The 56,562-nt window shown below is 62.6% G+C and carries 54 protein-coding genes and 1 pseudogene (1 of these 55 running past the window's edge); 26 read left to right on the top strand and 29 right to left on the bottom strand.

Features of this window, described 5'->3' with window-relative positions:
* Positions 1-144: 144 nt before the first annotated feature.
* Entirely contained in the window at positions 145-1,620 is a 1,476-nt protein-coding gene (locus tag E2H86_RS17275) for a helicase HerA-like domain-containing protein (RefSeq protein ID WP_133329981.1), read from the bottom strand.
* A gap of 98 nt (positions 1,621-1,718) precedes the next feature.
* Between E2H86_RS17275 and E2H86_RS26855 the strand changes: the two are divergent.
* From E2H86_RS26855 to E2H86_RS17255, 5 genes and pseudogenes are all read left to right on the top strand, one after another.
* A pseudogene (locus E2H86_RS26855) lies at positions 1,719-2,807 on the top strand (cache domain-containing protein); the annotation flags it as partial.
* A gap of 90 nt (positions 2,808-2,897) precedes the next feature.
* On the top strand, positions 2,898-3,662 hold the full coding sequence (locus E2H86_RS26850; RefSeq protein ID WP_397466891.1) for a methyl-accepting chemotaxis protein: 765 nt from the start codon (positions 2,898-2,900) through the stop codon (positions 3,660-3,662).
* 216 nt (positions 3,663-3,878) lie between these two features.
* Positions 3,879-5,000, top strand: a complete 1,122-nt coding sequence (locus tag E2H86_RS17265) for a glycosyltransferase family 4 protein (protein WP_133329977.1) — start codon at positions 3,879-3,881, stop codon at positions 4,998-5,000.
* Positions 4,993-5,757, top strand: a complete 765-nt coding sequence (locus E2H86_RS17260) for a DUF2334 domain-containing protein (protein ID WP_133329975.1) — start codon at positions 4,993-4,995, stop codon at positions 5,755-5,757. Before E2H86_RS17265 ends, E2H86_RS17260 begins: the two co-directional genes overlap by 8 nt.
* A complete protein-coding gene (locus tag E2H86_RS17255; RefSeq protein WP_133329973.1) occupies positions 5,754-6,746 on the top strand; it encodes a lysylphosphatidylglycerol synthase transmembrane domain-containing protein in 993 nt (330 codons plus the stop codon). The genes E2H86_RS17260 and E2H86_RS17255 overlap by 4 nt, the downstream gene beginning before the upstream one ends.
* On the opposite strand, the gene purU is transcribed toward E2H86_RS17255, so the two are convergent.
* On the bottom strand, positions 6,747-7,598 hold the full coding sequence (gene purU / locus E2H86_RS17250) for a formyltetrahydrofolate deformylase (protein ID WP_133329971.1): 852 nt from the start codon (positions 7,596-7,598) through the stop codon (positions 6,747-6,749).
* A 296-nt stretch (positions 7,599-7,894) separates the two neighbouring features.
* On the opposite strand from purU, the gene mvaT reads away from it, so the two are divergent.
* Positions 7,895-8,272, top strand: coding sequence for a histone-like nucleoid-structuring protein MvaT (gene mvaT, locus E2H86_RS17245; RefSeq protein WP_133329969.1), 378 nt, complete (start codon positions 7,895-7,897; stop codon positions 8,270-8,272).
* A 71-nt stretch (positions 8,273-8,343) separates the two neighbouring features.
* Here the strand turns inward: mvaT and sbcB are convergent, their stop codons facing one another.
* From sbcB to E2H86_RS17230, 3 genes are all read right to left on the bottom strand, one after another.
* The gene (gene sbcB, locus E2H86_RS17240) at positions 8,344-9,780 is read right to left on the bottom strand and encodes an exodeoxyribonuclease I (RefSeq protein WP_133329967.1); all 1,437 of its coding nucleotides are present in this window, start codon (positions 9,778-9,780) and stop codon (positions 8,344-8,346) included.
* 46 nt (positions 9,781-9,826) lie between these two features.
* Positions 9,827-10,186: a PilZ domain-containing protein gene (locus E2H86_RS17235; RefSeq protein WP_133329965.1), complete on the bottom strand. Its 360-nt coding sequence runs from the start codon at positions 10,184-10,186 to the stop codon at positions 9,827-9,829.
* Between the two features lie 123 nt (positions 10,187-10,309).
* Positions 10,310-10,696, bottom strand: coding sequence for a tetratricopeptide repeat protein (locus E2H86_RS17230; protein WP_133329963.1), 387 nt, complete (start codon positions 10,694-10,696; stop codon positions 10,310-10,312).
* Between the two features lie 181 nt (positions 10,697-10,877).
* On the opposite strand from E2H86_RS17230, the gene pyk reads away from it, so the two are divergent.
* Complete coding sequence (pyk, locus tag E2H86_RS17225) at positions 10,878-12,332, top strand: pyruvate kinase (protein ID WP_133329961.1); 1,455 nt, start codon at positions 10,878-10,880, stop codon at positions 12,330-12,332.
* Positions 12,333-12,415: 83 nt separating this feature from the next.
* On the opposite strand, the gene E2H86_RS17220 is transcribed toward pyk, so the two are convergent.
* Positions 12,416-13,336 (bottom strand): iron-sulfur-binding ferredoxin reductase, encoded by a 921-nt coding sequence (locus E2H86_RS17220; protein WP_133329959.1) that lies wholly within the window; start codon positions 13,334-13,336, stop codon positions 12,416-12,418.
* Positions 13,337-13,577: 241 nt separating this feature from the next.
* On the opposite strand from E2H86_RS17220, the gene E2H86_RS17215 reads away from it, so the two are divergent.
* On the top strand, positions 13,578-15,101 hold the full coding sequence (locus tag E2H86_RS17215; RefSeq protein WP_012274004.1) for a fumarate hydratase: 1,524 nt from the start codon (positions 13,578-13,580) through the stop codon (positions 15,099-15,101).
* Positions 15,102-15,223: 122 nt separating this feature from the next.
* On the opposite strand, the gene E2H86_RS17210 is transcribed toward E2H86_RS17215, so the two are convergent.
* Both E2H86_RS17210 and E2H86_RS17205 read right to left on the bottom strand, forming a co-directional pair.
* Positions 15,224-16,096: a carbon-nitrogen hydrolase family protein gene (locus tag E2H86_RS17210; RefSeq protein ID WP_133329957.1), complete on the bottom strand. Its 873-nt coding sequence runs from the start codon at positions 16,094-16,096 to the stop codon at positions 15,224-15,226.
* Positions 16,093-16,683, bottom strand: coding sequence for a GNAT family acetyltransferase (locus E2H86_RS17205; RefSeq protein WP_133329955.1), 591 nt, complete (start codon positions 16,681-16,683; stop codon positions 16,093-16,095). Before E2H86_RS17205 ends, E2H86_RS17210 begins: the two co-directional genes overlap by 4 nt.
* A gap of 115 nt (positions 16,684-16,798) precedes the next feature.
* On the opposite strand from E2H86_RS17205, the gene E2H86_RS17200 reads away from it, so the two are divergent.
* A complete protein-coding gene (locus tag E2H86_RS17200; RefSeq protein WP_133329953.1) occupies positions 16,799-17,197 on the top strand; it encodes a nuclear transport factor 2 family protein in 399 nt (132 codons plus the stop codon).
* Positions 17,198-17,215: 18 nt separating this feature from the next.
* Here E2H86_RS17200 and E2H86_RS17195 read toward each other — a convergent pair whose 3' ends face one another.
* The 6 genes from E2H86_RS17195 to E2H86_RS17170 are packed head-to-tail and all read right to left on the bottom strand — an operon-like array spanning position 17,216 to position 21,923.
* Positions 17,216-17,794: a DJ-1/PfpI family protein gene (locus tag E2H86_RS17195; protein WP_133329951.1), complete on the bottom strand. Its 579-nt coding sequence runs from the start codon at positions 17,792-17,794 to the stop codon at positions 17,216-17,218.
* Between the two features lie 51 nt (positions 17,795-17,845).
* On the bottom strand, positions 17,846-19,003 hold the full coding sequence (locus E2H86_RS17190; protein ID WP_133329949.1) for a phospholipase D-like domain-containing protein: 1,158 nt from the start codon (positions 19,001-19,003) through the stop codon (positions 17,846-17,848).
* Position 19,004: 1 nt separating this feature from the next.
* Positions 19,005-19,586, bottom strand: coding sequence for a YceI family protein (locus tag E2H86_RS17185; RefSeq protein ID WP_133329947.1), 582 nt, complete (start codon positions 19,584-19,586; stop codon positions 19,005-19,007).
* 44 nt (positions 19,587-19,630) lie between these two features.
* On the bottom strand, positions 19,631-19,927 hold the full coding sequence (locus E2H86_RS17180) for an amidase (protein WP_133329945.1): 297 nt from the start codon (positions 19,925-19,927) through the stop codon (positions 19,631-19,633).
* A complete protein-coding gene (locus E2H86_RS17175) occupies positions 19,924-20,991 on the bottom strand; it encodes a serine hydrolase domain-containing protein (RefSeq protein WP_133329943.1) in 1,068 nt (355 codons plus the stop codon). Before E2H86_RS17175 ends, E2H86_RS17180 begins: the two co-directional genes overlap by 4 nt.
* Before the next feature lie 44 nt (positions 20,992-21,035).
* A complete protein-coding gene (locus E2H86_RS17170; protein WP_133329941.1) occupies positions 21,036-21,923 on the bottom strand; it encodes an acyl-CoA dehydrogenase in 888 nt (295 codons plus the stop codon).
* Positions 21,924-22,085: 162 nt separating this feature from the next.
* On the opposite strand from E2H86_RS17170, the gene olsB reads away from it, so the two are divergent.
* Both olsB and E2H86_RS17160 read left to right on the top strand, forming a co-directional pair.
* Entirely contained in the window at positions 22,086-22,841 is a 756-nt protein-coding gene (olsB, locus tag E2H86_RS17165; RefSeq protein ID WP_133329939.1) for an L-ornithine N(alpha)-acyltransferase, read from the top strand.
* Positions 22,841-23,629 (top strand): lysophospholipid acyltransferase family protein, encoded by a 789-nt coding sequence (locus tag E2H86_RS17160; protein ID WP_133329937.1) that lies wholly within the window; start codon positions 22,841-22,843, stop codon positions 23,627-23,629. Before olsB ends, E2H86_RS17160 begins: the two co-directional genes overlap by 1 nt.
* A gap of 123 nt (positions 23,630-23,752) precedes the next feature.
* On the opposite strand, the gene E2H86_RS17155 is transcribed toward E2H86_RS17160, so the two are convergent.
* Positions 23,753-24,337, bottom strand: a complete 585-nt coding sequence (locus tag E2H86_RS17155; RefSeq protein ID WP_133329935.1) for an ACP phosphodiesterase — start codon at positions 24,335-24,337, stop codon at positions 23,753-23,755.
* Positions 24,338-24,480: 143 nt separating this feature from the next.
* Between E2H86_RS17155 and E2H86_RS17150 the strand changes: the two genes are divergently transcribed.
* Together E2H86_RS17150 and E2H86_RS17145 are read left to right on the top strand one after the other, a co-directional pair.
* A complete protein-coding gene (locus E2H86_RS17150) occupies positions 24,481-24,783 on the top strand; it encodes an ArsR/SmtB family transcription factor (protein ID WP_133329933.1) in 303 nt (100 codons plus the stop codon).
* A 29-nt stretch (positions 24,784-24,812) separates the two neighbouring features.
* On the top strand, positions 24,813-25,862 hold the full coding sequence (locus E2H86_RS17145) for an alkene reductase (protein WP_133329931.1): 1,050 nt from the start codon (positions 24,813-24,815) through the stop codon (positions 25,860-25,862).
* Between the two features lie 72 nt (positions 25,863-25,934).
* On the opposite strand, the gene E2H86_RS17140 is transcribed toward E2H86_RS17145, so the two are convergent.
* The 3 genes from E2H86_RS17140 to E2H86_RS17130 form a co-directional block, all read right to left on the bottom strand.
* On the bottom strand, positions 25,935-26,756 hold the full coding sequence (locus E2H86_RS17140) for an ATPase (RefSeq protein ID WP_133329930.1): 822 nt from the start codon (positions 26,754-26,756) through the stop codon (positions 25,935-25,937).
* A gap of 87 nt (positions 26,757-26,843) precedes the next feature.
* On the bottom strand, positions 26,844-27,839 hold the full coding sequence (locus E2H86_RS17135; RefSeq protein WP_133329929.1) for an NAD-dependent epimerase/dehydratase family protein: 996 nt from the start codon (positions 27,837-27,839) through the stop codon (positions 26,844-26,846).
* Positions 27,840-27,888: 49 nt separating this feature from the next.
* The gene (locus tag E2H86_RS17130) at positions 27,889-28,779 is read right to left on the bottom strand and encodes a LysR family transcriptional regulator ArgP (RefSeq protein ID WP_133329927.1); all 891 of its coding nucleotides are present in this window, start codon (positions 28,777-28,779) and stop codon (positions 27,889-27,891) included.
* Positions 28,780-28,899: 120 nt separating this feature from the next.
* Here E2H86_RS17130 and E2H86_RS17125 point away from each other — a divergent pair, with 120 nt between their 5' ends.
* The 10 genes from E2H86_RS17125 (at position 28,900) to E2H86_RS17080 (ending at position 43,995) form a co-directional block, all read left to right on the top strand.
* Complete coding sequence (locus E2H86_RS17125) at positions 28,900-29,499, top strand: LysE/ArgO family amino acid transporter (RefSeq protein ID WP_133329925.1); 600 nt, start codon at positions 28,900-28,902, stop codon at positions 29,497-29,499.
* A 204-nt stretch (positions 29,500-29,703) separates the two neighbouring features.
* Positions 29,704-30,300 (top strand): superoxide dismutase, encoded by a 597-nt coding sequence (locus tag E2H86_RS17120; RefSeq protein WP_012312902.1) that lies wholly within the window; start codon positions 29,704-29,706, stop codon positions 30,298-30,300.
* Positions 30,301-30,572: 272 nt separating this feature from the next.
* A complete protein-coding gene (locus tag E2H86_RS17115) occupies positions 30,573-32,624 on the top strand; it encodes a putative bifunctional diguanylate cyclase/phosphodiesterase (protein WP_165976081.1) in 2,052 nt (683 codons plus the stop codon).
* A gap of 147 nt (positions 32,625-32,771) precedes the next feature.
* Positions 32,772-34,109: an imelysin family protein gene (locus tag E2H86_RS17110; RefSeq protein WP_133329921.1), complete on the top strand. Its 1,338-nt coding sequence runs from the start codon at positions 32,772-32,774 to the stop codon at positions 34,107-34,109.
* A gap of 220 nt (positions 34,110-34,329) precedes the next feature.
* Positions 34,330-35,757 (top strand): di-heme oxidoreductase family protein, encoded by a 1,428-nt coding sequence (locus tag E2H86_RS17105; protein ID WP_133329919.1) that lies wholly within the window; start codon positions 34,330-34,332, stop codon positions 35,755-35,757.
* 17 nt (positions 35,758-35,774) lie between these two features.
* Positions 35,775-36,839, top strand: coding sequence for an imelysin family protein (locus tag E2H86_RS17100; RefSeq protein ID WP_133329917.1), 1,065 nt, complete (start codon positions 35,775-35,777; stop codon positions 36,837-36,839).
* 2 nt (positions 36,840-36,841) lie between these two features.
* Positions 36,842-37,939, top strand: a complete 1,098-nt coding sequence (locus E2H86_RS17095) for a DUF1513 domain-containing protein (protein WP_133329915.1) — start codon at positions 36,842-36,844, stop codon at positions 37,937-37,939.
* A 172-nt stretch (positions 37,940-38,111) separates the two neighbouring features.
* A complete protein-coding gene (locus tag E2H86_RS17090) occupies positions 38,112-39,260 on the top strand; it encodes an efflux RND transporter periplasmic adaptor subunit (RefSeq protein WP_133329913.1) in 1,149 nt (382 codons plus the stop codon).
* A 12-nt stretch (positions 39,261-39,272) separates the two neighbouring features.
* Positions 39,273-42,317 (top strand): multidrug efflux RND transporter permease subunit, encoded by a 3,045-nt coding sequence (locus tag E2H86_RS17085; protein WP_133329911.1) that lies wholly within the window; start codon positions 39,273-39,275, stop codon positions 42,315-42,317.
* A 490-nt stretch (positions 42,318-42,807) separates the two neighbouring features.
* On the top strand, positions 42,808-43,995 hold the full coding sequence (locus tag E2H86_RS17080; protein WP_133329909.1) for a Bcr/CflA family efflux MFS transporter: 1,188 nt from the start codon (positions 42,808-42,810) through the stop codon (positions 43,993-43,995).
* A gap of 121 nt (positions 43,996-44,116) precedes the next feature.
* Here the strand turns inward: E2H86_RS17080 and E2H86_RS17075 are convergent, their stop codons facing one another.
* From E2H86_RS17075 to colR, 5 genes are all read right to left on the bottom strand, one after another.
* Complete coding sequence (locus E2H86_RS17075; protein ID WP_133329907.1) at positions 44,117-44,344, bottom strand: hypothetical protein; 228 nt, start codon at positions 44,342-44,344, stop codon at positions 44,117-44,119.
* A complete protein-coding gene (locus E2H86_RS17070) occupies positions 44,344-45,042 on the bottom strand; it encodes a lipopolysaccharide kinase InaA family protein (RefSeq protein WP_133329905.1) in 699 nt (232 codons plus the stop codon). Before E2H86_RS17070 ends, E2H86_RS17075 begins: the two co-directional genes overlap by 1 nt.
* A gap of 6 nt (positions 45,043-45,048) precedes the next feature.
* Complete coding sequence (locus tag E2H86_RS17065) at positions 45,049-45,729, bottom strand: class I SAM-dependent methyltransferase (RefSeq protein WP_133329903.1); 681 nt, start codon at positions 45,727-45,729, stop codon at positions 45,049-45,051.
* Between the two features lie 107 nt (positions 45,730-45,836).
* Positions 45,837-47,147: a sensor histidine kinase gene (locus tag E2H86_RS17060; RefSeq protein ID WP_133329901.1), complete on the bottom strand. Its 1,311-nt coding sequence runs from the start codon at positions 47,145-47,147 to the stop codon at positions 45,837-45,839.
* Positions 47,137-47,820, bottom strand: a complete 684-nt coding sequence (colR, locus tag E2H86_RS17055; protein WP_003255215.1) for a two-component system response regulator ColR — start codon at positions 47,818-47,820, stop codon at positions 47,137-47,139. Before colR ends, E2H86_RS17060 begins: the two co-directional genes overlap by 11 nt.
* A gap of 179 nt (positions 47,821-47,999) precedes the next feature.
* Here colR and E2H86_RS17050 point away from each other — a divergent pair, with 179 nt between their 5' ends.
* Entirely contained in the window at positions 48,000-48,728 is a 729-nt protein-coding gene (locus E2H86_RS17050) for a phosphatase PAP2 family protein (RefSeq protein ID WP_133329899.1), read from the top strand.
* A 99-nt stretch (positions 48,729-48,827) separates the two neighbouring features.
* On the opposite strand, the gene groL is transcribed toward E2H86_RS17050, so the two are convergent.
* The 5 genes from groL to E2H86_RS17025 all read right to left on the bottom strand — a co-directional run bounded on the left by groL (position 48,828) and on the right by E2H86_RS17025 (position 53,443).
* On the bottom strand, positions 48,828-50,468 hold the full coding sequence (gene groL, locus E2H86_RS17045) for a chaperonin GroEL (protein WP_060478110.1): 1,641 nt from the start codon (positions 50,466-50,468) through the stop codon (positions 48,828-48,830).
* A 48-nt stretch (positions 50,469-50,516) separates the two neighbouring features.
* Positions 50,517-50,810: a co-chaperone GroES gene (locus E2H86_RS17040; RefSeq protein WP_009395550.1), complete on the bottom strand. Its 294-nt coding sequence runs from the start codon at positions 50,808-50,810 to the stop codon at positions 50,517-50,519.
* Positions 50,811-51,064: 254 nt separating this feature from the next.
* A complete protein-coding gene (locus E2H86_RS17035; protein WP_133329897.1) occupies positions 51,065-51,526 on the bottom strand; it encodes an FxsA family protein in 462 nt (153 codons plus the stop codon).
* A gap of 65 nt (positions 51,527-51,591) precedes the next feature.
* The gene (locus E2H86_RS17030) at positions 51,592-52,323 is read right to left on the bottom strand and encodes a HugZ family pyridoxamine 5'-phosphate oxidase (protein ID WP_133329895.1); all 732 of its coding nucleotides are present in this window, start codon (positions 52,321-52,323) and stop codon (positions 51,592-51,594) included.
* 109 nt (positions 52,324-52,432) lie between these two features.
* Positions 52,433-53,443, bottom strand: coding sequence for a DUF481 domain-containing protein (locus E2H86_RS17025; protein WP_133329893.1), 1,011 nt, complete (start codon positions 53,441-53,443; stop codon positions 52,433-52,435).
* Positions 53,444-53,595: 152 nt separating this feature from the next.
* Between E2H86_RS17025 and E2H86_RS17020 the strand changes: the two genes are divergently transcribed.
* Together E2H86_RS17020 and E2H86_RS17015 are read left to right on the top strand one after the other, a co-directional pair.
* Positions 53,596-53,949, top strand: coding sequence for an MGMT family protein (locus tag E2H86_RS17020; RefSeq protein WP_133329891.1), 354 nt, complete (start codon positions 53,596-53,598; stop codon positions 53,947-53,949).
* A 43-nt stretch (positions 53,950-53,992) separates the two neighbouring features.
* Complete coding sequence (locus E2H86_RS17015; RefSeq protein WP_133329889.1) at positions 53,993-55,540, top strand: AmpG family muropeptide MFS transporter; 1,548 nt, start codon at positions 53,993-53,995, stop codon at positions 55,538-55,540.
* 70 nt (positions 55,541-55,610) lie between these two features.
* Here E2H86_RS17015 and E2H86_RS17010 read toward each other — a convergent pair whose 3' ends face one another.
* Positions 55,611-56,562, bottom strand: the 3' portion of a protein-coding gene (locus E2H86_RS17010; protein WP_133329887.1) for an MFS transporter. It continues 287 nt past the right edge of the window; only the last 952 of its 1,239 coding nucleotides appear in the window; the start codon falls outside the window, past its right edge; its stop codon occupies positions 55,611-55,613.

Here is a 56,562-nt window from a genome sequence, read left to right as displayed (position 1 = left end):
CCGCTCCTACAAGTTTTGCGCTGAGTTCAGGAAATGCGCGATCTTTGTGGGAGCGGGCTTGCCCGCGAAGGGCCGCGAAGCGGCCCCCAATTGCTTAACTGACCGGCATTAGCCTGATAGCGCTTGTCCTGGTGAGCGTATTCGCTAACGCTTCTTGTTCCCCAACAGCGACCCCATCAAACCCCGCACCAACTGCCGCCCCAACTGGTTCGCCGCCTGGCGCACCGCCGACTTGATTGCCTGCCCCGCTGCGCTCTGCAGGAAGTCCCCTGCCTTGTCGGCAAGGCTCTCCTCGTCCACCTTGGGCACCGGCGCCGGCTCCGCCGGCTCGCCCTTGCGCTGGGTCAGCATTTCATAGGCTGACTCACGATCAACCGGCTTGTCATAGCGCCCGGCCAATGACGAGGATGCGATCAGCGCGCTGCGCTCAGTTGCGCTCAATGGCCCGATGCGCGACTGAGGCGGTGCCACCAGCACTCGCTGGACCATCGCCGGCGTCCCCTTTTCCTCCAGCGTGCCGACCAGTGCCTCGCCAATGCCCAGTTCGGTCAACACCGCCAGGGTGTCGAAGGCCGGATTGGGGCGAAAACCATCGGCAACGGCTCGCAACGACTTCTGTTCCTTGGCGGTGAACGCCCGCAGGCCATGCTGGATGCGTAGACCCAACTGAGCCAGTACGGCATCGGGCAGGTCCCCCGGCGATTGGGTCACGAAGTACACACCGACACCTTTCGAACGAATCAGCCGCACCACTTGCTCGAGACGATCCTGCAACGCTCTGGGGGTGCCGTTGAACAACAGGTGGGCTTCGTCGAAGAACAAGGCCAGCACCGGTTTGTCGGCATCGCCGCGCTCGGGCAACTGCTCGAACAATTCAGCCAGCAGCCATAACAGGAAGGTCGCGTAGACCTTGGGCGCCTCGTGCACCAGGCGACTGGCGTCGAGCAGGTGGATGCGACCCCGGCCGTCGACCTCCGGCCGCAGCAGGTCCTCCAGTTGCAATGCCGGTTCGCCGAACAGGGCCTCCGCACCCTGCTGTTCCAGAGTCGCCAGACGCCGCAACAAGGCCTGGGTCGACGCGCCAGTCATCAACGCGCTGTCATCGCCGAGTAGCTGTGGATTGTCCTTCAGGTGGCCGAGCAACGCCTTGAGGTCTTTCAGGTCGAGTAACAACAAGCCCTCGCGATCCGCCACCTTGAACGCCGCATACAGCGCAGCCTGCTGGCTGTCGGTCAGTTCCAGCAGATTGCCCAGCAACAGAGGCCCCATGTCGGTGAGGGTCGTGCGCAGCGGATGGCCGGACTGCCCGGCGATGTCCCACAGGCTGACCGGATAAGCCTTGGGCGAATGACCCAGCCACGGCATGCCGGCGATTCGCTCGGCCACCTTGCCCTGCGGTACCCCAGCTGCGCCAAGGCCACACAGATCACCCTTGATATCGGCGGCGAACACGGCCACACCGGCATCGCTGAAGGCCTCGGCCAAGTGCTGCAGGGTGACGGTCTTGCCCGTCCCGGTGGCACCGGCCACCAGCCCGTGGCGGTTGGCCAGGCGCATGGCCTGGCTGACCGGCAGGCCGTCCGGGCCGGCACCCACCACTATCTGCGAAGTATCCGTCATGTTCTTCCATCCTCTGTTCAAGCTTTGCAAGCCCGTGGCCGATAGCAACGGTGAGATTCGCGTGAAAGACAGTAACAACCCTAAAAGGACTTAGCGGGATGTTGCACTGTTTTGCAGCCCCTTGCGTGCGAACACCCGATTTAAACCTTAGCGGAACCGATTACGCCATGAAAAGAAGCCTTCGATTCAGCCACAAGATTCTTCTAGCAGCATCGCTGATCGTCATACTCGCCTTCAGCCTCTTCACCCTGTACAACGACTATCTGCAACGCAATGCAATTCGGGCCAACCTGGAGAACTATCTCTCCGAGATGGGTGAATCGACTTCCACCAACATTCGCAATCTGTTCGATGGCCGAATCAAACTGGTGGAAAACCTGGCACAGAACATTGCACAGTCACCTGCAACGGCTGAAACACTGATGGGCCAGAGCGCCCTGACCTCGAGCTTCCTGACCGTGTATCTGGGCAAAGTCGACGGCAGCTTCAGCGTACGTCCCGATGCGACGATGCCCGACGGCTACGACCCGCGCACCCGCCCCTGGTACAAGGATGGCATGAACGCCAGCGGCGTCATGCTCACCGAACCCTACATCGACATGACCACCAACAAGATGGTCATCGGCATCATCGACAAAGTGTCGTCCAGCGTCGGCGTGGTGGGCGGCGATCTGGCTCTCGATGGCCTGGTGCAGATCATCAACTCGCTGAACTTCGGCGGCATGGGCTACGCCTTCCTGGTCAATGACCAGGGCAAGATTCTGGTTCACCCGGACCAGAATCTGGTAATGAAGTCGCTGTCGGACTTGTTCCCGCACAACTCGCCTAAACTGTCCGCCGACCTGACCGAAGTCGAGGCCGATGGTCAAGCGCGACTGTTGAGTTTCACACCGATCAAAGGTCTGCCCTCGGCCAATTGGTATATCGGCCTGTCAGTGGACAAGGACAAAGCCTTCACCATGCTCAGCACTTTCCGCACGTCGGCGGTGATCGCCACCGTGGTGGCGGTGGTGATCATCATCGCCCTGCTCGGCCTGTTGATCCGTGTGCTGATGCAACCCCTGCACACCATGACCCGCGCCATGGAGAACATCGCCGAAGGCGAAGGCGATCTTACCCGCCGCCTGGCCATCCACAATCACGACGAGTTCGGCATCCTCGGCGCAGCCTTCAACCGCTTCGTCGAACGCATCCACGACTCGATCCGCGAAGTGTCCTCAGCCACCGAGCAGGTCAATGAAGTGGCCTTGCGGGTGATCAGTGCCTCCAACTCGTCGATGAGCAACTCCGACGAACAATCCAACCGCACCAACAGTGTCGCCGCTGCCATCAACGAACTGGGCGCCGCTGCCCAGGAGATCGCCGGCAACGCCGCGCAAGCCTCGCAGCACGCCAGCTCCGCACGGCTGCTGGCCGAGGAAGGACAGCAGGTGGTGGAGCGCAACATCCAGGCGATGAATCGTCTGTCTGACCTGATCGTCTCGTCCAGCGCTCACATCGAGACCCTCAACAGCAAGACCGTCAATATCGGCCAGATTCTCGAGGTGATCACCAGCATTTCCCAGCAGACCAACTTGCTGGCACTCAACGCCGCGATCGAGGCGGCACGCGCAGGCGAAGCCGGCCGTGGCTTCGCTGTGGTCGCCGATGAGGTGCGCAATCTGGCGCACCGCACCCAGGAGTCGGCGCAACAGGTACAGACCATGATCGAGGAACTGCAGGTCGGTGCCCGCGAGTCGGTCGAGACCATGGGCCAGAGCCAGCGCCACAGCCAGGACAGCATGGAAATCGCCAACCAGGCCGGTGAGCGCCTGGACAGCGTAACCGTTCGTATCGGCGAGATCGACGGCATGAACCAATCGGTGGCCACTGCAACCGAGGAACAGACCGCCGTGGTCGACTCGATCAACATGGACATCAACGAAATCAACATGCTCAATCAGGAAGGCGTCGAAAACCTGCAGGCAACATTGCGCGCCTGTTCGGACCTGGAGCAACAGGCAACGCGACTGAAGCAGCTGGTTGGGAGCTTCCGGATCTAACCGACAGACCGCGTCGCCTTTATCGCGGGTAAACCCGCTCCTACAGAAATCGTGACCCTTGGGGTTTCGATTCTGTATGAGAGGTTTACCCGCAAAGTACCTCCCGCCCCACCCAAGCTCGATCGAACAAACTATCCTTCATGTAGGTCAACTTCTAGGTGCGTCATCGCCGGTGGGTTACAGCCGGATGACAGACCCGAAGACGATCCTGGAGGGATGCTGATCGTGCACATCGCCGACATCACCATGTTCTACGCCCCGGCGAGCGGCGGCGTACGTACCTATCTTGATGCCAAACATCACCGCCTCGACGCCATCCCGGGCGTACGCCATAGCCTGTTGATCCCCGGTCGCAACGCCAGTCATGACGACGGCGTCTACACCGTGCCCGCCCCTCCTCTGCCGTTCGGCAAGGGTTACCGCTTTCCGGTACGCCTGGCGCCCTGGTGCAACGTCTTGCGCCAGTTGCAACCCGACCTGATCGAAGTCGGCGACCCGTACCTGACCGCTTGGGCGGCGCTGGAGGCGCGCCGTAAGCTGGATGTGCCGGTAATCGGCTTCTATCACTCCGATTTGCCGCTGCTGGTGAGCAACCGCATGGGCAATTGGTTCACGCCGAACGTCGAGGCCTATGTCAGCAAGCTCTACGGCAATTTCGACCGGGTCCTGGCGCCCAGTCAGGTCATGGCTGACAAGCTGCGCCGCCTGGGCGTGCGCGACGTGCATGTCCAACGCCTGGGGGTCGACCTCGCCACCTTCAACCCCGCGCACCGTGACCCACAACTGCGCGCCCAACTCGGCATACCCGACACCAGCCGCCTGCTGATCTATGCCGGCCGTGGCTCGCGGGAAAAGAACCTGCCGGTACTGCTCGACTGCATACGGCACCTGGGCCAGCCTTACCACCTGTTGCTGGTGGGCTCGAACATGCCGGCCGCCGTGCCCGACAACGTCAGCGTCATCGACCATTTCTGCCCGCCGGATGAAGTAGCGCGGTTGATGGCCAGTGCCGATCTGCTGGTGCATGCCGGCGACCAGGAAACCTTCGGCCTGGTGATCCTCGAAGCCATGGCCAGCGCCACGCCGGTAGTGGCGGTGCGCGCCGGAGCCTTTGGCGAGCTGGTCAACGAGCAATGCGGCAGCCTCTGCCAGGCTAACGACGGTCGGGCCATGGCCCAGGCCGTACGCGAGACGTTCGAGGCTGGCGTGCGCAAGCTCGGGCTCCAAGCCCGCCGTCATGTCGAGCAGCACTATTCGTGGGACAACGTAGTCAGCGGCCTGCTGCAACATTACCAGGCGGTGCTGGGCCACCAGCCACAGGTACGCGCCCATGGTTGAGGCCGATTCCACGGCGCCTAGCCTGATGCTGGTGTTGCATGACGTGGCGCCAGAGACCTGGGCGGACTACCAGCCGTTCGTCGAAGCCGTCGATGCCTTGGGCACGGTACCGATGACCTGGTTGGTGGTACCGGATTTCCACCACCGTAACCCGCTGGGCGGTGCCCCCGCCTTCTGCCAACTGCTCGAGCAGCGCCTGGCCCGTGGCGACGAACTGGCCCTGCATGGTTTCTACCATGCCGACGACGGCCCACCGGCCCGCAACCCTGCTGAATTCTTCATGCGCCGGGTGTACACCCACGAAGGTGAGTTTTTCGCCCTGGATCAGGCCCAGGCCTTGGAGCGCCTGGAAGCAGGCCTGGCAGTGTTCGCGCGACACGGCTGGCCGGTACAAGGGTTCGTCGCCCCGGCCTGGCTGATGAGCGAGGGTACCCGCCAGGCATTGCGCCGCCTGCCGCTAAGCTACACGAGCACCCCGCAGCACCTCTACCGGCTGCCGGAGTTCGCTGCCATCGACGCGCCCGGCCTGGTGTGGAGCGCGCGCAGTGCCTGGCGCCGCGGGTTATCCAGGGCAGTGTGCGAGTGGCAGCGCAAGCGCTGGCGCGAGGCCGATACCTTGCGTCTGGGACTGCATCCGGTGGACATGCGTCACCGCAGTTCGCGCCAATATTGGCTGGACACGCTCAAGGTTCTGCTGGCCCAGGGCCGTGAACCCTTGACCAAAGCCGCCTGGCTGCAGCGCCAGGCCCGCGCATGAACCGCCTGGGTTGGCTGGCACTGGCGCTGCTGTGTGCGGTACTGGTGCCGGCCTTGCTCGGCGGCAACGAATTGCTGCCGCGGCTCAAGGCCTTCGACAGCGGGTTGCTGCTGACCCTTCTGGGAATGATCTTGCTGTGCTGGATCATCAACGCCATACGCCTGCGTCTGTTGCTCGGTCAACAGGGTGCCCAACTGGGCCGGGTGCGCAGCCTTGGCGTGGTGATGGCCACCGAGTTCGCCATTTGCACGACACCCGGTGGCAGCGGCGGGCCGCTGACCCTGATGACCCTGCTCGCCCGCGACCGTATCGGCCCCGCACGCAGTGGCGCCGTGTTCGCCATGGATCAGCTGAATGATTTGGTGTTTTTCTTCTGCGCCATGCTGGCGATTGCCGGTTACGCCTTGTTCCACAGCCTGGGGCGCAGCCAGCAGGACATGCTGCTGGGCAGCGCGCTGTTGATGTGTTCGGCACTGGGAGCGATCGCCGCCTTGCTGCGCTATCGGCACGGCATGATGCGCTTCAACGGCCGGCTGTTGCGTGGGCTCGGTATGTCGCCGCAACGCAGGCGTCGCTGGGCACGCAAGCTGCTGCGCTTCATCAGAGCCTTGGCGCAGACCTGGCGGCTGCCCAAACGTACCTTGGCACTGGTGTTCGCGCTCACCTGCGCGCACTGGAGCCTGCGCTACAGCGTGCTGTACCTGGTGGTACGAGGGTTGGGGGTGGACCTTGCCTGGATTCCCAGCTTTCTGGTGCAGATGCTGTCACTGAGCGCGGGCCAGTTCAGCCTGCTCCCCGGCGGCGCGGGAGCCGCCGAGCTGACCTCGGCGAGCCTGCTCGCGCCCCTGGTCGGCAGCTCGACAGCGGCTGCCGCCATACTGATCTGGCGCGCGGTCACTTTTTACTTCTACCTGCTGGCCGGCGGGCCGGTGTTCGTCTGCCTGGTGGCGCGTCCATTGCTGCAGCGCCGCCGGCGCCAGGTCGGCTGATCAGTCGAACACGACGGTCTTGTTGCCGTGCACCAGCACGCGATCTTCCAAGTGATAACGCAGGCCGCGGGCCAGCACCATCTTCTCGACATCACGGCCGAACCGCACCATGTCCTCGATGCTGTCGGCATGATTCACGCGCACCACATCCTGCTCGATGATCGGGCCCGCATCGAGCTCCTCGGTCACGTAGTGGCAGGTCGCACCGATCAGCTTCACGCCACGCAGCGCCGCTTGGTGGTAAGGCTTGGCGCCAACGAACGAAGGCAGGAAGCTGTGGTGGATGTTGATGACCTTTTCCGCATAGTCCTGGCACAACTGCGGCGGCAGGATTTGCATGTAGCGCGCCAGCACCACCACGTCGGCGGCGTGCTCCTGGACCAGACGCGACACTTCCGCGAAAGCCGGCGCCTTGTCTTTCGGGTCGACCGGCACGTGGAAGAACGGAATGCCGTGCCACTCAACCATGCTGCGCAGATCGTTGTGGTTGGACACCACACACGGGATCTCGCAATCCAGTTCATCGGTGTGCCAGCGGTGCAACAGGTCGGCCAGGCAGTGCGATTCGCGGCTGGCCATCAGCACCACACGTTTCTTCTGTGCCGAATCGGTGATGCGCCAGGTCATGGAGAACTCTTCTGCGATCGGCGCGAAAGCTTCACGGAAGGCTTCGATACCGAACGGCAGGGATTCGGCGCGGATTTCATGACGCATGAAGAACCAACCACTCTGCTCATCGGAGTGGTGGCTGGCTTCGTTGATCCAGCCATTGTACAAGGCTAGGAAATTACTGACTTTCGCCACGATGCCAACACGGTCGGGGCAGGCGATCACCAGACGATAGGTGCGCATGAATGAGACTCCAGAACTTCGCAAAGGCGCCCATTCTAGCGGCCTGCAGTGAAAAACGCAGTAATCATTGCGCCGAGCGGGCCTGTCCGACGCACGCCCTGTCATCCTGCGGTGACGTCACAGCAACTGTTACCAGACATGACCAGATGACAGACTCAAAGTAAATTTTTCTTAACCTGAGAAATATGTTGTTGCCTAGTAATTAACAGGGTTGCGGTTAATTACATGTTTACTTGCGGGTATCGCCTGTCTATTATTGGCCTCACATTTCCCGAACTCGCACTAAGGACCACTCCATGTCCCTGATCAACGAATACCGCGCTACCGAAGAAGCCATCAAAGAACTTCAGGCCCGCCTGGCCAACCTGTCCCAGGATGACAAGCTGAAAAAAGAACTGGAGTTCGAAGGCAAACTGCGTGCGCTGATGGGTGAATACTCCAAGTCGCTGCGCGATGTGATTGCCCTGCTTGACCCGGAATCGAAACTGAGCAAAAACGCACGCGGCGTCAGCAAACCGGCCAGCACCAAACGCGCGCGCAAGGTCAAGCAATACAAAAACCCGCACAACGGTGAAGTGATCGAAACCAAAGGCGGCAACCACAAAACCCTGAAAGAGTGGAAAGCCAAATGGGGTGGCGATGTGGTTGAAAGCTGGGCTACCCTGCTGGACTAATAGCAGACCGCGACAATTCATCGCGGTACCCTGAAAACGCCGGCACATTGCCGGCGTTGTCGTTTTTACAATCAAGCGGTAATAGCATATTGCTCGCGCAGGGTCTGGGCATGTACCTGCCAGGCATCCAATACCCGTCGTCCCGCCTCGTCGGCGCTGGCCCACGCAGCCTGCCTGGCCTGCTCGAAATCCCCCAAGGTATTCGGCGCTCCCCACTGTGGGTCGCACAGACGCTGCTGGCAGAATGCAAACCAGCGCTGCCGCTCTTCGCCATTGAGGGTCTCGGGGAAGTTACGGGCACGATAACGGAACAGTAACTCCGGTAGGCGCGGGTCGTCGAACATCCAATGGCCATGGCTCAACTGCGCGGGCTCCAGGGTTCGAACTTGCTCGCACAAACGTCGATCACGGTCACCGAGGAATCCGTCATACAACTGCTGTTCCGGATCTTCACAGGGGGCAAACTCTTCCGGGCCATAGATGTGCTCCAGCTTGTCACGCCATTGCCCCTGCTGATTGGCCAGTTGATCTGCCCGCGCTTGCAATAGGGCCATATCCACACCCAGCCGTTTTTGATCGACGGGGCGCAATACCGAAAGCGGTGCCAGCACAGGACAACGGTTGATTTGCACCAACTTCAGCGGAACCGGTAATTCACCGTCAGGTAAATCCTCGTGGCGCGTGTACAAACGCTTGCGTAGCACTTCGGCACTTTCCCTTATCAACGGTAGGGTTTCCTGCTGGAGGTCACAGACAATCAATGCATTACGGTTACGCGGGTGCCACGCCAACGGCAATACCACGCCTAGATAACTACGGGCCGCGGAAAAACGCCCGGATATATGGACCAGCGGCTGCAACAAGCGCACCTGTTCCATGACTTTGTGCTTGCTGCGCAACTGGAACAACCAGTCGTACAACTTGGGTTGGCGCTGGCGAATCAAACGTGCCAGGGCAATGGTGGCCCGCACGTCGGAAAGAGCCTCATGGGCATGGCCATGCTCGATGCCATTGGCCTTGCTGAGCAGTTCCAGACGCAGGCTGGTGCGTCCGTCCTGCTGTGGCCACTCGATGCCGTCAGGGCGTAGCGCATAGGCGGTGCGCACCACGTCGATCAGGTCCCAGCGACTGTTGCCGCCTTGCCACTCCCGGGCATAGGGATCGAAAAAGTTGCGGTAGAGGCTGTAGCGCGTGACTTCGTCATCGAAGCGCAGGGTGTTGTAGCCTGCGCCGCAGGTGCCGGGACGCGCTAGCTCGGCGTGCACGCGGGTCATGAATTCGGCTTCGCATAGGCCCTGGTTGGCCAACTGCACCGGGGTGATCCCGGTGACCAGGCAAGCCATTGGATGCGGCAGAATGTCGTCGGAGGGCTGGCAGTAGAGATTGAACGGTTCGTCGATCTCGTTCAGTTCCAGGTCGGTGCGCACACCGGCCACTTGCAGAGGGCGGTCACAACGCGGGTTGATACCAGTGGTTTCATAGTCATGCCAGAAGATGCTGGAGCTCACGGGATCGTCCTGTATCGAGGTCGCCCCGATTCTAACCCACGGATCTTCAGGCAGAGGCGTTGGCCGGCTTGAAACTGAAGTAATCGCGCAGCGAGCGGACGAAGTCCTCGTACTCGCGAGGCGCTTGCAGCAGCATGAAACCCGAGTCGTAGTGGCCGGGGGTCTGGTCTTCACGACACCACAGGCAACTGGCCGTGAGATCGACCAATTGCATGGCGCTGCCCGGCAGCGGCAGGCGCAGCTGCAGCTCGTAGTCCGGCCCGACCAGAACCGGCAACTGACTGATCAGCATCAACCCATCCTCGGAGGCGTTGCCCAACTGGCCGATCGGCTGATCGGTAAAGCGGTTGTACACCTTGAGCACACAGGGGAGCTGGTGGCGTTCGATATGGCGCTGGATGAACATGTTCGCAGGTGCAGTCCGTATCCGATGCCAGGAATACGAGGAACTGGCGGTTGTCGTTACATCTGGCTTACAGGTTACTCCACGCTGCCCGGCAATTCCCGTGAAATAAATGACACCTTGGTGTTAACGCCAAGGAGTGGAGGTCACCGGACTGGCCACTGCGGATTCACCGCGGCGGTAATGACCGAGCTTTTCCAGGGTCTGCAGGCGGGCCTGGGCACGGTAGGCATACTCATTGCGCGGGTACTGCTGAATCAGGTACTCGTAGGTCTGTGCCGCGTCGACGTACAGCTTCTGACGCTCCAGGCACTGGCCACGCAGGAGCGACACCTCGGGGTGAATGAACGGCCGTGCGCGACTGGTACGGTCGACCTGCGACAGCTCCAGCATCACCCGCTGGCAGTCGCCCCGGTCATAGGCGCGGTAGGCATTGTTCAAGTGGTGGTCCATGGACCAACGGGTGCAGCCGACGGTGCTGACCGCCAGTGCGAAAACAATCAGGGCTCGCATGGGGAAATCTCCTTTGATGCCAGGGTATCGGCCTTTACCTATAAATCTTCACAGGGTTTTGCAAGGATACCGCCCCCGTTCAAACGCCACCCTGTGCCGTTTGCAGGTAGTGCAACGGAACAATGACTACAGCGCGATTCAGGAGTAGCCTTTCGCTGCGCTTCACTATAGGAGTCTGTGCATGACCATCCGCCGTACCAAAATCGTCGCCACCCTCGGCCCCGCCAGCAATTCACCGGAAGTGATCGAACAGCTGATCCTCGCCGGCCTGGACGTGGCACGCCTGAACTTCTCCCACGGCACCCCGGACGAGCACAAGGCGCGTGCGCGCCTGATCCGCGACATCGCCGCCAAGAACGGCCGGCATGTCGCACTGCTGGGCGATCTGCAGGGTCCGAAGATCCGCATCGCCAAATTCAGCAACAAGCGCATCGAACTGAAAGTCGGTGACAAATTCACCTTCTCCACCGCGCACCCGCTGACCGAAGGCAACCAGGACATCGTCGGCATCGACTACCCCGACCTGGTCAAGGACTGCGGCGTTGGTGACGAACTGCTGCTCGACGATGGCCGCGTGGTCATGCGCGTCGAAACCGCCACCGCCGATGCCTTGCACTGCGTGGTGATCATCGGTGGCCCGCTGTCTGACCACAAAGGCATCAACCGCAAAGGTGGCGGTTTGACCGCGCCGGCCCTGACCGAAAAGGACAAGGCCGACATCAAGCTGGCCGCGGAAATGGACCTGGACTACCTGGCCGTGTCGTTCCCGCGCGATGCCAGCGACATGGAATACGCCCGCAAGCTGCGCGACGAAGCCGGCGGTAGCGCTTGGCTGGTGGCCAAGATCGAACGTGCCGAAGCCGTGGCCGACGACGAAACCCTCGACCAGTTGATCGCCGCCTCCGACGCAGTGATGGTCGCCCGTGGCGACCTGGGCGTGGAAATCGGCGACGCCGAGCTGATCGCCATCCAGAAGAAGATCATCCAACACGCCCGCCGCAACAACAAGGCGGTGATCGTGGCGACCCAGATGATGGAGTCGATGATCCAGAACCCAATGCCGACTCGCGCCGAAGTGTCCGACGTGGCCAACGCCGTGCTGGATAACACCGATGCGGTGATGCTGTCGGCCGAAAGCGCCGCCGGTGCCTACCCGATCGAAGCCGTCCAGGCCATGGCGCGCATCTGCCTGGGTGCCGAGAAGCATCCGACCAGCCAGAAGTCCAGCCACCGCCTGCACACCACGTTCGAGCGCTGCGACGAAAGCATCGCCTTGGCAGCGATGTACACCGCCAACCACTTCCCGGGCGTTAAAGCGATCATCTCCCTCACCGAGAGCGGCTACACCCCGCTGATCATGTCGCGCCTGCGCTCGCACGTGCCGATCTTCGCGCTCTCGCCGCACCGCGCCACCCAGGCTCGCGCCTCGATGTTCCGCGGCGTCTATCCGATCGCCTTCGACCCGGCTGCGCTGCCAGCCGACAAGGTCAGCCAGGCTGCCGTGGACGAGCTGCTCAAGCGCGGTCTGGTGGAACAGGGTGACTGGGTGATCCTGACCAAGGGCGACAGCTACCACACCATCGGTGGCACCAATGGCATGAAGATCCTGCATGTCGGTGATCCGCTGGTCGGCTGATCGACCTCCAGGGCCGATCGTCGGTGGCCGGTTCCTACGATAGCCGTAGGAACCGGCTTACCGACGATGGGGCCGACGATGCCTCAGGCGTGCTCGAGGAACACGTCGGCGAATACCTGCCCCCGCGGCACCCCGGCAATGAACAGCCGCCGGGCGAACCGCTCGACACTCCCCGGCGATCCACACAGCAGCGCAATCGTCTGCCGCGATGACGGCCGCAATCCCGCCAGGGCAGTTTCCAACTGCTCGGCCAGCACACACTCGACATTCACCCCGGCCAGCGTTCGCAACGACTCGGCCAGGTAATGCCCTGCGCGCTCGTGCGCCACATGCAGGACCTTGATCTCGCCGCGATGCCCCTGGCGCAAGGCCTCGCGCAGTATGCCCGACAACGGCGCCAGCCCGGTCCCCGCTGCCAGCAACCAGAGCGGCCGCTCCTGCCAGTCCGGGTCGTAATGCAACGCTCCCCCGCGCAACTCGCCCAGACGCAGTTGGCTACCGAGCTGTACGCCCCGCAACTGGTCGCAAAAAGCGCCTGGACGCTGGCAATCGATATGAAACTCCAGGAAGTCATCGTCACCCGGCAGGCTGGCCAGGGAGTATGGACGCGCCACCGCCCCCAACCACAGCACCATGTGCTGGCCAGCCTGGTAGCGCAGCGCGCGTTCTGGTCGCAGGCGCAGGCGCAGCACAGTGCCAAACCAGTCGACGGCGCAGACCTGGGCCGGCAAACCGTCCTGCAGTGGATCGAACACAGCCACCCGCAGATCTTCGATCACTCGGCACTGGCAGGCCAGGCGCCAGCCCTGTGCGTGCTTGTCCAGCGCCAGGGCCTCGGGCAGTGCATCGGCCGGCTGCCCGGCGAGGCAATGCACCAGGCAGGCATGACAACTGCCGGCACGACAGCTGTAGGGGACGTTGAGACCTGCCGCATTCAAGGCATCGAGCAGGTTGCTGCCGGTCGGCACCGTCCAGCGGCGCTCGCCCACGCAGAGTTCGGGCATTTCGGGAGATCTCCAGGTCGACGGTGGTGTTCATCGTACATGCCCAGCAAGAACGATGCCCGGGCATTGCCGACCATGGTCCTGACCACACGCAGGTGTTTCGCTCGTTGAGGCGCGCTATACTGCCGCGCCCTTTTGCGTCGGCCAGCCTGCCGGCGCGCCTTGCAAGGCGTTTCGACACGCTGGTCGGCACCGTCGAGCGTCTTTTTGAATGTTCCCGTCTTTAAGAGGAGCGCGCTGCATGACCGTGATCAAGCAAGACGACCTGATTCAGAGCGTCGCCGATGCCCTGCAATTCATCTCGTACTACCACCCCGTCGACTTCATCCAGGCGATGCACGAAGCCTACCTGCGTGAAGAATCGCCCGCCGCACGCGACTCGATCGCCCAGATCCTGATCAACTCGCGCATGTGCGCCACCGGCCACCGCCCGATCTGCCAGGACACCGGTATCGTTACCGTGTTCGTCCGCGTGGGCATGGACGTGCGCTGGGACGGCGCCACCCTGAGCGTCGACGACATGATCAACGAAGGTGTGCGTCGCGCCTACAACCTGCCTGAGAACGTCCTGCGCGCTTCGATCCTGGCCGACCCGGCCGGTGCTCGCAAGAACACCAAGGACAACACTCCAGCTGTCATCCACTACTCCATCGTCCCCGGCGACAAGGTCGAAGTCGACGTCGCGGCCAAGGGCGGCGGTTCGGAGAACAAGTCGAAGATGGCCATGCTCAACCCTTCCGACTCGATCGTCGACTGGGTACTGAAGACCGTCCCGACCATGGGCGCTGGCTGGTGCCCGCCTGGCATGCTCGGCATCGGCATCGGCGGTACCGCCGAGAAGGCTGCGGTGATGGCCAAGGAAGTGTTGATGGAATCCATCGACATCCATGAGCTGAAAGCCCGTGGCCCGCAGAACCGCCTCGAGGAAATCCGCCTGGAGCTGTTCGAGAAGGTCAACCAGCTGGGCATCGGCGCCCAGGGCCTGGGCGGCCTGACCACCGTGCTCGACGTCAAGATCATGGATTACCCGACCCACGCCGCCTCGCTGCCGGTGTGCATGATCCCGAACTGCGCCGCGACCCGTCACGCCCACTTCGTGCTCGACGGCTCCGGCCCGGCCGAACTGGAAGCACCGTCGCTGGACGCCTACCCGGAAATCGTCTGGGAAGCCGGCCCAAGCGCCCGCCGCGTCAACCTCGACGACATCACCCCGGAAGAAGTCGCCAGCTGGAAACCGGGTGAGACCATCCTGCTCAACGGCAAGATGCTTACCGGCCGCGACGCAGCGCACAAGCGCATGGTCGAGATGCTCAACCGTGGCGAAGAGCTGCCGGTCGACCTCAAGGGCCGCTTCATCTACTACGTCGGCCCAGTCGACCCGGTCGGTGACGAAGTGGTAGGCCCTGCCGGCCCGACCACCGCGACCCGCATGGACAAGTTCACCCGCCAGATCCTCGAGCAGACCGGTCTGCTGGGCATGATCGGCAAGTCCGAGCGTGGCCCGACCGCCATCGAAGCGATCAAGGACAACAAGGCCGTTTACCTGATGGCCGTTGGCGGCGCCGCCTACCTGGTAGCCCAGGCGATCCGCAAGTCCAAGGTCCTGGCCTTCGCCGAACTGGGCATGGAAGCGATCTACGAGTTCGAGGTCAAGGACATGCCGGTGACCGTCGCGGTCGACAGCAATGGCGAGTCCGTGCACATCACCGGCCCTGCCCTGTGGCAGAGCAAGATTGCCCAGAGCCTGGCAGTCGAAGTGAAGTAAGTCTGTAGAACGGCGGCGCCCCCTTCGCGGGGCAAGCCCGCTCCCACAGGATCCCCATTGAATCTGGAAACAATGGGATCCTGTGGGAGCGGGCTTGCCCCGCGAAGGGGGCGCCGCCGTTTTCAGGGCAACCTGTCAAACTGCTCCGGCCAATCCCGACGCGTCAATACCTGCCCCTCCCGCCTCACCCGCCGTACCTCCTGCAGGTCCACCTCGCACATCAGCCATTGGCTGCCCGCAGGGTAAAGCTCGGTGCTCAGCGCAATCACCCCATCCCCGGGCATGCCATGGTCCGGCGGCACGAACAGCCCAGCCCGGCCGATGTTCTCATCCAAAGCCGGCGACCAAGGCGCCAACCCCACAGTCGGGCTCTGCAGCACGGCAATCTGGTTCTCCAGCGCCCTGGCCTGCGCACCGATGCGTACGCGATGGTAGCCCGCCTCGGTGTCAGTGCAGCTCGGTGCCAGAATCAGGTCTGCGCCCCCTTCGGCCAAGCGCCGGGCGAGCATCGGAAATTCGTTGTCGTAGCAGATCAGGATGCCTAGACGCCCCAGCGCCGTGTCGAACACCTGCAATCCCTCGCCGGGCGCGATGTTCCACTGCTCGCGCTCGAAGCGGGTCATGATCAGCTTGTCCTGATGCCCCAACAGCCCCTGTGGGCCGAACAACCATGCTCGATTGCGATAACGCCCATCGGCATCCATTACCGGCGCGCTGCCCGGTTGCAGATAGACACCCCAACGCCGGGCAATGCCCGCGCACAGCTCCAGCCACGGCGCGATCAGCGGCTGGATACCGGCGATGGAACCTGACAGGTCGCCCCGTTGCTCGGCGGGCAACTGGCCACTGAGGACCAGGCCGGCATACTCCGGAAGCAGCAGCAGTTGAGCGCCTGCCTCAACCGCCTCGGCGCACAGGTCTTGTAAATGATCGGCGTAGGCATCCCAGGTTTCATGCAGCTCGATGGCGTATTGGCAAGCCGCGAGGCGAATCAAATCGGTAGCTCCTTGGTCCAGAATGACATGATCTTTTCCGAACTTTCCTCCTCGTCCAGGTCACGCCAGCTATAGCTGGTGCGCAATGACGGGTCGTGCAGGAAGCCCCGGTTGCGCCAGAAGCCGTGTAGCGGCTTGTAGTCCGCTGGCCGCCGCGGGTGCACGCCTGGCCGCTCGACCGCACAAAACGCGCAGTAGTCGAACTCGGCCAGTTTGTGCGCGTAGGACTCGCGCTCGATGAAGAAGCGCACACCCAGGCCCTGCCCGCGATACTGCGGCAGCACCAGCGACTCGCCGAAGTAGTAGACGCTGGCGGGGTCGCGCCCTTGGCCGAGAAAAGGTTGTTGGAAGGCTGGGTCGACATCCACCAGGGGCAGCCCGGTCGAGGCCCCGACCACCTGGTCGCCGTCCAGGGCCAGCACCACCAGACTACGGCCGGAACGGGCGTAGGCCGACAGGTATTCGGCTTCGTAGTCGGGGGAGCCGTCGTAAAGGTAGGGAAACTCGCGAAACACCGTCAGGCGAAGGCGAGCGAGGTCATCGATGTAAGGCGCGATAGCGGCGCCGTGCAACAGGCGGATTTCCATGCTTGGCGGTCGTTTTGTCGTGGTGGATGACGCGCTCGGCTAAGCCGGGCTTGAGGGGAAACCCTATCATCCGTGCCAATGCTGCGCCTTTTCCCTCCACGACAGGTATTGTTCCATGACCGCTACCGAACTGGTAAATGCTTACTACGCCGCCTTCAACGCTGGCGACATGCCGGCCTTTCTCGCCTTGCTCAGCGAGGATGTGATCCACGACATCAACCAGGGCGAGCGACAGATGGGCAAGGCGAAATTCGCCGCGTTCATGGACAAGATGAACCGCTGCTACCGCGAGCGGCTGGCCGATATCGTGGTCATGCAGAACGCCGATGGCAGCCGGGCGGCCGCCGAGTTCACCGTGCACGGCCAGTACCTGGCCGATGACGAGGGCCTGCCTCCGGCCAAGGGGCAGACCTACGTGTTGCCGGCCGGGGCGTTCTTCTACATCCACTGCGGGAAGATCGCCCGGGTCACCAACTACTACAATCTCAATGACTGGACCGAGCAGGTGGAATGAACCGGCGATAGGCCCCGATCAGACGATACGGGTACCCAGTACCTTTAGAAACGCCGCCAACCACGCCGGATGCGCCGGCCAGGCGGGAGCCGTGACCAGGTTGCCGTCGACATGCGCCTGGTCCACCGCGATATCGATGAACGTCCCGCCCGCCAGGCGTACCTCCGGTGCACAGGCCGGATAGGCACTGCAGCCGCGTCCTTTGAGCACACCAGCCGCCGCCAGCAGTTGCGCCCCATGGCAGACTGCCGCAATCGGCTTGCCGGCTTGGTCGAAAGCCTTGACCAACGCCAGCACCCGCTCGTCCAGGCGCAGATACTCCGGGGCTCGTCCACCGGGAATGACCAAGGCATCGTAGCCTTCGGCGCGCACCTGGACGAAATCGTAGTTCAGAGCAAAATTATGCCCCGGCTTCTCGCTGTAGGTCTGCTCGCCCTCGAAGTCATGGATCGCGGTGCGCACCGTCTGCCCGGCGACCTTCTCGGGGCAGACCGCATGCACGGTGTGGCCCACCATGCTCAGTGCCTGGAACGGCACCATCGCTTCATAATCTTCGACGTAATCGCCCACCAACATGAGAATCTTCTTCGCCGTCATCGCATAGACTCCTGACAGTGCCTGGGAACAGTCACTGCAAGATAGTCGGTCTTAGTTGCGACGGTCGAGCAGATTGACCACCAACCGGTCCAACCAGCCCCACACCCGCTGTTTGACCCGGCGCCACAGCGGCCTGGCATTCCAGTGATCGAGGTCGACCTCCTCGCTCAGGGCGAAATCGCGCTGGAAACTGGCCAACACGGCTGCGGTCAGCGCCGGATCGAGTGCTTCGATGTTGGCTTCCAGGTTGAAGCGCAGGTTCCAGTGGTCGAAATTGCACGAGCCGACACTGACCCAGTCGTCCACCAGCGCCATCTTCAGGTGCAGAAAGCACGGCTGGTACTCGAAGATGCGCACCCCGGCGCGTAATAGACGCGGGTAGTAACGGTGCCCGGCGTAGCGCACCGACGGGTGATCGGTACGTGGGCCGGTGAGCAACAGGCGCACGTCGACGCCCTTGCCGGCCGCCCGCCGCAGCGAGCGGCGCACGCTCCAGGTGGGCAGGAAATACGGCGTGGCCAGCCAGACCCGCTGCTGGCCACTGTTCAGTGCCCGCACCAAAGAATGCAGGATGTCCTGATGCTGGCGGGCGTCGGCATAGGCCACCCGGCCCATGCCCTGACCCTGCGCAGGCACCTTGGGCAGGCGTGGCAGGCCGAAGCCCTCGGCCGGACGCCAGGCCGTGCGGCGGTTGTTGGCGTGCCACTGGCGGTCGAACAACAGTTGCCAGTCGACCACCACCGGCCCTTGCATCCGCACCATGACCTCGTGCCATTCCGATTGCGCCTGACCCGGGGTCCAGAACTCATCGGTGACTCCGGTACCGCCGACCACCGCCCAACGCTCATCGACCAGCAGCAGCTTGCGGTGGTCACGGTAGAGGTTGCGAAAGCCCCGCTTCCAGCGCAAGCGGTTGTAAAAGCGCAGATAGACGCCGGCCTCGGTCAAACGCGCACGCAGCGCCGCACCGAAGGCCAGCGAGCCGTAGTCGTCGAACAGGCAGCGTACCCGCACGCCACGCCGCGCCGCCCGCTCAAGCACCTCGACCACCGCTTGCGCACAATCGCCGGCCTCGACCAGGTACAACTCGAGATCGACCTGAAACTCAGCCTGGTCGATGGCCTGGAGCATGCGCGGGAAAAACGCCGGACCGTCGACCAGCAACTCGAACTGGTTCCCTTCGCGCCAGGGAAAGACCGGCCCCGGCATGTCAGCGAGCGTTGAAGATCAGCACCGCGTTGACCGGCACCGTCGGGTTGATGGACTTGAGTTTGGCGAACTTACGCAAGCTCTCCAGGCCGGGCATCAAGCCATAGTCCTCGGCGCGCAGCACCAAGGGCTCCAGCGTGACCACCTGGAAGCGCCGTTGGTCCAGGCGAGTGGCGAGCAGCAGCGCGTTGTAGCTGTGCGACTGGCCATGCAAGGTGACCGTCAGCGGCAGGCGCAATTCGATCTGCGCGCCATCGGCAAGGTCGTTGAGGGGCCGTAGGTCGATCTGTGCCTTGACCGTCGCCTCGGCGAACTGCTTGACCTCGAACAGTTCGTCGCGCATGCGCTCGTCCCTCAGCGGGATGCCGCTGCTCACCGAGTCCATCTCGATGCGCAGGCTGGCGGTGCCTTTGCGGTCGACGCTGCCATGCAGCACTAAAAAGCGATGCACCTCGGCAGTATTGCCGTTCTTGCCGGTGACGAACGACAGGCGTGACGACTCGCCATCGAGGTGCCAGTTGGCGTGGGCGGGCAGGCAAAGTGCCAACAACAATGCAGGAAGTAAACGGAGCATTTTGAACATGACGAATCTCATGGAGCCAAGCCGCCAACCTTAACCGCCCGACCTTACGGCAGCAAGCGGCAACCCGCGCGCTGGCCCTGCCACTGCGCCTGGTCGTGCCGGCCCAGAGCCACGGCTGTCACCCGCCGTAGCTCGCGGTCCTCTTCGAGGCGCGACAAGGGCAGCCATTGCCTGACGTAGCCACGGCAGTACGCCTCGTCGAAGCCCATGACGAAACGGCACGAGCAATATTCCTTGGCCGAGTAGGCCGGAAGAATCCCGGGAAAGTCTGCCAATGCCTGGCGCTCGTGCCAGGCCCAACTGCACAGGGCTACCAGCAACACCACCAGCAAGCGCTTCACGCGCCCTCCCCGGCAATGGCGGCCAGCACACGCTTGATCATTTCGTTGTGGCTATAGCTGGCATCGCGGTCATCGCCGTACCGCACGATCGTCACCTTCTGCTCAGGCAGTACATACAAGGCCTGTCCCCAATGGCCGAGCGCGGCGAAGGTGCTCACCGGTGCGTCCGGCCAGGGCGCCTGGCTGCCGGCCAGCGGCTGATTGAGCCACCAATGGCCACCAGGATTGGCTTCGCCGGGCAGCGCCCGGGCCGACGGGGACAACATGGTATTGAACTCGACCCAACTCGCCGGCAACAGCTGGCGGTCACCCCAACGCCCTCTGCGCTGCATCAGCAAACCGATTCGCGCCAGGTCGCGGGCAGTCAGGTACAGATAGGAAGAGCCGACAAAGGTGCCGCTGCCGTCGCGTTCCCACGTGGCACTGGTGATGCCCAGAGGTTCGAACAACGCCCGCCACGGGTAATCGGCATAGGCTTCGTCACCGACCATGCCGCGCAGGGTCGCGGCCAGCACATTGCTGTCGCCGCTGGAGTAGAGAAACCGCTTACCGGGGGCTTCGGCGGCAGGGCGCGCTGCCGTATAGGCGGCCATGTCGTGGCGCCCACCGGTATAGAGCATCGCCACCACCGAGGACTTCAGCGGCGCGTATTCGTAGTCTTCCTGCCAATCCAGTCCACTGGACCAGTGCAGCAGATCGGCGAGGGTGACCTCGGGATGAGTCTGCATGGGGGAGTAGAAGCGCGCTGCCGGGTCTTGCAGCTGAAAGCGTCCTTGACCCTGGGCCACACCCAGCAGCGTGGCCACCACACTCTTGCTGACCGACCAGGTCAGGTGCGCGGTGTCGGCGCGGGTAGGTGCGCTGTAACGCTCGTGGATGATGCGCCCGTCACGGACGATCAGCAGGGCATCGGTGCGGATGCCGCTGCGCTCGGAGGGGTTGCGCAGGGGGAACGCGTAGGCGTCGACGACCGTCCAGTCGATGGCTGTGCGGTCGACGGGCCAGTCCTCGGCCCAGGCTGGCAAGGTCAACAGGCCGAAGATTATGTACACGAACTTGGACATGATGTGGCCCTGGGATCCAACGGATCACACAACTTCTCAGGCCTTCATGACAATCCTGCAGCCGCCCAAGCCTTGGCCAGACGCTTTTCCCGCGCCGCCGTGGCCAGCGCCAGCACCCCCTGGTCCCGCTGCCACAGTTGCGCCCACTGCTCCGGCCCCGCCAGCAGCGCTTTGTCGATCGCCCCACGCAGCGCCTGGAATTGCGAAAACAAGCCTCCCAGCAGCAAGTGACAGCCGACGCTGTCGGCGCACTGCCGGCTGCCCTCGGCACAGCCTGCGAGCAACCCCAGCAAGCGCAGACGGAGCTCCTGCGGCCAGGCGCACTCCTGACCGACGCCATACAGCCAGGCGGTCAATGCAGTGAGCACGTACAGATCTTCAAGCGAGCGGAACGGCTTCACGTAAGCGTCCCAGCCATCCCCGGCCAGCAGCTCGCACGCCGCCTGCTGCAGATGCAGGCGCGCATGCCCGACTTCAGGCATCAGCGGCAAGGTCGGCAGGGCCTCGAGCGTGACGCCAGGCTCACCCGGATAGACCACCGCCAGGTTCAGTCGCGGCTTCTCGCCCTGCCCTTCGCTGCGCGCCGCCACCAGCAGCCACTCGGCGTCCAACCCGGCGGTGACGAAGTCCTTGTCACCACACAGACGCAGGCCGTCCAGGCGCACCTGCATGTCGGCAGGCATCACGCTGCGGCGCTCGGTCGCGCACAAAGCGCCAAGCCCATCTGGGGCACTGGGCCAAAGGACGCGCAACGCAGACTGGTAACCCACCAGAAAGGCCAGCCCCGGCGTAGCCATGGCCCGCCCGCCAAGGACCGCTAGCTCGAAGGGAGCGACAGCACCGAGGCGCTCGCGCAAGGCAGCATAGGTCTCGCCCAAGGTGCCAGTCAGAGGATGACGAAACGGATCGTTGAGACGTTGCAACCACGGCATGTAACGCACCTCTCGAAGATTGCAGAAGCGGGTGGGGAGCATGCGGGGTGTCATGCAAGCATCACCAAAGGTTCACAGGGGTGACACCGCATCTACCTAGGCTGACTTTGCAGATAAAGCCGACCGGCCGCAACCCTCTTGGCTGGCTTAGGGAGACTCGCAATGACTCGGATCGCTCACTCTGGCGCCACCAGCTCCAACCGCCGCCTGCAAGCCGAACGCCTGGTCGGCGCCACGGCCCTGCAGGAAGCCCAGGCGCTGCGCTACAAGGTGTTCAGTGCGGAATTCAAGGCCAAGCTCAAAGGCGCCGAACAGGGCCTGGACATGGATGAATACGACGTTCACTGCCGCCACATCGGGGTTCGCGACCTCAGCACCGGCGAGCTGGTAGCCACCACCCGCCTGCTCGACCACCAGGCCGCCAGCAGTCTCGGTCGCTTCTACAGCGAAGAGGAATTCAGCCTGCATGGTCTGCTGCAGTTGCAGGGCCCGATCCTCGAACTGGGCCGTACCTGCGTGGCACCGGACTATCGTAATGGCGGCACCATCGCCGTGCTCTGGGGCGAGTTGGCCGAGGTGCTCAATGAAGGCCGTTACAGCTACCTGATGGGCTGCGCCAGCATCCCCATGCAGGATGGCGGGGTGCAGGCGCATGCCGTGATGCAGCGCCTGCGTGAACGCTACCTGTGCAACGAGCACCTGCGTGCCGAGCCAAAAAACCCCCTGCCCAACCTGGCGCTGGCGGGCAACGTCATCGCCGAAATGCCGCCGCTGCTCAAGGCCTATATGCGCCTTGGGGCAAAAATCTGCGGTGAGCCTTGCTGGGACGAGGACTTCCAGGTGGCCGATGTATTCATCCTGCTCAAGCGCGACGACCTGTGCCCGCGCTACGCCCGTCACTTCAAGGCGGCGGTCTGATGCCCAAGCTGCGGGTGATCGCCCGCCTCGCCCGATTGACCCTGGTCCTCCTGCTGGGGCTGTGCATGGCCGGCGTCATCGCCGTGGGTGAACGCCTGGGGATGAGCGCCTCGATCGGCCATCGCCAACGTTGGGCCTGCCTGTTCATGAAACGTCTGGTCGCCGCCCTGCCGTTCGAAGTGCAGGTGAGCGGCGAACTGCCTCAACGACCGATGCTATGGGTCAGCAACCATGTGTCCTGGACCGATATTCCACTGCTCGGCATGTTGCTGCCGCTGTCGTTTCTGTCCAAGGCCGAAGTGCGTCACTGGCCTGTGGCCGGCTGGCTCGCCGACAAAGCCGGAACGCTGTTCATTCGCCGGGGCGGTGGCGACAGCCAGCGTCTGCGCGAACAGATCGGCAGGCAACTGGGGCTGGCTCGGCCGCTGCTGATCTTCCCTGAAGGCACCACCACCGACGGTCGCCAGTTGCGCACCTTCCATGGACGCCTGCTGGCCGGCGCCATCGACCGTGGCGTAGCGCTGCAGCCGGTGGCCATCCAGTACTTGCGCGATGGCGAGGTGGACCCGATTGCGCCCTTCATTGGCGATGACGACCTGGTCTCGCATCTGATGCGTTTGTTCGCCGCACCACGGGGGCAGGTACGCATCCAGTTGCTGCCGGCGATCAGCAGCGTGGGCAAGGAGCGTGCGGCGTTGGCGTTCCAGGCTCAGCAGGCGATCCATGGGGCGTTGTTCGGGGTCGAGGAGGTCGAGGTGGCGCCTAGGCGGCAAGCGCGGGCGGCCTGAGTCATCCACTGTCTGTACCGGCCCTTTCGCGGGGCAAGCCCGCTCCCACAGATAGCCCATAGTTGTCAGGTACCTAGGGTTACTGTGGGAGCGGGCTTGCCCCGCGAAAGGGCCGGTACAGGCTTAACTGTCAGCCGCACGCCCCGCCGCCGCAAACGCCTGCAACTGCGGATAGAACTCACGAAAATCCGCCAACAGCGGCTCGTACAACCGCTCCAGTTCCCCCATCACCCCGTGCATACCCTCAGGCCGGGACAACCGCCGCGCTATGCCGTTGAACACCTGCTCAAGGGTGGCGAAGTCACCATAGGCGCCGAGCCAGTCATCCGCGGCCATGTACGGCGCAATACGCGCCAGCCGTCCCGGCAACTGGGGTTCAGCCAGCAATACCCGATAAAAGTCGCCGGTGAACTGCTCCAGCGGTTGCTCGGCATAATCGGCCCAGTGCCGCGCCAGGCAATGATCGAAAAACACATCCAGCACGATCCCGGCGAAGCGTCGTCGGGCCTGGGGAAAGCGTGCCAGAGCCGCCAGTACCAGCGGGTGCCGATCGGTATAGCTGTCAATCTGCCGATGCAGGCGGATCGCCGCTTCCAGCTCAGGGGCGAAGCGGCCCTCCAACGAGCCTTTGACGAAGTCGCCGTATAGGCTGCCGAGCAGTTGTTGCGGCGCAGGGCCGCCCAGGTGCAGATGCGCGAGGTAGTTCATGGGCGCATTCTAGCACTGCACCCTGCCGTATCGCCGTTACCCGATATAGCCATTGCTGCTCTGCTCATAACCCCTTCGTATTTGTATATCGCGAAATACCGATTTATATTTCGGAAAAATTCGATACACCACAGGCTCGAACCATGGCACTCGATCTCGACGACATCATCAAGGCACTGGCCCATCCGGTGCGGCGCGAAATCCTCGGCTGGTTGAGGGACCCCGCTGCCCAGTTCCCCGACCAGTACCACAGTACCGAGCATGGCGTATGCGCGGGTCAGATCGACCAACGTTGCGGCCTGTCGCAGTCGACCGTCTCCGCCCACCTGGCCACCTTGCAGCGGGCCGGCTTGATCAGCAGCCAGAAGATCGGCCAATGGCACTTTTTCAAACGCAACGAGGACACCATTCAGGCATTCCTCGAGCAGTTACGCCAGACACTCTGAATTTCAATGCTACTTGCGAGGTAAACCGTATGACCACGCTGTTCAGCCCCCTTACCGTGGGCGACCTACAATTGCCCAACCGCATCATCATGGCCCCGCTCACCCGCTGCCGCGCCGATGAAGGCCGAGTGCCCAACGCCCTGATGGCCGAGTACTACGTGCAACGCGCCAGCGCCGGGTTGATTCTCAGCGAGGCGACCTCGGTCAGCCCGATGGGCGTTGGCTACCCCGATACCCCCGGTATCTGGAACGATGAACAGGTGCGCGGCTGGACCAACGTCACCCGCGCCGTGCACGCCGCTGGCGGGCGCATCTTCCTGCAGTTGTGGCACGTTGGACGGATTTCCCACCCAAGCTACCTCAACGGCGAGCTGCCAGTGGCCCCAAGTGCCATCCAACCCAAAGGCCATGTCAGCCTGGTCCGCCCACTGACCGAGTTCCCCACCCCGCGGGCACTGGAAACCGAAGAGATCGCCGACCTCGTCGAGGCCTACCGCAATGCAGCGGAAAACGCCAAAGCCGCCGGCTTCGATGGCGTGGAGATCCACGGCGCCAACGGCTACCTGCTCGACCAGTTCCTGCAAAGCAGCACCAACCAACGCAACGACCGCTACGGCGGCTCGCTGGAAAACCGCGCACGGCTGCTGTTGGAAGTGACTGACGCCGCCATCGAGGTCTGGGGCGCCGGCCGGGTCGGCGTGCACCTGGCCCCGCGTGCCGACTCTCATGACATGGGCGATGCCAATCGCGCCGAGACCTTCACCTACGTGGCACGCGAGCTGGGCAAACGCGGCATCGCCTTCATCTGCTCCCGCGAGAAGGAAGCCGATGACAGTATCGGTCCGTTGATCAAGGCAGCGTTCGGCGGCCCCTATATCGTCAACGAACGGTTCGACAAGGCCAGCGCCAGCGCCGCACTGGCCAGCGGCAAGGCAGACGCGGTGGCATTCGGCGTCCCGTTCATCGCCAACCCGGACCTGCCGGCCAGGCTGGAAGCGGATGCACCGTTGAACCAGGCACATCCGGAAACCTTCTACGGCAAAGGGCCGGTGGGCTACATCGACTACCCGCGGATGTGACCCCGACCATCGCCGACAAGCCGACTCCTAGCGGTAGGAGCCAGCTTGCCGGCGATGGGGCCGCGTCCGACCTCAAGGCCGGGCGTTGATCTGCTGCTGCAGATTCTGGATCTGACTCTGCAGGGTGTTCAACTTACGCGTGGTCTGCCCACGAAACGCATCGAACTCCTGCACCGATGCGCCGGCAGACGCCGCTGGGCGATTCTCCACCTGACTCTTGAGCACCAGCACATCCTGCTCGAGGCTCTCGATCGCCGCACTCGGGTTGCCCTGTTTCTTCAATGCCGCCACCTCGTTGCTCAGGCTCTTGAGCTGGCCATCGAGCTTGCCACCGTCGACCTGCCCCGACTTCAACGCCGCCAGCTCGCTGTTCACCGCCTTGAGCTGGGCCTGCAACTGGGTCTGCAGTTCGGTGACCGCTTTTTGCTGCTCACGGGTGTCGGCCAGCACTTGTTCGAGGCGCTTGCCCAGGTCGCCGGTCTGCCCGGCCACACCCTGCTGCTGCTTGCCTTGCTCGGCGAGACTGGCCTGCAACTGTCGGATCTGCAGTTTCAGCGCTTCGCTGCCGGTGTTGACCGAAGATTCGCTGGCATCGACCTTGCCGCTGATCGCCTGTAGGCGCCCTGCCGCTTCTTCGCTGATGCGGGCGAAGCTTTCCTGGGTCGCCACCAGTTGCTGCTCCATCAACGAGATCTGCTGGAAGCTCCACCAGCCCAAACCTGCCAGGGCAATGAATGAAGCCCCCAAGAGTGCCCAGAGCGGTCCCGTGGCTGCAGGCCTCGCGGCTTTCTGGCGGCTGCGCGCCACGTGCGCCGGCAACAGTTCATCGTCATCCGGGGTACCGGCACGCAGGGTGGGTACGTCATCGAAATCATCACGGGCATCGTTACGCATGGGTGCATTCAACCGCGGTAGTAGCAAAGGGGCATGAGTATAAACCGCTTGCGCGGCGCACTGATGACCATCATCGGTCGATCTGGTTCACTGGCCCAGTGGTTGATGCTTCCACCAGGCGCAGAATTCATCCAGCGCGGTCCACAGGCTGACCTTCGGTTCATACCCCAGATAATGCCGGGCTCGGCTGATGTCGAGGGTGAAGTCACGGCTCATCACCTGCATGCCCAGGCGCGTCAGGGTGGGCTGCGGCCGGCCCGGCCACAACAGGCAGGCCGCCTCGTTCAGCGCGGCCAGGCTGTAGGCCAGGCCGAAGGAGCGGTAGCGGGTGACCTGCGGCAACTGCATCTGGCGCATCACGTAGTTGACCACATCCCACAGCGGGACCGGGGCGCCGTTGCTGATGTTGTAGGCCTGGCCCAGGGCTCGGTCCTCGGCGAACAGTGCGCCGAGCAACGCTTCGTTGAGGTTGTGCACGCTGGTGAAATCGACCTTGTTCAACCCATTGCCGATGATCGCCACGCGGTGTTTGCGCTGCATCTGCATCAGCCGCGGAAAGATGCTCGCATCGCCGGCTCCGGTGACGAAACGCGGGCGCAGCGCCAGCACTTCCAGACCGAACTCCTGGGCGCCGAACACCTTTTGTTCGGCCAGGTATTTGGTGCGCGCGTAGTGATCGTGGAAGCGACGCGGGACCTGGTCCTCGCGCAGGTCCAGGTGCGGTCGGCCATCGAAATAGATCGATGGCGAAGACAGATGCACCAGACGCCGCACATGTTCTTTCAGGCAGCCTTCGACGATGTTCTCGGTGACCACCACGTTGGCCTGGTGAAAGTCCTGATACCGCCCCCAGTTACCCACCGCGCCAGCGCAGTGCACCACAGCGTCGACGCCCTGGCACAGGCGCCGGGCCAGTTCGGCATCGCCCAGGTCGCCGGGAATGAACTGCGCGCCCCGCTTGACCAGGTGCTCGACGCCTTCGGCGCGTCGGCCATTGACCCGCACCTCCAGGCCCTGCTCCAGGGCAAAACGCGCAAAGCGCCCGCCGATGAAACCGCTTGCCCCGGTAACCAGAATTCGCATGTAAGACCCTGCCTTGCCAGATTTCAGATGCAACAGACGCCAGCCGCGCCTACAACGGCACCAGCCATTGCCCTGCGCTGTGGCGCAGGTGCTCGGTCAGTTGCGCGAGCAATTGCCCGCCACTGCGCCAATGATGCCAGTACAGCGGCACATCGATGGGTGTATCGGCACAAATTTCCACCAATTTGCCAGCGTTGAGCTGATCGCGGGCCTGCAGCTCGGGCACCAGCCCCCAGCCCAGTCCCGCTTCGGTCATGCGCAGAAAGCCTTCAGACGAAGGGCACAAGTGGTGCAGAAAACCTTCTTGAATACCCAGCGATGCCAAATAACGATGCTGCAGGAAATCATCCGGCCCGTAGACGATCGCCGGCGTCCTGGCCAGGCGCTCCGCCACGAACCCCTGTGGGAAATTGCGCGCCATGAACTGTGGACTGGCCAGCGCCCGATAGCGCATGGCGCCAAGCGCCAGGCTCCGCGCACCGGCCACCGGCCGTTCGCTGCCACACAGGCAGGCGGCGACCTCGCCGGCACGCATGCGCTTGAGGCCAACATCCTGATCTTCTACCACCAGGTCGGTGAGCAACTGATGCTCGGCGCAGAAAGTGCCCACCGCGGCGGCCCACCAGGTCGCCAGGCTGTCGGCGTTGAGGGCGATGCGCAAGCGTTCCGGCGCACCTTGCTCATCCAGCGCCGGCACCTGGCGCTGCAGGTCGCGCTCGAGCAGACGCACCTGCTGCACATGGTTGAGCAACTGGCGCCCCACGTCGGTGGGGCTCGGCGGCGTCGCACGGACCAGCACCGGCTGGCCCACCCGTGCCTCGAGCAGCTTGATGCGTTGGGACACCGCCGATTGCGACAGGCCCAGGACCTGGGCGGCGCGCTCGAAACCGGCTTGCTCGATGACGGCCGCGAGGGCTGCGAGCAGTTTGTAGTCGAACATCGATTTTCCTAATGTGCAATCAGCACTATTTGTTTTTCTTATACAACGCGCGCTCACACAATGGCCAGCATCCCTACGTTATCGTGCCCCCTTCGCGGCGGCCCCTGGAGTGTTTTTCCCATGTGGCAGAGTTATTTGAACGGCATGCTCGTGGCCTTTGGCCTGATCATGGCCATCGGCGCACAGAATGCCTTCGTCCTGGCCCAAAGCCTGCGCCGCGAGCACCATCTGCCCGTGGCAGCGTTGTGCGTGGTGTGTGACGCCCTCTTGGTGGCCGCCGGGGTATTCGGCCTGGCCACGGTGCTGGCGCACAACCCGACGCTGCTGGCGATCGCCCGCTGGGGAGGCGCGGTGTTCCTCCTCTGGTACGGCGCCAAGGCCCTGCGCAGCGCCTGCTCCAAACAGAGCCTGCAGCACCAGCAGGGCCAGGGCCTGCGCTCGCGTCGGGCAGTGCTGCTGAGCGCGCTGGCGGTGACCCTGCTCAACCCCCATGTGTACCTCGACACCGTGTTGCTGATCGGCTCGCTCGGCGCCCAGCAGAGCGTGCCAGGTGCCTACGTGGCCGGCGCCGCGAGCGCCTCGCTGGTGTGGTTCTCCACCCTGGCATTGGGCGCTGCCTGGCTGGCCCCGTGGCTGGCCCGGCCGGCTACTTGGCGGATGCTCGACCTGATGGTCGCGGTGATGATGTTCGCGGTGGCGGCACAGTTGATCTTTAGCTGAACGTCAGGCTTTGATGCCGCTGATCGGCAACCGCGCGCCGCTCTGGAACCTCTATTCCCTATCTTTGTTGCGTGGTTATGCGCCGGGGCGGGTGCTATGATCCAGCCCTTGCGTCGCAAAGAGTAAAAACTCGCCGACGCACATCGGGCCGCCCGTGATCGGCCTTGCGCAAACCGCAAACAGACCTGAATCAGGAGATCCACCATGGCTTTTGAATTGCCGCCGCTGCCGTATGCCCACGATGCCCTGCAGCCGCACATCTCCAAGGAAACCCTGGAGTATCACCACGACAAGCACCACAACACCTACGTCGTGAACCTGAACAACCTGGTCCCAGGCACCGAATTCGAAGGCAAGACCCTGGAAGAGATCGTCAAGAGCTCTTCGGGCGGCATCTTCAACAACGCCGCTCAAGTCTGGAACCACACCTTCTACTGGAACTGCCTGTCGCCAAACGGCGGCGGCCAGCCAACCGGTGCCCTGGCTGAGGCCATCAACGCCGCATTCGGTTCCTTCGACAAGTTCAAGGAAGAGTTCACCAAGACTTCGGTCGGCACCTTCGGTTCCGGCTGGGGCTGGCTGGTGAAGAAAGCCGACGGCTCCCTGGCCCTGGCCAGCACCATCGGCGCCGGCTGCCCGCTGACCAGCGGCGATACCCCGCTGCTGACCTGCGACGTCTGGGAACACGCCTACTACATCGACTACCGCAACCTGCGTCCGAAGTACGTCGAGGCGTTCTGGAACCTGGTCAACTGGGCGTTCGTCGCCGAGCAGTTCGAAGGCAAGACCTTCAAGGCCTGATTGCTTCAGACCTGACCAAAGAACCCGGCCCAGTGCCGGGTTTTTTCATTGCCTCGCGGGCAATGATGGATTCCCGGGAAACGCTTGCTCACCCTCAATAGCGCGCTACCATCAAATTTCGGGCAAGTGGACACGCCGCTCTCAAGTCGCAGGCGTTGGCAACCGATACACTGTCAGGGCAGACCCGGCATTGCGTGCAGGCCTGGACTCGATAGTGTATTGCCAACGATAGTGGCAAAATGCTGGTATGCGCATGGATTAAGGAAACTCCATTGAAGCTGGAATTGCGGGACAGCTTATCGATCAAGTTGCTCAGGGTCGTGCTCCTTTCGGCGCTGGCGGTCGGCGTCGTGCTCAGCTGCGCGCAGATCGTCTACGATACCTACAAGACCCGCCATGCCGTGGACACCGATGCCCAGCGTATCCTCGACATGTTCCGCGACCCGTCCACCCAAGCGGTGTACAGCCTGGACCGGGAAATGGGCATGCAGGTAATGGAAGGCCTGTTCCAGGACGAGTCGGTACGCATGGCCTCCATCGGCCACCCCCACGAAACCATGCTCGCGCAGAAATCACGCCCGTTGCGCGAGATGTCCATGCGCTGGCTGACCGACCTGCTGCTGGGCCCGGAACGCAGCTACAGCATCCAATTGGTCGGCCGCGGCCCTTACAGCGAGTACTATGGCGATCTGAAGATCACCCTCGATACCGCCGACTATGGCAAGGAATTTCTGATCAATGCGGTGATCATCTTCATCTCGGGCGTGCTGCGTGCTCTGGCCATGGGCCTGGTGTTGTACCTGGTGTACCACTGGTTGCTGACCAAGCCGCTATCGAAAATCATCGAGCACCTCACGCAGATCAATCCTGACCGTCCCAGCCAACACCAGATCCCCCAGCTCAAGGGTCACGAGAAAAACGAGTTGGGGGTTTGGGTCAACACCGCCAATCAGTTGCTGGCCTCCATCGAGCGCAACACCCACTTGCGCCATGAGGCCGAGAACAGTCTGCAGCGCATGGCCCAGTACGACTTTCTCACCGGTTTACCCAACCGTCAGCAACTGCAGGAGCAACTGGACAAGATCCTCGTCGACGGGGGCCGCCTGCAACATCGCGTTGCGGTGCTGTGCGTAGGCCTGGACGACTTCAAGGGCATCAACGAACAGTTCAGCTATCAGGTAGGTGATCAACTGCTGCTGGCGCTGGCCGACCGCCTGCGTGCACACAGTGGCCGCCTGGGCGCCTTGGCGCGGCTGGGCGGCGACCAGTTCGCCCTGGTCCAGGCCAACATCGAACAACCCTATGAGGCTGCAGAGCTGGCGCAGAGCATCCTCGACGACCTGGAAGCCCCCTTCTGCGTCGACCAACATGAAATCCGCCTGCGCGCCACCATCGGCATCACCCTGTTCCCGGAGGACGGCGACAGCACCGAGAAGCTCCTGCAAAAGGCCGAGCAGACCATGACCCTGGCCAAGGCCCGCTCGCGCAACCGCTATCAGTTCTATATCGCCAGCGTCGACAGCGAAATGCGTCGACGCCGCGAGATGGAGAAAGACCTGCGCGAAGCGCTGCCACGCAAGCAGCTTTATCTGGTCTATCAGCCCCAAGTCAGCTATCGGGACCAGCGCGTGGTCGGTGTCGAGGCCCTGTTGCGCTGGCAGCACCCGGAGCTGGGCATGGTTCCGCCGGACCAGTTCATTCCCCTGGCCGAACAGAACGGCAGCATCATCGCCATCGGCGAATGGGTACTCGACCAGGCGTGCCGACAACTGCGTGAATGGCACGACCTGGGCTTCTGCGAACTGCGTATGGCGGTCAACCTGTCGACCGTGCAACTGCACCACAGCGAACTGCCCCGGGTGGTCAACAACCTGCTGCAGGCCTACCGCCTGCCGCCGCGCAGCCTGGAATTGGAGGTCACCGAAACCGGCCTGATGGAAGACATCAGCACTGCTGCCCAGCACCTGCTGAGCCTGCGCCGTTCCGGGGCTTTGATTGCCATCGACGATTTCGGCACCGGCTATTCCTCGCTCAGCTACCTCAAATCACTGCCACTGGACAAGATCAAGATCGACAAGAGCTTCGTCCAGGACCTGCTCGACGACGATGACGACGCCACCATCGTTCGCGCCATCATTCAGCTGGGCAAGAGCCTGGGCATGCAAGTGATCGCCGAGGGCGTGGAAACCGCCGAGCAGGAGGCTTACATCATCGCCCAGGGCTGCCATGAGGGCCAGGGCTACCACTACAGCAAACCGCTTTCGGCCCGAGAAGTGACCCACTACCTCAAGCAGGCCCAGCGCAACCACGCATCGATGTTGTAACCCCCACACGCCCGGTGACATTGCGTCACCCCCATTTACACGAATTGCGCCCACGCCCCTTTACAGCAAATGCAAATCTTTCGCATGATGTTGCCGTTTCGCGTGCCCAGGCACACAGTCCAACCACACGACGCAGGAAAACCAATAATGATTCGAATGCCTCTGGCCTCCGCCAGTCTGCTGGCCATCGCCATCGCTCTTGCCGGTTGCGGCGAGGGCAAGGATGACAAGGCAGCCGCTCCGCAAGCTCAGGCACCCGCTGCCGCCAGCACTGCCGCTGCCGCGCCGGGCGCTGTCGATGAAGCCGCCGCCAAGGCCGTGGTCAAGCATTACACCGAGATGGTCTATGCCGTGTACAGCGATTCGCTGAGCACTGCCAAGACCCTGCAGAGCGCGGTCGACGCGTTTCTCGCCACCCCCAACGACGATACTCTGAAGGCCGCCAAGGCCGCCTGGGCTGCCGCACGCGTCCCGTATCTGCAGAGCGAGGCCTTCCGCTTCGGCAATACCATCATCGATGACTGGGAAGGTCAGGTGAACGCCTGGCCGCTGGACGAAGGCCTGATCGACTACGTCGACAAGAGCTACGAGCACGCCTTGGGTAACCCGGGTGCCAGCGCCAACATCATCGCCAACACCGAGATCCAGGTCGGCGAAGAGAAGATCGATGTCAAGGACATCACCCCCGAGAAGCTCGCCAGCCTGAATGAACTGGGCGGCTCCGAGGCCAACGTCGCCACCGGCTACCATGCCATCGAATTCCTGCTCTGGGGCCAGGACCTCAACGGCACCGGTCCGGGCGCGGGCGCCCGTCCTGCTTCGGACTACCTGGAAGGCAAAGGCGCCACCGGGGGCCACAACGAACGTCGTCGCGCCTACTTGAAAGCGGTGACTCAACTGCTGGTGCAAGACCTCGAGGAAATGGTCGGCAACTGGGCGCCGAACGTCGCCGACAACTACCGCGCCAAGCTCGAGGCCGAGCCTGCTACCGAAGGCCTGCGCAAGATGCTGTTCGGCATGGGCAGCCTGTCGCTGGGCGAACTGGCCGGTGAGCGCATGAAGGTCTCCCTGGAAGCCAACTCGCCGGAAGACGAGCAGGATTGCTTCAGTGACAACACCCACTACTCGCACTTCTACGACGCCAAGGGTATCCGCAACGTCTACCTGGGCGAATACACCCGTACCGACGGCACCAAGCTGACCGGGCCGAGCCTGTCGTCCTTGGTGGCCAAGGCTGACCCGGCCGCCGATGCCACGCTGAAGGCCGACCTGGAGTCGACCGAGGCGAAGATCCAGGTGATGGTCGACCACGCCCTCAAAGGCGAGCACTACGATCAGCTGATCGCGCCGGACAACGCCGCGGGCAACCAGATCGTGCGCGACGCCATCGCCGCCCTGGTCAAGCAGACCGGCGCGATCGAGCAGGCTGCGGGCAAGCTGGGTATCGACAACCTGAACCCGGACACTGCCGACCACGAATTCTGATTGGTGGACGCGCGGTAACGAGAGAGGCGGCCTTTGGGTCGCCTTTTTTATGCCTGCCGTAGGGGATTTGCCGGCTGTGAGATCGAGCCCCACCATCAAACCCAAACCCACAGGCCCGCTGACACCATTTTCATGCAGCAATTGCAAATTGCTCTTATTCAATCTTCTTCACTTTGCTAAGCTTGCTCGCCGGTTTTTTCGCTCTCGCCCAGGATCGTAGATGTCCTTGTCGCTCTCCCGACTCCCCTGCCTGCTGTTGGCCCTCGCCCTCGCTGCCTGTGACGACGCACCGCGTTTCACCCAGGCCGAGCCCGGCGAAGCGCTGTCTGGTGGCCAGGCGACGGTGATGCGCAGCGACCGCAATGCGTTCTCCATGCCTTCGGCCAACCTGTCACCCGAGCAGCGCGTGGACTTCGCCGTCGGCAACAGCTTCTTTCGCAATCCCTGGGTGATCGCCCCCTCGACCACCACCGCCCGTGATGGTCTGGGCCCACTGTTCAACACCAACGCCTGCCAGAACTGCCACATCCGTGATGGCCGTGGCCATCCACCCAAGGCGGACGGCAACAATGCGGTGTCGATGTTGGTACGCCTGTCGATCCCCGATCAGCCTTACTACGCCAAGGTCATCCAGCAACTGGGCGTCGTTCCGGAGCCGACCTACGGTACCCAACTGCAGGACATGGCCGTGCCCGGCGTGGCGCCGGAAGGCAAGGTGCGTATGACCTACGAGCCGGTGCCGGTACGTTTCGCCGACGGCTACCAGGTGGAGCTGCGCCGCCCGACCCTGCAGATCACCCAGCTGGGCTACGGACCGATGCACCCGGACACGCGCTTCTCCGCCCGCGTGGCGCCGCCGATGATCGGTCTCGGCCTGCTCGAAGCCATTCCCGAGGCCGATATCCTCGCCGCGGAAGACCCGGACGACCGCAATCACGATGGTATCCGCGGCCGTGCCAACCGGGTGTGGGACGATGCCCTGGGCAAGACCGTGATCGGGCGCTTTGGCTGGAAGGCCGGGCAACCCAACGTCAACCAGCAGAACGTGCACGCTTTCGCCGGCGACATGGGTTTGACCAGCACCCTCCAGCCCAAGGACGATTGCACCGCCGCTCAGACCGACTGCCTGGCCCAGCCCAACGGCGATGGTGCCGGCGGTGAGAAGGAAGTCAGCGACAACATCCTGCGCCTGGTGACGTTCTATACCCGCAACCTGGGTGTCCCGGCCCGCCGCGACGTCGATTCGCCTCAGGTGCTGGCCGGCAAGAACCTGTTCCACCAAGCCGGTTGCCAGGGGTGCCACACTCCGCAGTTCACCACCTCCAGCCAGGCCGCAGAGCCTGCACTGGCGAATCAGGTGATCCGCCCTTACAGCGACCTGCTGCTGCATGACATGGGCCCAGGCCTGGCAGACGAGCGCAGCGAATTCGCCGCCAATGGCCAGGACTGGCGTACTGCCCCACTGTGGGGTATCGGCCTGAGCGAAACCGTCAGCGGTCACACTCAATACCTGCACGACGGTCGTGCCCGCAATCTGCTCGAGGCCGTGCTCTGGCACGGCGGCGAAGCCCAGGCGGCACGTGACCAGGTACTGGCTTTCGATGCCGAGCAGCGCGCCGCGTTGCTGGCTTTCCTGAACTCACTTTAACGCGCAAGGAGCCGGGCATGTTCCGACCCAAACTGTTGTTCACCAGCCTCGCCGCACTCGCCCTCGGCGCCTGCTCGCCACAAGATCCCCAAGCCGTGACCTCGGCTGCGATCGCCAAGCAGGTGATCCTGCCGACCTACAGCCGCTGGGTGGAAGCCGACCGCAATCTTGCGGCCAGTGCCCTGGCCTACTGCGAAGGCAAGGAAAGCCTGGACAAGGCCCGCGCGGATTTCCTCGAAGCGCAAAAGGCCTGGGCCGAACTGCAACCGCTGCTGGTCGGCCCACTGGCTGAAGGCAATCGCGCCTGGCAGGTGCAGTTCTGGCCTGACAAGAAGAACCTGGTAGGCCGTCAGGTCGAGCAGTTGGTCAACGGCGACAACCCAGTCGACGCGCAGAGCCTGAACAAGGCCAGCGTAGTGGTCCGCGGTCTTTCGGCCTACGAGTACATCCTGTTCGACAGCAAACCGGACATCGCCAGCGACGAGCAGAAGGCGCGCTATTGCCCGCTGCTGGTGGCCATCGGCGAGCACCAGAAGGCCCTGGCCGAGGAGATCCTCAAGGGTTGGAACAGCACCGACGGCATGCTGTCGCAAATGACCAAGTTCCCCAACCAGCGCTACGCCGACTCCCACGAGGCGATCGCCGATCTGCTGCGCTCCCAGGTCACCGCCCTGGATACCCTGAAGAAAAAGCTGGGCGCGCCGATGGGCCGCCAGAGCAAGGGCATCGCGCAGCCACTGCAGGCCGAGGCCTGGCGCAGCCACTCTTCGATCCAGAGCCTGGAAGCCACCCTCAAGGCGGCCCAGGCGGTGTGGGTCGGGGTCGACAACCAAGGCATGCGCGGTTTGCTGCCCAGCGATCAGAAAGCCCTGGCACAGAAAATCGACGATGCCTACGCCAGCGCACTCAAGCTGCTGGCCGACAACCAGAAGACGCTGGGCGAGCTGCTGGCCGACGACGCCGGCATGCAGATGCTCAACCAGCTCTACGACAGCCTCAACGTCGTCCACCGCCTGCACGAAGGCGACCTGGCCAAGGCGTTGAACATCCAGCTGGGCTTCAATGCCAACGACGGTGACTGATCATGCTGCGACGCCAGGCCCTCAAACTCGGTAGTGTATTGCTCAGCGCCCTGACCCTGGGCGGCTGGAGCCTGATGCGCAACAAAGGCAGCGAACCCTTGCTGCTGTCGGCGCGTGATGATGGCGACGGCAAGCATTATGCGGTCGGGTTTCGCCTGGACGGCACCCAGGTGTTCAGCACCCAGGTAAGCCAGCGTTGCCATGCCATCATCCACCACCCCGAGCGTCCGGTCGCCCTGTTCGTCGCTCGTCGTCCGGGTACTGAAAGCTACCTGATCGACCTGCGCGACGGGCGCCTGTTGCAGACCGTCGCTTCCCAGCCGAACCGCCATTTCTACGGCCATGCGGTGATCCACAAGGAGGGTGAGTGGCTGTACGCCACCGAGAACGACACCACCGAGCCAGGGCGTGGGGTACTCGGGGTGTATCGCTTCGAAGGCGAACGCCTGACGTACACCGGCGAAATCCCCACCCACGGCATCGGCCCCCATGAAGTCGCCTGGCTGCCCGATGGCGAGACCTTGATCGTTGCCAACGGCGGTATCCGCACCGAAGCTGAAAGCCGCGTCGAGATGAACCTTGACGCCATGGAGCCGAGCCTGGTGCTGATGCAACGCGATGGCACCTTGTTGAGCAAGGAGACGCTGGCCCAGCAGATGAACAGCGTGCGCCACCTGGCGGTGGGTAGCGATGGCACCATCGCCGCCTGCCAACAGTTCATGGGAGACGCCGACACCACCGCCGAGCTGCTGGCGATCAAGCGCCCAGGCGAGCCGTTCAAGGCCTTCCCGGTGCCAGAGCAGCAATTGCAATCGATGGCCCAGTATACCGCCAGCGTTGCCATTCACAGTGAGCTGCGCCTGGTGGCACTGACTGCGCCGAGGGCCAATCGCCTGTTCGTCTGGGACCTGGACAGCGGTGCGGTGCGGGTCGACGCGCCGATGCCCGATTGTGCCGGGGTCGGGGCGGTCAAGGATGGTTTCGTGGTCACTTCCGGGCAGGGGCGCTGCCGCTATTACGACTGCCGCAAGGCGGACCCGGTCGCGCAGCCGATGAACCTGCCATCGGGGTTCTGGGACAACCACCTGCACCTGGTCTGATCGTTCGCCGGTCTGAACCGGCCTCTTCGCGGGTAAACCCGCGAAGAGGCCCGCTCAGGCAATGCATTTCCCCCCGCGCCAAAAACAGTCAATACTTGCCCCATCCACACGTGGGCAGGATCGCCCGTTGTCGTGTCAAAACCTATAACAAAACCGCCAAGGAATCGGACCTATGTTGCGCCGCCGCATGCTCATCATGTTGGCCGTCGTTCTGCTGATCGTGCTGGCACTGGGGGGTTACAAGGCCTTCTCGATCTACCGGCAGATTCAGGTGTTCACTGCCCCCAAGGCGCCCATCACCGTGGCGGCCAGCCTGGCCGAAGAGCGCCTGTGGCAGGAGCGGCTGCCCGCTGTCGGGAGCCTCAAGGCTCTGCAAGGCGTCGAACTGAGCCTGGAGCAGGCCGGCACGGTCAAATCGCTGCATTTCGACTCTGGCCAGCACGTCAAGGTCGGCCAGTTGCTGCTGGAGCTGGACAGCGACCAGGAAGCGGCCCTGCTCGGCACCGCCCTGGCCGACCTCGGCCTGGCCAAGGTCGACTACGGCCGCGGCAGCCAGCTGGTGGGCGACTCGGCCATTTCCAGAGGTGAGTTCGACCGCCTGACCGCCCAGTACCGCCGCAACCAGGCGGTGGTCGACCAGCTCAAGGCATCGCTGGCGAAAAAAAGCATCAGCGCGCCTTTCAGCGGCACGATCGGCATCCGCCAGGTCGACGTCGGCGACTACCTGGCCAGTGGCACGGTCATCGCCACCTTGCAGGACCTCGCCAGCCTCTACGTCGACTTCAATGTGCCCGAGCAGGCCTTGCCGAAGCTGAGCCTGGGCCAACGCGTGCTGGTGGAGGTGGCCGCCTATCCAGGCCAGACCTTCCCGGCCAGCCTCAGCGCGATCAACCCCAAGGTCGACGAAGCGACCCGCAACCTGCTGGTGCGCGCGACCATGGCCAACCCGGACGGCAAACTGCTGCCTGGGATGTTCGCCAGCCTGTTGCTGTTGCTGCCCGATCCACAGCCTCAGGTGGTGGTGCCGCAAACCGCCATCACCTACACCTTGTACGGCAACTCGGTCTATGTCGCCACGCCGAAGAACAACGCCGATGGCCAACCCGAGCAGGACGACCAAGGACAACCACGGCTGATCGCCGAACAGCGGACGGTACACACCGGCGAGCGTCGCGACGGCGTGGTGGTGGTCAGTGAAGGCCTGCGCCCTGGCGAACAGGTGATCACTGCCGGGCAGCTCAAGTTGTCCCCTGGCGCGGCCATCCGCATCGGCAAGGACCAGGTCCTCGAGCCCGAGCAACGCTCACCGGCCAAGGACTGAGAGGAGGCAGGCATGGCGCTCACCGACCCGTTCATCCGCCGCCCGGTGCTGGCCTGCGTGGTCAGCCTGCTGATCCTGCTGCTGGGCATCCAGGCCTGGAGCAAGCTACAAATCCGTCAGTACCCGCAGATGGAAAACGCCCTGATCACGGTCACCACCGCCTACCCCGGCGCCAACGCCGAGACCATCCAGGGCTACATCACCCAACCGCTGCAGCAGAGCCTGGCCAGCGCCGAAGGCATCGATTACATGACCTCGGTGAGCCGCCAGAACTTCTCGGTGATTTCCATCTACGCGCGCATCGGTGCCGACAGCGATCGACTGTTCACCGAGTTGCTGGCCAAGGCCAATGAAGTGCGCAACCAGCTCCCGCAAGATGCCGAAGATCCGGTACTGGCCAAGGAAGCCGCCGACGCTTCGGCACTGATGTACATCAGTTTCTACAGCAAGCAGATGAGCAACCCACAGATCACCGACTACCTGTCACGGGTGATCCAGCCCAAACTGGCGACTCTGCCGGGCATGGCCGAGGCCGAGATCCTCGGTAACCAGGTATTCGCCATGCGCATCTGGCTCGATCCGGTGAAACTGGCAGGGTTCGGCCTCTCGGCCGTCGATGTGACCGAAGCCGTGCGGCGCTACAACTTTCTCGCCGCCGCCGGAGAAATCAAAGGCGAGTACGTGGTCACCAGCGTCAACGCCAGCACCGAATTGAAGTCGGCCGAGGCCTTCGCCGCCCTGCCGCTGAAGACGTCCGGCGATACCCGGGTGCTGCTCGGCGATGTGGCGCGGGTGGAGATGGGCGCGGAAAACTATGACACCGTCAGTTCTTTCGATGGCATTCCCTCGGTGTACATCGGCATCAAGGCGACTCCCGCCGCCAACCCGCTGGATGTGATCAAGGAAGTGCGCAAGATCATGCCGGAGCTCGAGAGCCAACTGCCCTCGGCGCTCAAGGTATCGATCGCCTACGACGCGACCCTGTTCATCCAGGCCTCCATCGATGAGGTGCTCAAGACTCTGGGCGAAGCGGTGCTGATCGTCATCGTCGTGGTGTTCCTGTTCCTCGGCGCTCTGCGCTCGGTACTGATCCCGGTGGTGACCATTCCCCTGTCGATGATCGGCGTGCTGTTCTTCATGCAGATGATGGGCTACTCGCTGAACCTGCTGACCTTGCTGGCGATGGTACTGGCCATCGGTCTGGTGGTGGACGATGCCATCGTCGTGGTAGAGAACATCCACCGCCACATGGAGGAAGGCAAATCGCCGTTCGACGCGGCGCTCGAAGGCGCCCGCGAGATCGCCATGCCGGTGGTGTCGATGACCATCACCCTGGCCGCGGTGTATGCGCCTATCGGCTTTCTCACCGGCCTGACCGGCGCTCTGTTCAAGGAATTCGCCCTGACCTTGGCCGGCGCGGTGGTGATCTCGGGCATCGTCGCCCTCACCCTGTCGCCGATGATGTGCGCGCTGTTGTTGCGCCCCGAGCAGAATGCCAGTGGGCTCGCCCAGCACCTGGATACCCTGTTCGAACGGCTCAAGGTGCGTTATCAGCGATTGCTGCATACCACCCTCGACAGTCGGCCGGTGGTGCTGGTATTCGCGGTCCTGGTGCTGTGCCTGATCCCGGTGTTGCTCAAGTTCACTCAGAACGAGCTGGCCCCCAACGAGGACCAGGGCGTGATCTTCATGATGAGCAGCTCGCCACAGCCGGCCAACCTCGACTACCTCAACGCCTACACCGACCAGTTCACGCCCTTGTTCAGGACCTTTCCGGAATATTACTCGTCGTTCCAGATCAACGGCTTCAACGGTGTGCAGAGCGGTATCGGCGGCTTCCTGCTCAAGCCCTGGAACGAACGCGAACGGACCCAGATGGAGCTGCTGCCGCAGGTACAGGCCAAGCTGGAACAGATCAGTGGCCTGCAGATCTTCGGATTCAATCTGCCTTCGCTGCCCGGCACCGGCGAGGGCCTGCCCTTCCAGTTCGTGATCAATACCGCCAGCGACTATCCGGCCCTTCTGGAGGTGGCGCAGCGGGTCAAGGAGCGTGCTCAGGCCTCGGGCAAGTTCGCCTTTCTCGACATCGACCTGGCCTTCGACAAGCCGGAGGTAGTGGTCGACATCGACCGGGCCAAGGCGGCGCAGATGGGGGTGTCGATGGATCTGCTGGGCGGGACCCTGGCCACCCTGCTGGGGGAAGGCGAGATCAACCGATTCACCCTGGAGGGCCGCAGCTACAAGGTGATCGCCCAGGTCGAGCGCGCCTTCCGAGACAACCCGAACTGGCTGAACAACTATTACGTGAAGAACGACCAGGGCCAACTACTGCCGCTGTCGACCCTGATCAGCCTGAGCGATCGCGCCCGGCCGCGGCAGCTCAACCAGTTTCAGCAGCTCAATTCAGCGATCATTCAGGGCGTACCGCTGGTGAGCATGGGCGAAGCCTTGCAGACCGTGCGCGACATCGCCCGCGAGGAAGCAGCGGAGGGCTTTTCGTTCGACTATGCCGGCCAGGCTCGACAGTTCGTACAGGAGGGCAGTGCCTTGTGGGTGACCTTTGGCCTGGCGCTGGCGATCATCTTCCTGGTACTGGCGGCGCAGTTCGAGAGCTTCCGCGATCCGCTGGTGATCCTGGTGACGGTACCGCTGTCGATCTGTGGCGCATTGTTGCCATTGTTCCTCGGCGTTTCGAGCCTGAACATCTACACCCAGGTCGGCCTGGTCACGCTGATCGGCTTGATCACCAAGCACGGCATCCTGATCGTCGAGTTCGCCAACCAGTTGCGCGAAGAGCAACAACTGACCGCGCGTGAAGCGGTGGAACAGGCCGCCGCCATCCGCCTGCGGCCAGTGCTGATGACCACGGCGGCGATGGTCTTCGGCATGGTGCCGTTGATCCTGGCGACGGGCGCCGGAGCGGTGAGCCGCTTCGACATCGGCATGGTGATCGCCACCGGGATGTCGATCGGCACCCTGTTCACCTTGTTCGTGTTGCCCTGCATCTACACGCTGCTGGCGCACAAGGCGGCGGCCAAGCAGCCTACGGTAGCCTGAATTGGCATTGGCCTTTTCGCGGGCGATCCCGCGGAAAGGCCGAAAAGCCAGAACCAAAATCCCGAGTAAAAAGCACTGCCCCGCAACACAATCTAAAACTCCCCCATCCAGGTTCCTCTATTGAAAGAGATTCCGGTAAAAACCCCTACAATATTATCGGAAATTTCACCACACTCTTCAGCTTGTGCATCTTGGACTAACCGCTATTATCAAAACTTCGCAATTCTGCGACAGAGATCAGAATGTCGAAAACAAGATGAAAACCACTAACATGGAATGCACACAATTGGCGAACATGGCCCACCTAGTCAAAACACCAAACAAGCCTTAAACCGTAAACCCGCCGAACAGTTGATCACTGAAACATAAATGGAAATTGGATGCTGCGAATGCTGACTCTATCCAAAATGATGCTTAGAGCAATAATGCGCACTGACTTGTTGGAGGAGGACCGCTATGCATTACAGTTCAGGTCCACTGGACTGACAGCATGAGCCAGACCGAAAGTTCAAGACACTCCATTCTCCGCCCAGTGCTTTTGATTCTTTTATGCCTGCTGGGTGTTTTTCCTCTGGATGTCATCCTTCCTTCGTTCCCAGCACTAGCAGACGCCTTTCGAGTAGAAGCCACGCAAATTGCCTACTCCGTTAGTTTCTTCGCGTTTGGCGTGGCGGTGGCGCAAATGGTGATTGGCCCTCTGTCAGATCGAATCGGACGCAAACGGTTGCTACTTGGAGGGTTAGGGGTGTCCATTGCGGGAGCTGTTGGCTGCCTACTTTCAACTAACTACCAAATCTTTATGGCTTTTCGATTATTGCAAGCCGTTGGCTGTGGAAGTTTGGTTCTTGGCCAAGCTCTCGTGCAAGACTTATATAGCGGCAACCAGCGTAACGCCATGCGTATCTTGTTGACGAGCGCCAGTGGTTTGTTCATCTCAATCTCCCCCGTCGTTGGTGCGTTTCTTCAACAGCTACTCGGCTGGACAGGCAGCTTTACGGTATTTATTGCACTAGCCAGCGCTGTCATCTTACTTGCATGGAGTCTACTTAAACAAACACCTGATCTTCGACAGGAAAACTCAGGCATACAAGGCTATGTTCCCATGTTGCGTGACACGGTCTATATTACCTATTCCCTACAGGCGACTTTTGCATTTGCCTGCCATTTTTCCTTTATCGTTATTGCACCCTTGGTACTCATGGAACAACTGGGCCTCACGCCATATCAGTTCTCCGTTGTGTTCATCGCCTACGGGCTGGCGTATGTTGTCGGTGGGGCAGTCGCGACATACTTGAACAATCGCGTCAGTGCGCAAGCTCAAATTCTCACGGGATTCCTGCTGATAGGTACCGCAGGTGCCTCTCTATTGATTTGGCAGTGGGCAGTAGGGCTGACTGTGATAGGTCTGATGACACCCATGATCTTGTGTACAGCAGGCACTACGATGGTGCGTTCCGCAGCTGCCACGCAGGCTTTAGGCCGCTATCCACAGCAGGCAGGGGCAGCGGCGTCGCTCAACACCACAGTGCTGTTTGCTGGAGGTGGTTTCGCTGGCACGTTGATTGCGTCAGCTGAGCATCTGCTTCCCATGAGTTTGGGGATCTTATTCATGAGCAGTGCACTTGGCGGGTGCCTGCTACGCATGTGCCTGAAAGGCAATAGCATGCAGCAATGCTGACTTCTGCCTGATCCGGCCCCTTCGCTGCGGTTCGACGCCTCGAAGAGGCCGAAAGGCAGACACAAAAAAGCCAGAGTCCCCGCCATTGCGGGGCCTCTGGCTTTTCCAGCTAACGCAGGATTCAACCAATCGGCCGCAACCCTTGGCGCAGGCCGAACAGGAACAGCAACAGGTCATGATCCGGCTGCGCCGTCTCCTGTACCTTCACCGTCCGTGGCAACGGGCACTGCTCAGCCATTTCAGCTTTGCTGAAAACCACCGGCCGTGGTTCTTCCCAAGCCGCCACCGCCGCGGTGGTCACCACTAGGCCGGCCAACAGGAACAAAGCTCGTGCGATTTCTAGTTTCATCACTCTAACCCTTTGACAGCGCTGCCAAACGCCATCTTGTAAAAGTAGAGCAGCGTGTGCCACTGCGCCTCTTTGAACGACGAGTGGCGGCGCAACTGGCGCAGGTCGTTGGCGGCTGCGCGCTGGCGACTGATACGCCGGCGGCACTTCTCCAGATCCAACAGGGCAACCTCGGCCCTGGCCTGCTCGCCACTACCGGTGATCTTGACGAACACATGCTTGCCATACAGGCAGCCATGCTGCCAGTGGCCCAGGTGCATGCGCGCCAGGTTGTCGGCCAGGTCCTTGAGCATGCGCTCGTGCACCACTTGCGGATAACGCTCCCAGGCGCCTTCGGCCATCCAGGTATCGAGGTCGACGAAACCGTCGAGGGCTTCGCTGACCAGCAATGCCCGCCATTGATGATCGGCATCGCGCTGGGCACCGGCGAACACGATGCGCGGCACTCGCACACCGAGTTGTTCGAAACTGTTCAGCGCATCCAGTTCGCGCAGCACGGTCGGCCGGCCAAACGGATAGCGCAGGCTGCGATAGATATGCCCGACCTGACGCTTGGCGTACAGCAGATGCCCGTTGGCGTCATTGAGACGCTGCACACCGCTTTCACCACCGCGCCGCTGGTTGGGTTCCTCGACCCATTCACCTTGCTGGCGCCAGAAGTAATCGAACCTAGATTCCCCATTCTGGGCTACACCCATCAAACACTACCCCTTGCGCAATACATAGACTCGCCACATGGCATAGAACGGCAGGAAGTCCAGACGTTCCTGGATGCGGAAGCCCGCATCGACAAATTCCTGCTCGACAGTGTCCGCCGGTAACACGAAACGGTTCTGGTAACTGTCCTGCTGAGCCTTGGCGCTGCGCCGTTGTTCCAGCTTGCGGCGCCGCCATGCCTTGAAATTGCCGTCCACCCAGAGTGACAGAATGACACTATCGCGGCTAACCCGGTGAAATTCCGACAGAATAGTCTTACGATGCGCCGCTTCACCGATGTGATGGAACAAGCGCATGCAGAAAATGTTGTCCACCGCGTTGTCCGGCAGGTCGATCGCGAATGCCGATGTCTGCAAGGGCCGAACCCGCGCCACCACTTCCGGCGGCTGCCAGGCGCAGGCGGTCTGAATCATCGCCTCGGAGTTGTCGGCGCCGATGATCACTCGATTCGGCTTTTCCGCCAGAAGCGGCCAGAAGCGGCCGGCGCCGCAGGGCAGGTCAAGCACCAGTCCCGGCTCACCGGCCAGGGCCAGGGCACGTCGGGCCAACTGTTCGTCGCGCTTGTGGGACAGGCGCCGAGCCAGGCCCGCCTGGTGCTTGATGAAATACTCACGGGCGTGCTGCTGGTCGTACTTGTCGGAAAATTCGAGTTTGATGGGGCTACGCATTGAGCATCTCCTGACTCCAATTCGCTCACATTAGGTAAGGGAGCGTAGGAATCAGGTCATGCCCATGTGAAAAATATGTCATCCGAACCAGGGTGTGTTGCCAGGTATTACTCCACGAGGCCGCCGCCGGCAGGCTTTGTCCCGCCCTGGCTCAGGTCCACCTGGAAGCGACAACCGTGGGGCGAGGTCGCCGTGAGGGTCACCCGCCAGCCTTGGTCGTCACAGATCCGCTGCACCAGTGACAGGCCCAACCCCAAACCTTCCCCGCGTCGTTCGTTACCGCGTACGAACGGTTGGAACATCGCCTCACGCTGCTCCTCGGGGATGCCCTCACCGCTGTCCTCGACACTGAAGCCGGTAGCTTCCAGGCTCAGGCGGATGTAACCACTGTCGGTATAGTGCGCGGCGTTGCGCAGCAGGTTGCCCATCACCGATTGCAGGAAGGTGGCGTTGTACAGCACCGGGCTTGCACTGGCCCTGCCGTCGAAATACAGGGTCAGGCCCTTTTGCTCGATGGTGTCGCGCCATACGCCGATGAGTTCATCGGCCACTTCACCCAAGGTGGCCCGCGAGGCCACCGCGCCCTCGTCGCGCTGAGCGCGGGCCAACATCAGGAAAGTCTTGACCAGCTCGCGCATCTCCTCGGTGGCGCGGGCAATGCGCTCGACCTGGTTTCGCGAGCGGCTATCCAGCGCCGGGTTTTCCATCAGCAGTTCGCAGGACGTGGCCAGCACCATCAAGGGAGTGCGCAGTTCGTGGCTGACGTCGCTGGTGAACAGCCGTTCGCGGGTCAGGGCATCTCGCAGGCGGCCCAAGGTGTCGTCGAAGGCCACGGCCAACTGACCGACTTCATCGGCGGCATAGTCCGGCGCCAAGGGCGGCGCCAACCCCAGTAACTGATCGCGATGGCGTACCTGGCGCGCCAGGCGGATGACCGGCGCCATGACCCGCCGGGCCAGCAGCCACCCCAGGATCACGGCCAGCGCCAAGCTGAGCACGAAGCCCACCACCACGACCGCGAACAGCACGCGCTCGCGCTCTTCGAAGTCGCTCTGGTCCTGCAGCAGCACGTAACGTCGGCCATCGACGATCTCGACCATGGCGTGATAGGAGAGTTGGTCGCGGAATACCTCGTGGAAGCCTTTGTCGAGGTGACGCAGGTCCTTGGGCAACTCGAAATCGTCACGTCCGCCACTGAAATAGAACAGCTGGTCAGGGCGCGGTCGATGGCTCCAGTCGCTGATGCTGTCCATGCGTAACAGGCGCTGCAGATCGCCGCCAAGTACCGAGGAAATCAACCGCTCTTCGACCAGGTGCACGGTGCCGACGATTCCGAAGGCGAAGGCTCCGGCCACCAGGGCGCTCATCAACGCGAAGGCGATGATGATGCGCTGGGCAAGGCTTTGCTTAAACTCCATCGCGGCCCTCGGCGAGGCGATAGCCGACGCCATGGACGGTATGCAGCAAAGGTTTCTCGAAAGGCTTGTCGATCACTTGGCGCAGCTGGTGCACGTGGCTGCGCAGGCTGTCGCTGTCCGGGCAATCATCGCCCCAAAGGGCTTCTTCCAGCACTTCGCGGCGCAGCACATGAGGGCTCTTCTGCATCAGCACCGCCAGTAGTTTGAGCCCGACCGGGTTGAGCTTGAGCAGGCGGCCCTGGCGGGTCACTTCGAGGGTATCGAGGTCGTAGCTCAGGTCGGCGACCTGCAGGGTCCGCCGCCCTCCCCCCTGGGCCCGACGCAGCACGGCCTCGATGCGCGCGGCCAGCTCGGACAGGGCGAAGGGCTTGAGCAGGTAGTCGTCGGCACCGGAGCGGAAGCCTTGCAGGCGATCGTCCAACTGATCGCGGGCGGTTAGCATGATCACCGGGGTATCGCGCCGGGCGTCCTCGCGCAGGCGCTTGCACAGGGTATAGCCATCGATGCCCGGCAACATGATGTCGAGCACGATCAGGTCATAGTGTTCGGTAGCCGCCAGGTGCAGGCCGGACAGGCCATCCTGGGCGCAGTCGACGGTGTAGCCCTTCATGCCGAGGTAGTCGGCCAGGTTGGCGAGGATATCGCGGTTGTCTTCAACCAAAAGAATGCGCATCGGGTTCTCCTGTGCGGCGCTTCGCAGTGGTGCGCGGCAGGCGCAGCTTAAGGCGATTGCCCGTGCGGTGCCAGCCCTGAGGAAAAATACCGGCGTTGACGGTTTTTTCACCCAACCTTCACGTGCATAGCATAGCGCCAACCGGACAATGCCGGCCTTCCTGCAGCCTTGGAGCTATCATGCAAGCACCGACCCGCCCTCGCCCGATCAACGTCTGGCTGTATCTGGGCATCCCTCTGGCCACCGCCTTGGCCCTGGTCCTGCTGGAGCTGACCTCGGTCGACATGGACATCGCCACACTGTTCTACGATCCGGTGGCTGGCGCCTTCATCGGCCGCCACAGCTACTGGCTGGAAAACATCCTGCATGATCGGGTCAAGCAGGGCGTGATCGTGCTGGGCGTCGTGGCTTTGGTGGTGTTCGCCCTGAGTTTTTTCTACAAGCGCCTGTTCGGCTGGCGCCGCGAGCTGGGTTGCCTGGTGCTGGCGCTGAGCCTGTCCACGGCCTTCGTCACGCCACTGAAGAAGGTAACCCAGGTCCAATGCCCATGGAGCCTCACTCAGTTCGGTGGCAAGGAGACCTACAGCAAGCTGCTCGAACCGCGTCCGGCCACCGACAAACCCGGGCTGTGCTGGCCGGGCGGCCATGCGGCGACCGGATTTTGCCTGTTCGGGCTGTTCTTCATGCTGCGCGACCGGCGCCCACGGCTGGCGCGAGTGGCCCTGGCGGTGGCATTCGTGGCCGGGTCGGTATTGTCGGTCGGACGAATGATGCAGGGTGCGCATTTTCTGTCGCATAACGTATGGACGGCGGTGTTCTGCTGGTTGATCGGGTTGGGGTCGTATTACTTGGTGCTGTATCGAAAGGGCCTGGCTGAGGTGCCAGCCGCCGAGCACCGCGTCGCCTGATTCGCGGGCTTGCCGGCGAAGGGGCCCGGACAAGGAAAACGAAAAAGCCCTGGCTCTCACGAGCCAGGGCTTTTTCTTGGTGCAGGGGGTAAGGCTGGCTTACATCATGCCGCCCATGCCACCCATACCGCCCATGTCAGGCATGCCAGCAGCTGGCTTGTCTTCCGGCAGGTCGGCAACCATGGCTTCGGTGGTGATCATCAGACCGCCGATCGAAGCTGCGGCTTGCAGGGCCGAACGGGTGACCTTGGCTGGGTCGAGGATACCCATCTCGATCATGTCGCCGTATTCGCCGGTTGCAGCGTTGTAGCCGTAGTTACCCGAACCTTGCTTGACCTTGTCAGCAACAACGCTTGGCTCGTCGCCGGCGTTGGCGGTGATCTGGCGCAGCGGGGCTTCTACAGCGCGGCGCAGCAGCGAGATACCGACGTTCTGGTCTTCGTTGTCACCTTTGAGGTCGACAATGGCAGCCAGGGCGCGAACCAGGGCAACACCACCGCCAGGCACCACGCCTTCTTCGACAGCTGCACGGGTAGCGTGCAGGGCATCTTCGACGCGGGCTTTCTTCTCTTTCATTTCAACTTCGGTGCCAGCACCGACCTTGATCACGGCAACACCGCCAGCCAGCTTGGCCAGACGCTCTTGCAGCTTCTCACGGTCGTAGTCCGAAGAGGTTTCTTCGATCTGAGCACGGATCTGCTTGACGCGTGCTTCGATGTCGGCGTCAACGCCAGCACCATCGATGATGGTGGTGTTTTCCTTGGACAGGATGACGCGCTTGGCGTTACCCAGGTGCTCCAGGGTGGTGGTTTCCAGGGTCAGGCCGATTTCCTCGGAGATGACCTGGCCGCCGGTCAGGACGGCGATGTCCTGCAGCATGGCCTTGCGACGGTCGCCGAAGCCTGGCGCCTTGACCGCTGCAACCTTGACGATGCCGCGCATGTTGTTGACGACCAGGGTCGCCAGCGCTTCGCCTTCGACGTCTTCAGCCACGATCAGCAGCGGACGACCGGCCTTGGCAACGGCTTCCAGTACTGGCAGCAGTTCGCGGATGTTGGAGATCTTCTTGTCGACCAGCAGCAGCAGCGGGCTTTCCAGCTCGGCAACCATGGTGTCTGGCTTGTTGACGAAGTAAGGCGACAGGTAGCCACGGTCGAACTGCATGCCTTCTACGACGGACAGTTCGTTTTCCAGGCCCGAGCCTTCTTCAACGGTGATCACGCCTTCTTTACCGACTTTTTCCATGGCTTCGGCGATGATTTCACCGATGGAGTTGTCGGAGTTGGCGGAGATGGTACCGACCTGAGCGATGGCCTTGGAGTCGGCGCATGGCTTGGACAGGTTCTTCAGTTCGGCGACGACGGCAGCGGTGGCCTTGTCGATACCGCGCTTGAGGTCCATCGGGTTCATGCCGGCAGCGACGGCCTTCAGGCCTTCGTTGACGATGGCCTGGGCCAGGACGGTAGCGGTGGTGGTGCCGTCACCGGCAGCGTCGTTGGCCTTGGAAGCGACTTCCTTGACCAGCTGGGCGCCCATGTTTTCGAAGGCGTCTTTCAGCTCGATTTCTTTGGCGACGGAAACGCCGTCCTTGGTGATGGTCGGCGCGCCGAAGCTCTTGGCCAGAACCACGTTGCGGCCTTTCGGGCCGAGGGTCGCTTTTACCGCGTCAGCCAGAACGTTGACACCAACCAGCATTTTCTTACGAGCGGAATCGCCGAATTTTACGTCTTTAGCAGCCATGATCGTTTAATCCTTGAAATTCTTTGGAGTAACGGTAAGTCGGAAAAATCAACCTTCGACAACGGCGAGGATTTCGTTCTCGCTCATTACCAGCAGGTCTTCGCCGTCGACTTTCACGGTGTTGCTGCCCGAGTAAGGGCCGAAAACCACCTTGTCACCCACTTTCACGGCCAGCGCACGTACTTCGCCGTTGTCCAGGATGCGACCGGTGCCGACGGCGACGACTTCGCCGCGGTTTGGTTTTTCAGCGGCCGAACCCGGCAGGACGATACCGCCAGCGGTTTTCGATTCTTCTTCGCTGCGACGGATGACTACGCGGTCATGCAGAGGACGAAGCTTCATTGTCGATCTCTCCCAAATTGTGGTTTTCATCGGCCGGTGTCGACACCGGCGGTTTTGATGCGGTCCGGCGTTGCCGGGAGTGACCCGCCAGGGGCGAGTCACCTGTGTAATGTCTGGTGTCGCCACCAGAAACCTTGCGGTGACCACATACATGAGGTCGCCCGAAACAATTACAAGGCCTTGAATATAAAATTTTTCATCCTGGCCAGGCACGACGAAAAACGGCCCCTCGCGGGGCCGTTGCAAATGTGGGGTTACTTGTCGCGACGTTCGTACTCGCCTTCGATGACATTCGGCCGTTGGCCTGCCTCTCGCGGTCGTGCCTGAAAAGGATCGTCCTGGAACGCCCGCTGGCGCATGGCCTGCTCCTCGGCCCGCTGGCGCATCTTGCGCGCGGCCAGGTGTCGGGTGAACGGCAGCAGGCAGAGCACGCCCAGCACGTCGCTGATGAAGCCTGGCAGGAGTAACAGGCCGCCGCCGACGGCCATCATCATGCCCTGGAACATGTCTTCGGCGGGTAGCTCGCCACGCTGCAGGCTTTCACGCGCACGCAGCGCCGTGGCCAGACCGGCCACGCGCAGCACCAGTACACCTAGTGCGGAGCCGGCGATGATCAGCAGCAGCGCCGGGAAAAAACCGATGGCGGCGCTGACTTTGACGAAGACAAACAACTCCAGCACCGGAAAAATCAGAAACAGCAGTAGAAAAGCACGCATCAAGGGTTCCTCGACGGAAGATAACCTTCCAATAAGACCTCAGATGGATGCGCACGCTCCGAATTTCAAGCCTCGGTAACCGCAGCGGTCGGCCATTGGTCGGCGCGGGCCAGCAAAACCAGGGCCTCGCGGATTTGTGTCGGTGTATTGCAGACGCTCGGGAAAGGCAGCCAGTAGATGCCCTGGCCAATGCGCAGATGCATACCCTCGCTGTCGATGCCGACCATCTCAGCCTGGGCATGGCGCGGCAGACCGGTGAGCTCGACATAGTGGGCGATGGCATTGGCATGGTCAGCGTTCATGTGCGCGATCATGCCCGCCTCGGCCTTGCCAGCGAAGGGATTGGCGAGGGTGACCTGGTCTAGCCAGTGGATCGCGCCGAACCCGCCGATGTAGCGATGGCGTACCGGCTGCAGCACCCAGAAATCGAAGTCGTGAGCCTTGTGGTAGTCGGCGGCGTCGGGAAAGAAGCGGTAGTAGCGTTCGGCTGCGGCCTCGATGGCTTGCGTGTCCTCCAGCTTGTGCGCCTCGGCCATCACGGTCAGACGGCCGACGGCCTGGACATCCTCGGCCTCGCGCTCCCCGACCAGCAGCGAGCACTTGGGGTCCTTGTGCAGGTTGTGGGTGTGCTGGGCGATCCGGCTGATGAGGATCAACGGGTGGCCTTGGGCGTCCAGGCAATAGGGCACCACCGAACCGAAAGGAAAACCGGGCATCGACTTGGAGTGGGTCGAGAGCACGCCACGGTATTCCTTGAGCAGCAGTTCCCGGGCGGGGCGGATGGCGTTGGTACTCACGAAGGACGCTCCTGGCAGCGGACTGGATGGCTGACAAGATAAGCATTATCAGGCCGAGCAGCCACTGCCATTTGTGCCCAAGCGCGCTTCAGCGCCGGCAAGCCAGCGCCTACCAGGTCACGCCGAAGCCTGCGGTGTAGCGGGTCTTGTCCAGGTCGCTGTCGCGCGTGCCGCTGATGATGTCTTTTTCCGCCTTGAGGTTTAGCGAGGCCCACTCGGTGACCTTGTAGCGCAAACCGACCTCGGCATCGAGCGAGTAATCGGCCACACCGCCCAGCGGTTTGGCGAGCTCGCCATTGGTGAACAGCTGGATGTTCTTGCCGATCAGGTAGCGGGTGTAGTCCCACTTCACCGCTGCCGAATAGAAATTGTCCTTGGCGCCGTCCTGGTACTCGAAGTCGGTGCGGTTGATCAGCGAACCCAGCGAGAACGCCCCCAGTTCGTCGTCCCAGAACTGATAACCAGGGCCAGTACCGATGGTCCGCTGGCGGGCCAGATCTTCGATCTGGTCACGCTTGTACTCCGCCCGCCCCTGCCAGAACCACTTATCGGTGATGAAGCGGTCGAGGGCGTATTCGGCGCTCCAGTTGTCGGTGGTAGTGACGTCGTCCTGGGTCTCGCGGTTGTATTCGCCTTCGGCGTTGTGCCGCCAACGGCCGTGGCGGGCGGTGGTCTTGAAGCTGATGTCGTAGTCGTCGGTGTCGGTTTCGGCGCGCTTGTAGTCCATCGCCACGTCAACGTTGCCCTTCCAGGAAAAGTCCTCGACCAGCGGCTTGGGCTTCATGATCTGCTGGATACTGGCCAGGTCGACGGTCTTGGGTGCCTCGCCATTGGCCAGGGTGACCTTGCCGGGCTCCGCGGCACTGAGCGACTTGGCTTTCTCGCCGGTATAGGCGTCTTGCTTGACCAGCAGCTCCTGGTCGCTTTCCAGGGTCTGAACCTGCTTCCAGTCCAAAGCGATGGTCCCACCATAAGGGGTGTCGAGTACCAGCTTGCCACCATCGAAGACCTTGATGGTGCCGCTGAGCTTGTCACCGTTCTTCATGAAGACGGTATCGGCTAAAGCGGGGGTGGCACACAGGGAGGCGGCAAACGTGCATAGCAGGAATCTAGAATACATAAGCTGACTACGGGTTCGATTTGACGAAAAAAGCCGGGCATTATCCAGATACCGACGACCAGAACAAGGACAGACCCAGACCATGCCGTTGAGTTCAACGCTCATTTGTCGAACCATTCGTCCGGTTTCATCACAGCCCCCAGGAGCCGCGGATGTCCGCTGATCTACTCCCCGTCGCGGACAGCCCCGAGGCCCGACGAACGGCATTGTATTCGGTGCTCGGCCAAGTCCCCGCCGGCAAAGTGGTGAGCTACGGCCAGTTGGCCGAACTGGCAGGGCTCGGCCGCGCCGCGCGTTGGGTCGGTCGCACACTCAGCCAGCTTCCGGCCGATACTCGCCTGCCCTGGCACCGGGTCCTCGGCGCCGGTGGCCGCCTGAGCCTGGCATTGGGCACGCCAGGTGGCGACGAACAACGTGCGCGCCTGCGCGCAGAGGGTGTAAATGTGACCAATAATCGTGTGGATATGAACCGCCATGGCTGGCGCCCGATGGAGCACAGCGGTTAGAGTGCGCGCTTTGTTTTCGAAAACTTGAGGCAGATGTTGGCCCATGCCCCGTAAAACCTGGCGCGCTGCGCTCGCTGCTTATGCCAGCCCGTCAACCCTGGTGCTTTTGCTGCTCGGCTTTGCCGCCGGCCTGCCCTACATGCTGGTGTTTTCGACCCTGTCGGTGTGGCTGCGCGAGGCTGGTGTGGCCCGCGAGACCATTGGCTACGCCAGCCTTATCGGTTTGGCCTATGCCTTCAAGTGGGTCTGGTCGCCGCTGCTCGACCAGTGGCGCCTGCCCCTGCTCGGTCGCCTCGGCCGGCGTCGCTCGTGGCTGCTGCTGTCGCAGGCGCTGGTGGTGCTGGGGCTGGTCGGCATGAGCCTGTGCGACCCGCAGCAACACCTGTCGTGGCTGATCGCCCTGGCGGTACTGGTGGCTTTCGCTTCGGCCACACAGGACATCGCCGTCGATGCCTACCGCCTGGAGATCGCCGACGATCAACGCCAAGCCGCCCTCGCCGCCAGCTATATGGCCGGCTACCGGGTCGCTGCGCTGCTGGCCACGGCCGGCGCCCTGTTCTTCGCCGAATGGTTCGGCTCCACCGGATTCGCCTACCTGCACAAAGCCTGGGCCGGTACCTACATGCTGTTTGGCGTGATGATGCTGCCCGCGCTGTTCACCACCCTGGTCATGCGCGAGCCTGCCGTACCGATGCGCACTCAGCTGTCGGCGGCACGCTACGGTCTGGTCCATCAAATGGCCTCGGTGTTCGTGCTGATCATCCTGCTGGTCTCGGTGCCTGCCAGCTTCACGCAGATGTTCAACACCGGCTGGTCCAGCGTCATCTCCGGCGATGCCACGCCACTCGATCTGCTGCTCGAAGACCGCGCTTTCCTGCGCCTGATCCTCTACGTGTCGCTGACCTGGGCATGTTTGTCGGGCATGGGCCGACGCGGCCTGGCACCGGTGCTGACGCCGATCAACGACTTCATCACCCGTTACCGTTGGCAGGCTCTGCTGCTGCTTGGCCTGATCGCCACCTATCGTATGTCGGACACGGTCATGGGCGTCATGGCCAACGTTTTCTACATCGACACCGGCTTCACCAAGGACGAGATCGCCAGCGTCAGCAAGATCTTCGGTCTGATCATGACCCTGGTCGGCGCTGGCGCCGGCGGCCTGCTGATCGTGCGCTTCGGCATCCTGCCGATCCTGTTCATCGGCGGCGCGGCCTCGGCGGCCACCAACCTGATGTTCGTGATGCTGGCCGACATGGGCCCCAACCTGAAAATGCTGGTGGTGACGATTTCCCTCGACAACTTCAGCTCGGGTCTTGCCACCTCGGCGTTCGTCGCCTACCTGTCGAGCCTGACCAACCTGAAGTTCTCGGCGACCCAGTACGCCCTGCTCAGCTCGATCATGCTGCTGTTGCCGCGCCTGATTGGGGGCTATTCAGGGGTGATGGTGGAGAAGTTCGGTTACCACAACTTCTTCTTGATCACTGCGCTGTTGGGTGTGCCGACACTGATCCTGATTGCGCTGCACTGGCGCCAGGAAGTGGGCAAGGGCAAGCAGCAACCGGTTGAGAACCCGGCGGCCGAGCAGCCCTGAGCGTTTGCCGTGGTCGGTGCCGGCCTCTTCGCGGGTATACCTGCGAAAGGGCCGGTCCAGATACTCCTCTTCAGCCGGCCACGACCCCAGCCCGCCCACCGACGACCCACCACAACGGCCACAGTGCCAGCGCTCCGGCCACCCCAGCCGCCAGGGCGAAGTGCAGCAGGCTGTCCCCTGCTCCGATCATCGCCAGCAACGCGCCACCGAGGCCGAGCAGGGCGATGGTGATCATGCCCAGCATCGCCGACACCAGGCCCTTGCTCTGCTCGCTGGCGAACAACGTCATGCGGTACAGCACCGCATTGGCCACCCCCAGACCCAAGGCATAGAGGGACATGCCGGCGACCAGGCTGGTCACCGTCGGCCACCACCAGGTCGTCAGGACCATCAGGCACAATCCCGCCAGGTACGGCCACAGAGCCCCACGCACCAGCGCCGGCAACGGGTAGCGGTCGGCGATGCGGTTGATGATCAGGTTGCCGATGATCAGGCCGCCAAACACCGGCAACTGCCACAAGGCGTACTCCAAGGTGCTCAATCCCTCGTCATGGATCAGCAACACCGGCGACAAGCCGATCCAGCCAATCAACGGCAAGCCCACCAATCCCAGTGCAGCGCTCCCGGCCACGAACCGGCGGTTGGCCAGCAACTGCCCATAGCCTGCCAGCAACGGCAACAAGTGGATCGGTGTGAACGCCAGGCGTGAGCCATCGCGCCGCTCCACCCCAAGGGTTTCCGGCATCAGCCGGTACAGCAGCAGCCAGACCAGTACCGCGCCGGCGGCGAACGCCACGAACAGCCAGCGCCAATCCAGCCATTGCAGCATCAAGGTACCCACCAACGGCCCGAGCAGCGGCGACAACAAGGCGATGTTGGCCAGCAACGCCATCATGCGCACGGCATCGGCTTCGCTGAACGCTTCGTTCAGTGCCGGATAGCTGACCGTCACCACGAAGCCCAGGCCAACGCCTTGCAACAGCCGCAACAGGTTGAACAGCGCGATGTCCTGCACCCAATAG

The organism is Pseudomonas putida, assembly GCF_004357765.1.
Classification (GTDB): domain Bacteria; phylum Pseudomonadota; class Gammaproteobacteria; order Pseudomonadales; family Pseudomonadaceae; genus Aquipseudomonas; species Aquipseudomonas putida_U.
The sequence above is the reverse complement of the archived record's forward strand: the minus strand, read 5'-3'. Positions and strand labels throughout refer to the sequence as shown.

Bases quoted from the DNA above. Each gene is read 5' to 3' on its own strand.
- E2H86_RS17255 (WP_133329973.1), top strand. From the start codon at position 5,754: ATGAACCGCCTGGGTTGGCTGGCACTGGCGCTGCTGTGTGCGGTACTG.
- E2H86_RS17040 (WP_009395550.1), bottom strand. From the start codon at position 50,810: ATGAAGCTTCGTCCTCTGCATGACCGCGTAGTCATCCGTCGCAGCGAA.
- E2H86_RS17085 (WP_133329911.1), top strand. From the start codon at position 39,273: ATGGCGCTCACCGACCCGTTCATCCGCCGCCCGGTGCTGGCCTGCGTG.
- E2H86_RS17050 (WP_133329899.1), top strand. From the start codon at position 48,000: ATGCAAGCACCGACCCGCCCTCGCCCGATCAACGTCTGGCTGTATCTG.
- E2H86_RS17090 (WP_133329913.1), top strand. From the start codon at position 38,112: ATGTTGCGCCGCCGCATGCTCATCATGTTGGCCGTCGTTCTGCTGATC.
- E2H86_RS17235 (WP_133329965.1), bottom strand. From the start codon at position 10,186: ATGTTCATCCAGCGCCATATCGAACGCCACCAGCTCCCCTGTGTGCTC.
- purU (WP_133329971.1), bottom strand. From the start codon at position 7,598: ATGCGCACCTATCGTCTGGTGATCGCCTGCCCCGACCGTGTTGGCATC.
- E2H86_RS17100 (WP_133329917.1), top strand. From the start codon at position 35,775: ATGTTCCGACCCAAACTGTTGTTCACCAGCCTCGCCGCACTCGCCCTC.
- E2H86_RS17275 (WP_133329981.1), bottom strand. From the start codon at position 1,620: ATGACGGATACTTCGCAGATAGTGGTGGGTGCCGGCCCGGACGGCCTG.
- E2H86_RS17145 (WP_133329931.1), top strand. From the start codon at position 24,813: ATGACCACGCTGTTCAGCCCCCTTACCGTGGGCGACCTACAATTGCCC.
- E2H86_RS17065 (WP_133329903.1), bottom strand. From the start codon at position 45,729: ATGCGTAGCCCCATCAAACTCGAATTTTCCGACAAGTACGACCAGCAG.
- E2H86_RS17230 (WP_133329963.1), bottom strand. From the start codon at position 10,696: ATGCGAGCCCTGATTGTTTTCGCACTGGCGGTCAGCACCGTCGGCTGC.
- E2H86_RS17160 (WP_133329937.1), top strand. From the start codon at position 22,841: ATGCCCAAGCTGCGGGTGATCGCCCGCCTCGCCCGATTGACCCTGGTC.
- E2H86_RS26850 (WP_397466891.1), top strand. From the start codon at position 2,898: ATGAGCAACTCCGACGAACAATCCAACCGCACCAACAGTGTCGCCGCT.
- E2H86_RS17215 (WP_012274004.1), top strand. From the start codon at position 13,578: ATGACCGTGATCAAGCAAGACGACCTGATTCAGAGCGTCGCCGATGCC.
- E2H86_RS17185 (WP_133329947.1), bottom strand. From the start codon at position 19,586: ATGTTCAAAATGCTCCGTTTACTTCCTGCATTGTTGTTGGCACTTTGC.
- E2H86_RS17265 (WP_133329977.1), top strand. From the start codon at position 3,879: ATGCTGATCGTGCACATCGCCGACATCACCATGTTCTACGCCCCGGCG.
- E2H86_RS17135 (WP_133329929.1), bottom strand. From the start codon at position 27,839: ATGCGAATTCTGGTTACCGGGGCAAGCGGTTTCATCGGCGGGCGCTTT.
- E2H86_RS17120 (WP_012312902.1), top strand. From the start codon at position 29,704: ATGGCTTTTGAATTGCCGCCGCTGCCGTATGCCCACGATGCCCTGCAG.
- E2H86_RS17015 (WP_133329889.1), top strand. From the start codon at position 53,993: ATGCCCCGTAAAACCTGGCGCGCTGCGCTCGCTGCTTATGCCAGCCCG.
- E2H86_RS17095 (WP_133329915.1), top strand. From the start codon at position 36,842: ATGCTGCGACGCCAGGCCCTCAAACTCGGTAGTGTATTGCTCAGCGCC.
- E2H86_RS17025 (WP_133329893.1), bottom strand. From the start codon at position 53,443: ATGTATTCTAGATTCCTGCTATGCACGTTTGCCGCCTCCCTGTGTGCC.
- E2H86_RS17200 (WP_133329953.1), top strand. From the start codon at position 16,799: ATGACCGCTACCGAACTGGTAAATGCTTACTACGCCGCCTTCAACGCT.
- E2H86_RS17080 (WP_133329909.1), top strand. From the start codon at position 42,808: ATGAGCCAGACCGAAAGTTCAAGACACTCCATTCTCCGCCCAGTGCTT.
- E2H86_RS17140 (WP_133329930.1), bottom strand. From the start codon at position 26,756: ATGCGTAACGATGCCCGTGATGATTTCGATGACGTACCCACCCTGCGT.
- pyk (WP_133329961.1), top strand. From the start codon at position 10,878: ATGACCATCCGCCGTACCAAAATCGTCGCCACCCTCGGCCCCGCCAGC.
- E2H86_RS17060 (WP_133329901.1), bottom strand. From the start codon at position 47,147: ATGGAGTTTAAGCAAAGCCTTGCCCAGCGCATCATCATCGCCTTCGCG.
- E2H86_RS17020 (WP_133329891.1), top strand. From the start codon at position 53,596: ATGTCCGCTGATCTACTCCCCGTCGCGGACAGCCCCGAGGCCCGACGA.
- E2H86_RS17110 (WP_133329921.1), top strand. From the start codon at position 32,772: ATGATTCGAATGCCTCTGGCCTCCGCCAGTCTGCTGGCCATCGCCATC.
- E2H86_RS17205 (WP_133329955.1), bottom strand. From the start codon at position 16,683: ATGGAAATCCGCCTGTTGCACGGCGCCGCTATCGCGCCTTACATCGAT.
- E2H86_RS17155 (WP_133329935.1), bottom strand. From the start codon at position 24,337: ATGAACTACCTCGCGCATCTGCACCTGGGCGGCCCTGCGCCGCAACAA.
- E2H86_RS17170 (WP_133329941.1), bottom strand. From the start codon at position 21,923: ATGCCGTGGTTGCAACGTCTCAACGATCCGTTTCGTCATCCTCTGACT.
- E2H86_RS17130 (WP_133329927.1), bottom strand. From the start codon at position 28,779: ATGTTCGACTACAAACTGCTCGCAGCCCTCGCGGCCGTCATCGAGCAA.
- E2H86_RS17175 (WP_133329943.1), bottom strand. From the start codon at position 20,991: ATGTCCAAGTTCGTGTACATAATCTTCGGCCTGTTGACCTTGCCAGCC.
- E2H86_RS17220 (WP_133329959.1), bottom strand. From the start codon at position 13,336: ATGCCCGAACTCTGCGTGGGCGAGCGCCGCTGGACGGTGCCGACCGGC.
- E2H86_RS17035 (WP_133329897.1), bottom strand. From the start codon at position 51,526: ATGCGTGCTTTTCTACTGCTGTTTCTGATTTTTCCGGTGCTGGAGTTG.
- E2H86_RS17105 (WP_133329919.1), top strand. From the start codon at position 34,330: ATGTCCTTGTCGCTCTCCCGACTCCCCTGCCTGCTGTTGGCCCTCGCC.
- olsB (WP_133329939.1), top strand. From the start codon at position 22,086: ATGACTCGGATCGCTCACTCTGGCGCCACCAGCTCCAACCGCCGCCTG.
- E2H86_RS17260 (WP_133329975.1), top strand. From the start codon at position 4,993: ATGGTTGAGGCCGATTCCACGGCGCCTAGCCTGATGCTGGTGTTGCAT.
- E2H86_RS17070 (WP_133329905.1), bottom strand. From the start codon at position 45,042: ATGGGTGTAGCCCAGAATGGGGAATCTAGGTTCGATTACTTCTGGCGC.
- E2H86_RS17195 (WP_133329951.1), bottom strand. From the start codon at position 17,794: ATGACGGCGAAGAAGATTCTCATGTTGGTGGGCGATTACGTCGAAGAT.
- E2H86_RS17150 (WP_133329933.1), top strand. From the start codon at position 24,481: ATGGCACTCGATCTCGACGACATCATCAAGGCACTGGCCCATCCGGTG.
- E2H86_RS17190 (WP_133329949.1), bottom strand. From the start codon at position 19,003: ATGCCGGGGCCGGTCTTTCCCTGGCGCGAAGGGAACCAGTTCGAGTTG.
- E2H86_RS17125 (WP_133329925.1), top strand. From the start codon at position 28,900: ATGTGGCAGAGTTATTTGAACGGCATGCTCGTGGCCTTTGGCCTGATC.
- mvaT (WP_133329969.1), top strand. From the start codon at position 7,895: ATGTCCCTGATCAACGAATACCGCGCTACCGAAGAAGCCATCAAAGAA.
- colR (WP_003255215.1), bottom strand. From the start codon at position 47,820: ATGCGCATTCTTTTGGTTGAAGACAACCGCGATATCCTCGCCAACCTG.
- E2H86_RS17075 (WP_133329907.1), bottom strand. From the start codon at position 44,344: ATGAAACTAGAAATCGCACGAGCTTTGTTCCTGTTGGCCGGCCTAGTG.
- groL (WP_060478110.1), bottom strand. From the start codon at position 50,468: ATGGCTGCTAAAGACGTAAAATTCGGCGATTCCGCTCGTAAGAAAATG.